This window comes from Fictibacillus enclensis (assembly GCF_001457035.1).
In the GTDB taxonomy this organism is placed as follows: Bacteria; Bacillota; Bacilli; order Bacillales; family Fictibacillaceae; genus Fictibacillus_C; species Fictibacillus_C enclensis.
The window spans coordinates 115,344-173,014 of sequence record NZ_KQ758619.1 but is presented as its reverse complement, the minus strand read 5'-3'; the positions used below and the strand labels follow the sequence as shown (position 1 = coordinate 173,014).

At 45.7% G+C, this 57,671-nt stretch carries 50 protein-coding genes (2 of these 50 cut by a window edge); 12 read left to right on the top strand and 38 right to left on the bottom strand.

From position 1 onward, the window contains the following. The 6 genes from rho to AS030_RS16150 form a co-directional block, all read right to left on the bottom strand. On the bottom strand, window positions 1-850 hold the 5' portion of the coding sequence (gene rho / locus AS030_RS16175) for a transcription termination factor Rho (protein WP_061973450.1). It extends 440 nt beyond the left edge of the window; only the first 850 of its 1,290 coding nucleotides appear in the window; it begins with the start codon at window positions 848-850; its stop codon lies off the left edge, out of view. A 305-nt stretch (window positions 851-1,155) separates the two neighbouring features. Continuing rightward, window positions 1,156-2,124 (bottom strand): class II fructose-bisphosphatase, encoded by a 969-nt coding sequence (gene glpX / locus AS030_RS16170; protein ID WP_061973448.1) that lies wholly within the window; start codon window positions 2,122-2,124, stop codon window positions 1,156-1,158. 478 nt (window positions 2,125-2,602) lie between these two features. Then, complete coding sequence (locus AS030_RS16165; protein ID WP_061973446.1) at window positions 2,603-3,895, bottom strand: UDP-N-acetylglucosamine 1-carboxyvinyltransferase; 1,293 nt, start codon at window positions 3,893-3,895, stop codon at window positions 2,603-2,605. Between the two features lie 155 nt (window positions 3,896-4,050). After that, a complete protein-coding gene (gene fsa, locus AS030_RS16160; protein ID WP_061973444.1) occupies window positions 4,051-4,701 on the bottom strand; it encodes a fructose-6-phosphate aldolase in 651 nt (216 codons plus the stop codon). Window positions 4,702-4,903: 202 nt separating this feature from the next. Beyond that, window positions 4,904-5,767, bottom strand: a complete 864-nt coding sequence (gene fba, locus AS030_RS16155; RefSeq protein WP_061973441.1) for a class II fructose-1,6-bisphosphate aldolase — start codon at window positions 5,765-5,767, stop codon at window positions 4,904-4,906. Window positions 5,768-5,975: 208 nt separating this feature from the next. Then, window positions 5,976-6,344 carry a response regulator gene (locus AS030_RS16150; RefSeq protein ID WP_061973438.1) on the bottom strand — a complete coding sequence of 123 codons (369 nt, stop codon included), beginning with the start codon at window positions 6,342-6,344 and terminating at the stop codon, window positions 5,976-5,978. A gap of 148 nt (window positions 6,345-6,492) precedes the next feature. On the opposite strand from AS030_RS16150, the gene AS030_RS16145 reads away from it, so the two are divergent. Next, the gene (locus tag AS030_RS16145; protein ID WP_061973435.1) at window positions 6,493-7,020 is read left to right on the top strand and encodes a DUF2529 family protein; all 528 of its coding nucleotides are present in this window, start codon (window positions 6,493-6,495) and stop codon (window positions 7,018-7,020) included. A gap of 326 nt (window positions 7,021-7,346) precedes the next feature. Here AS030_RS16145 and AS030_RS16140 read toward each other — a convergent pair whose 3' ends face one another. The 10 genes from AS030_RS16140 to AS030_RS16095 all read right to left on the bottom strand — a co-directional run bounded on the left by AS030_RS16140 (window position 7,347) and on the right by AS030_RS16095 (window position 21,836). Next, complete coding sequence (locus tag AS030_RS16140) at window positions 7,347-8,948, bottom strand: CTP synthase (protein WP_061973433.1); 1,602 nt, start codon at window positions 8,946-8,948, stop codon at window positions 7,347-7,349. A 265-nt stretch (window positions 8,949-9,213) separates the two neighbouring features. Next, on the bottom strand, window positions 9,214-9,786 hold the full coding sequence (gene rpoE / locus AS030_RS16135; protein WP_061973432.1) for a DNA-directed RNA polymerase subunit delta: 573 nt from the start codon (window positions 9,784-9,786) through the stop codon (window positions 9,214-9,216). Between the two features lie 198 nt (window positions 9,787-9,984). Continuing rightward, window positions 9,985-13,245: a fused isobutyryl-CoA mutase/GTPase IcmF gene (gene icmF, locus AS030_RS16130; RefSeq protein ID WP_061973430.1), complete on the bottom strand. Its 3,261-nt coding sequence runs from the start codon at window positions 13,243-13,245 to the stop codon at window positions 9,985-9,987. Window positions 13,246-13,279: 34 nt separating this feature from the next. Then, window positions 13,280-13,912, bottom strand: a complete 633-nt coding sequence (locus tag AS030_RS16125) for a TetR/AcrR family transcriptional regulator (RefSeq protein WP_061973426.1) — start codon at window positions 13,910-13,912, stop codon at window positions 13,280-13,282. Window positions 13,913-13,917: 5 nt separating this feature from the next. Next, window positions 13,918-14,871: a methylmalonyl Co-A mutase-associated GTPase MeaB gene (gene meaB / locus AS030_RS16120; RefSeq protein ID WP_061973424.1), complete on the bottom strand. Its 954-nt coding sequence runs from the start codon at window positions 14,869-14,871 to the stop codon at window positions 13,918-13,920. A gap of 10 nt (window positions 14,872-14,881) precedes the next feature. Continuing rightward, entirely contained in the window at window positions 14,882-16,024 is a 1,143-nt protein-coding gene (locus AS030_RS16115; protein ID WP_061973421.1) for an acyl-CoA dehydrogenase, read from the bottom strand. 18 nt (window positions 16,025-16,042) lie between these two features. Beyond that, the gene (locus AS030_RS16110) at window positions 16,043-17,185 is read right to left on the bottom strand and encodes an acyl-CoA dehydrogenase (protein ID WP_061973418.1); all 1,143 of its coding nucleotides are present in this window, start codon (window positions 17,183-17,185) and stop codon (window positions 16,043-16,045) included. A 31-nt stretch (window positions 17,186-17,216) separates the two neighbouring features. Next, entirely contained in the window at window positions 17,217-18,068 is an 852-nt protein-coding gene (locus tag AS030_RS16105) for a 3-hydroxybutyryl-CoA dehydrogenase (RefSeq protein WP_061973416.1), read from the bottom strand. A gap of 19 nt (window positions 18,069-18,087) precedes the next feature. Then, a complete protein-coding gene (locus AS030_RS16100) occupies window positions 18,088-19,269 on the bottom strand; it encodes an acetyl-CoA C-acetyltransferase (protein WP_061973413.1) in 1,182 nt (393 codons plus the stop codon). Between the two features lie 425 nt (window positions 19,270-19,694). After that, complete coding sequence (locus tag AS030_RS16095) at window positions 19,695-21,836, bottom strand: heterodisulfide reductase-related iron-sulfur binding cluster (protein WP_061974174.1); 2,142 nt, start codon at window positions 21,834-21,836, stop codon at window positions 19,695-19,697. A 210-nt stretch (window positions 21,837-22,046) separates the two neighbouring features. Here AS030_RS16095 and cls point away from each other — a divergent pair, with 210 nt between their 5' ends. Both cls and uvsE read left to right on the top strand, forming a co-directional pair. Further along, entirely contained in the window at window positions 22,047-23,237 is a 1,191-nt protein-coding gene (gene cls / locus AS030_RS16090) for a cardiolipin synthase (protein ID WP_061973411.1), read from the top strand. Between the two features lie 65 nt (window positions 23,238-23,302). Further along, complete coding sequence (gene uvsE, locus AS030_RS16085) at window positions 23,303-24,256, top strand: UV DNA damage repair endonuclease UvsE (protein ID WP_061973409.1); 954 nt, start codon at window positions 23,303-23,305, stop codon at window positions 24,254-24,256. Here the strand turns inward: uvsE and AS030_RS16080 are convergent. From AS030_RS16080 to AS030_RS16040, 9 genes are all read right to left on the bottom strand, one after another. Further along, window positions 24,249-25,004 carry an alpha/beta fold hydrolase gene (locus tag AS030_RS16080; protein WP_061973407.1) on the bottom strand — a complete coding sequence of 252 codons (756 nt, stop codon included), beginning with the start codon at window positions 25,002-25,004 and terminating at the stop codon, window positions 24,249-24,251. The genes uvsE and AS030_RS16080 overlap by 8 nt on opposite strands. A 19-nt stretch (window positions 25,005-25,023) precedes the next feature. Continuing rightward, window positions 25,024-25,194 carry a XapX domain-containing protein gene (locus AS030_RS16075; RefSeq protein ID WP_061973405.1) on the bottom strand — a complete coding sequence of 57 codons (171 nt, stop codon included), beginning with the start codon at window positions 25,192-25,194 and terminating at the stop codon, window positions 25,024-25,026. Window positions 25,195-25,308: 114 nt separating this feature from the next. Next, window positions 25,309-26,979, bottom strand: coding sequence for an arginine--tRNA ligase (gene argS / locus AS030_RS16070; protein ID WP_061973402.1), 1,671 nt, complete (start codon window positions 26,977-26,979; stop codon window positions 25,309-25,311). Further along, entirely contained in the window at window positions 26,976-27,419 is a 444-nt protein-coding gene (locus tag AS030_RS16065; protein WP_061973400.1) for a YwiB family protein, read from the bottom strand. The genes argS and AS030_RS16065 overlap by 4 nt, the downstream gene beginning before the upstream one ends. 172 nt (window positions 27,420-27,591) lie before the next feature. Continuing rightward, entirely contained in the window at window positions 27,592-29,346 is a 1,755-nt protein-coding gene (locus AS030_RS16060) for a PAS domain-containing sensor histidine kinase (RefSeq protein WP_061973397.1), read from the bottom strand. Window positions 29,347-29,475: 129 nt separating this feature from the next. Continuing rightward, on the bottom strand, window positions 29,476-30,354 hold the full coding sequence (speB, locus tag AS030_RS16055; protein ID WP_061973394.1) for an agmatinase: 879 nt from the start codon (window positions 30,352-30,354) through the stop codon (window positions 29,476-29,478). 60 nt (window positions 30,355-30,414) lie between these two features. Beyond that, a complete protein-coding gene (speE, locus tag AS030_RS16050) occupies window positions 30,415-31,242 on the bottom strand; it encodes a polyamine aminopropyltransferase (RefSeq protein ID WP_061973392.1) in 828 nt (275 codons plus the stop codon). 131 nt (window positions 31,243-31,373) lie between these two features. Beyond that, window positions 31,374-32,309: a ketopantoate reductase family protein gene (locus AS030_RS16045; protein WP_061973390.1), complete on the bottom strand. Its 936-nt coding sequence runs from the start codon at window positions 32,307-32,309 to the stop codon at window positions 31,374-31,376. Window positions 32,310-32,822: 513 nt separating this feature from the next. Next, a complete protein-coding gene (locus AS030_RS16040) occupies window positions 32,823-34,112 on the bottom strand; it encodes an amidohydrolase (protein WP_061973388.1) in 1,290 nt (429 codons plus the stop codon). 125 nt (window positions 34,113-34,237) lie between these two features. Here AS030_RS16040 and AS030_RS16035 point away from each other — a divergent pair, with 125 nt between their 5' ends. Then, entirely contained in the window at window positions 34,238-36,304 is a 2,067-nt protein-coding gene (locus AS030_RS16035) for a transglycosylase domain-containing protein (protein ID WP_061973385.1), read from the top strand. Between the two features lie 260 nt (window positions 36,305-36,564). Here the strand turns inward: AS030_RS16035 and AS030_RS16030 are convergent, their stop codons facing one another. Continuing rightward, entirely contained in the window at window positions 36,565-37,092 is a 528-nt protein-coding gene (locus AS030_RS16030) for a YwhD family protein (RefSeq protein ID WP_061973382.1), read from the bottom strand. Window positions 37,093-37,303: 211 nt separating this feature from the next. On the opposite strand from AS030_RS16030, the gene AS030_RS16025 reads away from it, so the two are divergent. After that, window positions 37,304-38,617 (top strand): NCS2 family permease, encoded by a 1,314-nt coding sequence (locus AS030_RS16025; protein WP_061973380.1) that lies wholly within the window; start codon window positions 37,304-37,306, stop codon window positions 38,615-38,617. A gap of 129 nt (window positions 38,618-38,746) precedes the next feature. Here AS030_RS16025 and AS030_RS16020 read toward each other — a convergent pair whose 3' ends face one another. The 4 genes from AS030_RS16020 to AS030_RS16005 form a co-directional block, all read right to left on the bottom strand. Next, the gene (locus tag AS030_RS16020; protein WP_141687107.1) at window positions 38,747-38,947 is read right to left on the bottom strand and encodes a hypothetical protein; all 201 of its coding nucleotides are present in this window, start codon (window positions 38,945-38,947) and stop codon (window positions 38,747-38,749) included. A gap of 37 nt (window positions 38,948-38,984) precedes the next feature. Continuing rightward, the gene (locus AS030_RS16015; RefSeq protein ID WP_061973374.1) at window positions 38,985-39,491 is read right to left on the bottom strand and encodes a YwgA family protein; all 507 of its coding nucleotides are present in this window, start codon (window positions 39,489-39,491) and stop codon (window positions 38,985-38,987) included. A 27-nt stretch (window positions 39,492-39,518) separates the two neighbouring features. Further along, window positions 39,519-40,805: an HD domain-containing protein gene (locus AS030_RS16010; protein WP_061973372.1), complete on the bottom strand. Its 1,287-nt coding sequence runs from the start codon at window positions 40,803-40,805 to the stop codon at window positions 39,519-39,521. Window positions 40,806-41,287: 482 nt separating this feature from the next. Next, window positions 41,288-41,611 (bottom strand): hypothetical protein, encoded by a 324-nt coding sequence (locus AS030_RS16005; protein WP_061973369.1) that lies wholly within the window; start codon window positions 41,609-41,611, stop codon window positions 41,288-41,290. 156 nt (window positions 41,612-41,767) lie between these two features. Between AS030_RS16005 and AS030_RS16000 the strand changes: the two genes are divergently transcribed. Further along, window positions 41,768-42,568: a class I SAM-dependent methyltransferase gene (locus AS030_RS16000; protein WP_061973367.1), complete on the top strand. Its 801-nt coding sequence runs from the start codon at window positions 41,768-41,770 to the stop codon at window positions 42,566-42,568. Between the two features lie 3 nt (window positions 42,569-42,571). Then, a complete protein-coding gene (gene lipL, locus AS030_RS15995) occupies window positions 42,572-43,405 on the top strand; it encodes an octanoyl-[GcvH]:protein N-octanoyltransferase (RefSeq protein WP_061973366.1) in 834 nt (277 codons plus the stop codon). Between the two features lie 22 nt (window positions 43,406-43,427). On the opposite strand, the gene pta is transcribed toward lipL, so the two are convergent. After that, window positions 43,428-44,399, bottom strand: coding sequence for a phosphate acetyltransferase (pta, locus tag AS030_RS15990; protein ID WP_061973365.1), 972 nt, complete (start codon window positions 44,397-44,399; stop codon window positions 43,428-43,430). A 223-nt stretch (window positions 44,400-44,622) separates the two neighbouring features. Here pta and AS030_RS15985 point away from each other — a divergent pair, with 223 nt between their 5' ends. From AS030_RS15985 to gerQ, 3 genes are all read left to right on the top strand, one after another. Beyond that, window positions 44,623-45,387 carry a sporulation protein gene (locus AS030_RS15985; protein WP_061974172.1) on the top strand — a complete coding sequence of 255 codons (765 nt, stop codon included), beginning with the start codon at window positions 44,623-44,625 and terminating at the stop codon, window positions 45,385-45,387. A gap of 117 nt (window positions 45,388-45,504) precedes the next feature. Further along, window positions 45,505-46,251, top strand: coding sequence for a hydrogen peroxide-dependent heme synthase (hemQ, locus tag AS030_RS15980; RefSeq protein ID WP_061973364.1), 747 nt, complete (start codon window positions 45,505-45,507; stop codon window positions 46,249-46,251). A gap of 228 nt (window positions 46,252-46,479) precedes the next feature. Continuing rightward, window positions 46,480-47,052, top strand: coding sequence for a spore coat protein GerQ (gene gerQ / locus AS030_RS15975; RefSeq protein WP_420889656.1), 573 nt, complete (start codon window positions 46,480-46,482; stop codon window positions 47,050-47,052). Window positions 47,053-47,097: 45 nt separating this feature from the next. Here gerQ and AS030_RS15970 read toward each other — a convergent pair whose 3' ends face one another. The 3 genes from AS030_RS15970 to AS030_RS15960 all read right to left on the bottom strand — a co-directional run bounded on the left by AS030_RS15970 (window position 47,098) and on the right by AS030_RS15960 (window position 49,088). Further along, window positions 47,098-47,469: a DUF423 domain-containing protein gene (locus AS030_RS15970; protein WP_061973363.1), complete on the bottom strand. Its 372-nt coding sequence runs from the start codon at window positions 47,467-47,469 to the stop codon at window positions 47,098-47,100. Window positions 47,470-47,520: 51 nt separating this feature from the next. Further along, on the bottom strand, window positions 47,521-47,757 hold the full coding sequence (locus AS030_RS15965; protein ID WP_061973362.1) for a YvrJ family protein: 237 nt from the start codon (window positions 47,755-47,757) through the stop codon (window positions 47,521-47,523). Window positions 47,758-47,903: 146 nt separating this feature from the next. Then, complete coding sequence (locus AS030_RS15960; protein ID WP_061973358.1) at window positions 47,904-49,088, bottom strand: MFS transporter; 1,185 nt, start codon at window positions 49,086-49,088, stop codon at window positions 47,904-47,906. 150 nt (window positions 49,089-49,238) lie between these two features. Here AS030_RS15960 and AS030_RS15955 point away from each other — a divergent pair, with 150 nt between their 5' ends. Then, the gene (locus tag AS030_RS15955) at window positions 49,239-50,858 is read left to right on the top strand and encodes a glycoside hydrolase family 13 protein (protein ID WP_061973356.1); all 1,620 of its coding nucleotides are present in this window, start codon (window positions 49,239-49,241) and stop codon (window positions 50,856-50,858) included. A gap of 41 nt (window positions 50,859-50,899) precedes the next feature. Here the strand turns inward: AS030_RS15955 and AS030_RS15950 are convergent, their stop codons facing one another. Together AS030_RS15950 and AS030_RS15945 are read right to left on the bottom strand one after the other, a co-directional pair. Beyond that, entirely contained in the window at window positions 50,900-51,178 is a 279-nt protein-coding gene (locus AS030_RS15950; protein WP_061973353.1) for a YwdI family protein, read from the bottom strand. A gap of 314 nt (window positions 51,179-51,492) precedes the next feature. Further along, window positions 51,493-51,726: a hypothetical protein gene (locus AS030_RS15945; RefSeq protein WP_061973350.1), complete on the bottom strand. Its 234-nt coding sequence runs from the start codon at window positions 51,724-51,726 to the stop codon at window positions 51,493-51,495. Window positions 51,727-52,105: 379 nt separating this feature from the next. On the opposite strand from AS030_RS15945, the gene AS030_RS15940 reads away from it, so the two are divergent. Continuing rightward, entirely contained in the window at window positions 52,106-52,675 is a 570-nt protein-coding gene (locus tag AS030_RS15940) for a beta-class carbonic anhydrase (protein WP_061973347.1), read from the top strand. Window positions 52,676-52,717: 42 nt separating this feature from the next. On the opposite strand, the gene AS030_RS15935 is transcribed toward AS030_RS15940, so the two are convergent. Together AS030_RS15935 and AS030_RS15930 are read right to left on the bottom strand one after the other, a co-directional pair. Beyond that, window positions 52,718-54,304, bottom strand: a complete 1,587-nt coding sequence (locus AS030_RS15935) for a two-component system sensor histidine kinase NtrB (protein WP_061973345.1) — start codon at window positions 54,302-54,304, stop codon at window positions 52,718-52,720. 128 nt (window positions 54,305-54,432) lie between these two features. Beyond that, on the bottom strand, window positions 54,433-57,671 hold the 3' portion of the coding sequence (locus AS030_RS15930; RefSeq protein ID WP_061973342.1) for a bifunctional 2',3'-cyclic-nucleotide 2'-phosphodiesterase/3'-nucleotidase. 259 nt of this gene lie beyond the right edge of the window; only the last 3,239 of its 3,498 coding nucleotides appear in the window; its start codon lies beyond the right edge, outside the window; the stop codon is at window positions 54,433-54,435.

The following is a 57,671-nucleotide window of genomic DNA, read 5'->3' as shown; positions in this document are numbered from 1 at the left end:
ACAGCGTACGCCCGCTCGGCGGAATGACCAGGTTGTAGGCTCGAGCCAGCCGGGTAATACTATCTAAAAGGATAACCACATCTTTTTTATGTTCAACCAGGCGCATAGCGCGATCAAGTACAAGCTCTGCGACTTTGATGTGGTTTTCAGGCACCTCATCAAATGTGGAGCTCACCACATCTCCCTTAACGGAACGTTCAATGTCGGTTACTTCTTCCGGACGTTCATCAATAAGCAAAACGATTAGTTCTGTATCCGGGTGATTGGTGGAGACACTGTGCGCAACCTCTTTCAGCAAGCTTGTTTTTCCTGCTTTAGGAGGAGCCACAATCAATCCACGCTGACCGAAGCCAACAGGGGCAATCATATCCATAATGCGGGTTGAAAGATTGGTGCGCCCGGTTTCAAGCACCATTTTCTTTTCCGGATACAGCGCTGTCAATGCAGGAAAATGCACACGTTCCTTAGCTGTATCAGGATCCTCACCATTTACCGCTTCAACCTGAAGCAAGCCATAATATCTTTCATTTTCCTTCGGAGGACGGACTTTGCCTGAAACTTTATCCCCGTTTCTTAAATCAAAACGGCGGATCTGGGAAGCAGAAATGTAAATATCCTGAGAGCTTGGCGAGTAGTTGATCGGACGTAAAAAGCCAAATCCCTCGTTAGGAATGACTTCCAGAATCCCTTCCATAAATGAATAGCCATCCTGCTCAGCCTGTGCTTTTAGAATGGAAAACATCAATTCCCTTTTTGTCAGTTTTCCATAATACGGTACTTTATATTGTCGTGCTAATTCATATAGTTCTTTTAATTTTTTTGTTTCTAATTCAGATAATATTAAACCCATTTTGACACCACACTTTATTCTATTTTCTCAATCGTTTATTTCCTGTTTTTGATCGTTTAATTGAAAGAACAGGGCAACGGAAATGAAGGGTTGGAAGGATACATTTTGAAGTAATAACCGAAAGTGGATAATTAAAATCTATGAATAAATACAATACTTCATATTTTAACCACAAATACTGACTTTAATCAAGTCCAATAAAGAAGAACACCGCAAAAAGCAAAAATGCCGGACGCTTTCCTCTGCACATCTTTATAGAAGTTAGTGTGCAGAGGCTCCAAAAGCGCCGACGTTTTTTGCAATGTTTATGGTTTTATAACAAGGTCTGGTTTCTTTTTGAGACTGTGTCTGCCATCAATAAAGCGGACGGTACCCGATTTTGCACGCATAACAACGGAATGTGTTGTTCCGACGGTTCCTTTAAACTGGACGCCTTTTAAAAGCTCCCCGTCCGTTACACCCGTTGCAGCAAATATCGCATCATCGCCCTTTACGAGGTCTTCCATGCGGAGTACCTTATCAATGTCAGTAATCCCCATTTTCCGGCAACGCTCCAGCTCTGCTTCATCCTGAGGGAGCAATTTGCCTTGCAATTCTCCACCAAGGCATTTAAGCGCGACAGCAGCGATAACTCCTTCAGGTGCACCTCCGGAACCGAATAAAATATCAACACCTGTTCCTTCAAACGCCGTATTAATGGCCGCGGCGACATCGCCGTCGGAAATCAGCTTGATCCTTGCTCCCGCTTCTCTGATTTCCTGAATGACTTTTTCATGTCGTGGACGGTTTAGAACGATGGCCACCAAATCCTCGACATCCTTATTACGGGCTTTCGCTACCGCTCTCAAGTTGTCGATGGTTGGGGCATTGATGTCAATCATCCCCACAGCTTCAGGACCCACTGCAATCTTATCCATATACATATCCGGTGCATGCAGCAGGTTTCCATGGTCTGCTACAGCCAAAACAGCCAGCGCATTCCAGGTACCGGAAGCCACAATGTTTGTTCCTTCCAGTGGGTCAACGGCCACATCCACACGCGGTCCATAACCCGTACCTAGTTTTTCACCGATATACAGCATTGGAGCTTCATCCATTTCTCCCTCTCCAATAACAACCGTTCCCTTCATAGGGACTGTATCAAAAACATCCCGCATGGCTGTTGTTGCTGCATCATCTGCCTCATCCTTGACACCCCGTCCCATCCATCGGGCGGAAGCGAGTGCAGCAGCTTCTGTTACACGTACTAGTTCCATTGATAAACTACGTTCCATTGTAAAATTATCCCCCTTGTTAAACGCTTACAGTAATTTGAAATGCTGAAGTGAACGGATAGAGACGAATGGCATTGGAACTCTTGAACATCAACACGCTTTTTGTGTTGCGTGAAAGAGTGAAATGACCGAGTCTCTGTTCACTGAAGCTGGACAATGAAATGCTGAGATGGCCGCTCAAAAGCAAGAAGTGTTGGAACTCTTGAACACAAATACGCTTTTTGTATTTTGTGAGAGAGTGAAACAATCGAGCTTTTGGCCATTGAAGCTGAACAAAGAAATGCTGAAGTGAACGGATAGAGACGAACGGCATTGGAACTCTTGAACATCAACACGCTTTTTGTGTTGCGTGAAAGAGTGAAATGACCGAGTCTCTGTTCACTGAAGCTGGACAAAGAAATGCTGAAGTGAACGGTTAGAGATTGAACGGCCTGAGACAAATAACAGTGCAGGACGGAATTTCGACCGAAATCCGCCCTTATTTTTCGACTTCTTCAAGTTCCTCGATATCAAGATTCTCGCGCCAAATTTTCGCACCGAGTCCAACCAGCTTATCAACAAGAGACTCATAACCGCGGTCGATATGTTCAAGTCCGGAAACCTCTGTGATGCCTTCCGCCATGAGGCCTGCAACCACAAGGGCAGCTCCCGCTCTCAGGTCGCTGGCTTTTACCTTCGCTCCCTCAAGACGGGCTTGTCCATTAATAATGGCAGACCGGCCTTCTACTTTTACATTCGCACCCATTCTTCGCAATTCATCAATATGCTTAAATCGTGCAGAATAAATCGTATCCGTTACAAGGCTTGTTCCTTCAGCCTTAGTAAGGAGCGAAGTGAACGGCTGTTGAAGATCCGTAGGGAAACCAGGATAGACCAGCGTTTTAATGTCGACACTTTTCAACGGCCCTTTACTGCTATGAATCAGAACCTGATCGTCTTTCGTTTCAATCTGTATACCCATTTCGCGAAGTTTGGCAATCAATGATTCCAAATGCAGAGGAATGACATTGTCTATAACAACCTGCTGGCCGACTGCTGCAGCCAGGATCATGTAAGTGCCTGCCTCAATGCGGTCCGGAATAATGGAATGGCGGCAGCCATGCAGGTGATCGACACCATCGATCCGGATTACATCTGTACCCGCACCTTTTATTTTGGCTCCCATGCTTGTAAGCAGAGTGGCCACATCGATAATTTCCGGTTCCTTAGCCGCATTCTCAATAATCGTCTGTCCTTTGGCCCTTACAGCCGCCAGCATAATATTAATCGTTGCGCCAACACTCACCACATCTAAATAGATTCGTGCTCCAATAAGTTCATCTGCACGTAGGTAGATGGCTCCTTGTTCATTGGTCACTTTTGCGCCCAATGCTTCAAAACCTTTAATATGCTGGTCAATCGGTCTTGGCCCCAGGTTGCATCCTCCAGGCAGGCCGATAACCGCTTTTTTAAACCGGCCCAGCATCGCACCCATCAAATAATAAGAAGCCCTCAGCTTCTTTACCTTGCCATTGGGCAATGGCATGGCAATCATTTTTTCCGGATTGACCGTTAATGTATTATTCTCATCGAGTTCGGCTTCACCGCCGATTTCTTCAAGCAATGCTCTAAGTAAGTGAACATCTGATATATTAGGCAGCTGATCTATGATGACTTGGGATTCTGCAAGAATGGTAGCTGGGATTAACGCGACTGCACTGTTTTTGGCTCCGCTGATATGAACGGTTCCTTCTAGGGGATAACCCCCTTCTATCATAAGCTTTTGTTCCATGGTCTGCTCCCTTCTCCATCAAGCATATCTGACGGTGGTCTTTTGTTGTAGTATTCTCGGACAACTGGAATATCATGCTAATTAAATCTCATTTAATGGAAAAAACCAAAAACAAGCACCACAAAAGGTGGTGCTTGTATAGGTCTTATTCAGATCTATCCGCGGTTTTTAACAGCTTCCCAATCGCTAAGGAAACGCTCTATACCCTGATCTGTTAATGGGTGGTTAGTGAGGCTCTTAATAACTTTAAGCGGGATTGTAGCGATATGTGCACCGCCAAGAGCCGCTTGAGTTACATGGATCGGGTGACGAACGGATGCAGCGATGATCTGGGTCGGAAGTTCATGAATCGCGAAGATTTCTGAGATCTCAGTAATCAGCTTCAATCCATCCTGACCAATATCATCGAGTCTTCCAAGGAATGGTGATACATAAGTTGCTCCAGCTCGTGCTGCAAGCAATGCCTGGTTTGCGTTGAAGATCAATGTAACGTTTGTTTTGATGTTCATGTCGCTGAAAGCTTTTACTGCTTTTAGACCTTCAGTCGTCATCGGCACTTTAACAGTAACGTTTGGAGCAATTGCAGCAAGCTCTTTACCTTCTGCAACCATTTCCTCAGCATTTAAGGATACGACTTCCGCACTTACAGAACCCGGAACAAGCTCAGCAATTTCTTTGATTCGGCTGTGGAAATCCACGCCTTCTTTTGCTACAAGTGTCGGGTTGGTTGTAACCCCGGATAAAATACCAAGGTCATGTGCTTCCCGGATTTCATCAATATTTGCTGTATCAATAAAAAATTTCATGATTTAATTCACTCCTAAAAATTTAAGTGTTGGGCAGACGTTAGTCTAAAATCTTCTTTAGTCTTTTCCACACAACAACTTTCATACCCGAATTTAATGCTTTTAACACTTTTTATTGTAAATGAAACCGCCTATCATGTATAGGCGGTTTCATAGCAGTCAGCAAAAAAAGCGAATACCTTTTTTTGCTTCTGTATATTACTTACGCCTTGTTTGAAGAACCGAACTCGCGCATTTTACCTTTAACTGTTTCCTGGATCGCATCACGGGCTGCAGTAAGGTATTTACGAGGATCGTATTTGTCTGGGTTAGCAGCAATAAATTCTTTTACTGCATTGAAAGACGCAATTTGGTTTTCAGTGTTTACATTAATTTTTGCTGTTCCCAAAGAAATCGCTTTTTGGATATCATGGGTTGGGATGCCTGTCCCGCCGTGAAGCACAAGAGGCACACCAGTCAATTCGTTAACTTCTTTCATGCGGTCAAAACCAAGATTTGGTTCCCCTTTGTAAGGGCCATGTACACTTCCAAGTGCAGGAGCAAAGCAGTCCACACCAGTCTCACGAACAAGCTGGTCACATTCAGAAGGAATAGCATAAGCAGCTTCAGCATCATCCACCACAAGGTCGTCTTCCTGTCCGCCGATGCGGCCAAGTTCTGCTTCAACAGATACGCCGTGGAAGTGAGCAAGCTCAACTACTTTTTTAGTTAATTCGATGTTTTCTTCCAATGGGAAGTGAGATCCGTCGATCATGACAGAAGTAAATCCAGCGTGAATTGCTTCTGCGCATTTTTGGTAGCTGGAACCATGGTCAAGATGGATAGCAACCGGAACGGTCATTTTATATTCTTCCATGAGTGCTTTAACCATGCTGACAACAAGCTTAAAACCACCCATGTAACGAGCAGCACCTTCTGATACCCCAAGAATAACTGGAGAGTTTTCTTCTTGAGCAGCTTTTAGGATCGCTTGGGTAAATTCAAGGTTGTTGATGTTGAATTGACCGACTGCATATCCTTCGGCTTTTCCTTTTTCGAGCATTTCCTTCATTGAAACTAAAGGCATCTTTCATGTCCTCCCTTTGCTTTTGGCACAAAAAAACGGAAAAGAACCATCTTCGTTCACTTTCCGAAAATGCCATATGTTAAACATGCATAGTATATTTTCAAATCCATTATAGCATACCAATAGCGCTTGAAAACCGCAATAAATCAGGCTTTTTGCGTGCAAGCGCTACCATTGCCGATATGTCAATGTTTAAACGAATTTTGTATTACCCAGCATTAATTGGTAATTCTTTCCTTACAGCTGCCCGGATCTCATCAATGTCAAACGGCTTTGCAAAGTGAGTAATTGCCCCAAGCTTGATCGCTTCATGGATCATGTCCAGCTCACCGTATGCTGTCATGATGATGACTTGTATGGAAGCATCCAGCTTTTTAACTCTGCGAAGAATTTCCAACCCATCCATTCCCGGAATTTTCATATCCAAAATCACGAGATCAGGACTTTCTTTATGAACGATCGCCAAAGCTTGCACGCCATTTGCTGCCTGAAATGTCTGATACCCTTCCTTTTGAAAAATTTCATTAAGAAGAATTCGAATCCCGTACTGGTCATCAACAATTAGTATTTTACCCAACCTGCTCACCTCTGCCTTATTTTTCGTTCAACATTCTTATTCTAAACCTTATTCGGCAAGGTTTGCCAAATTCCTGCTGCTTGAAGTGAAATAAAAAAATGAATGAGATATACTACATTCATACAAAAACCTGTAAAAAGGAGATTTTATGCAAAAAATATTTTCGACCCAGCTTAATGGTATATTCACAAAAATACAGCAAGAAAGCGAGTATGCGATTGAAGATGCAGCGCGTTTACTTGCCCAGACCCTAATCACCCGGGGTACCGTTTATTTTGCGACAAAAGATGAGATGAAAGCAATCGCTGCTGAAGGATTGAACGGAGCTGAAGCTTTTCCTGCTGCCAAAGAGCTATCAGATACGGATATTCCTGAGTTGACAAGTACAGATATTGTCATTGCAGCAACAGGCTTTCGGGAAGATGAGGGACTGCTTGGTCTTATACGTAAAGTGAAAGACCAGACAGAAACTCCTGTCATCCTTCTTGCCACCCGAAAAAAAGAGGGAGCACCCCAAGAAGAGGAATGGGATTCCTATATTCCTTTACATTTGAGAGGCGGACTCGTTCCTTTTGAAAATGGCGGACGTTCCGGCATTCCCTCTGCCATGGCAGGCCTTTTTGCTTACCATGTGATCTGTTTGACTGCAAAAGAAATATTGGAGGAGTATGAATAAAAAAATTTTAAAAACTTTGAAGGATATTGTCGCTTATTCGCGAAATTTTGAATAGAGGTGGGACTAAGGTCCTAAACTTCCCCAGCCCTTTTGTTTATGGCACCTTTGTTTCCTCATAAGTCATAACCTCATACAAACTCCACCGAAACTCGTGCCTGCAACAGGATTCACCAAGCAGGTTGGCACAACCGAAGCACGTGGCCCTTTACCCACTGCAGTTTCCCCTCTCAAAAAACTGCAGCTTACCTCCAAAGGGCCAACGGGCTGATCAACAGATAAAAAACCCCCGGCTCCGAATTAGCCGGGGGTTTTTCGTATACGATTTCTTACTTCTTCTGTTGAAGCGCTGCTCCAATAAATTCACGGAATAAAGGCTGCGGACGGGTAGGACGTGAAATAAATTCAGGATGGAATTGGGATGCTACAAACCAAGGGTGATCCTTGAGCTCGACAATTTCCACCAAACGTCCATCAGGGCTTGTTCCGGAGAAGACAAATCCTTGCTTTTCCATTTGCTCACGGTATTCGTTGTTAAATTCATAACGATGGCGGTGACGCTCGTAAACCACTTCATCCTGATACGCATCATAAGCTTTTGTTCCTTCATTCAGCTTGCAAGGGTAAAGTCCGAGGCGGAGCGTTCCTCCAAGATCCTCGATATCTTTTTGTTCAGGAAGCAAGTCAATAATAGGAAAATCAGTCGTTGGAAGCAGCTCTGTAGAATGAGCATTGTCCATTCCTAGCACATTACGGGCAAACTCTACAGAAGCAAGCTGCATGCCAAGACAAATTCCAAGATAAGGGACCTTGTTTTCGCGGGCAAACTGAATGGCAAGAATTTTCCCTTCAACACCACGATCACCAAATCCGCCAGGAACAAGGACTCCATCTGCATCTTTTAGAATATCGTTGACGTTTTCTTTTGTCACATCTTCTGAATTGATCCATTCGATATCAATATCCGCATCATGATAGTATCCTGCATGCCGCAACGACTCTACTACCGAAATATAAGCGTCCTGAAGGGCTACATATTTACCTACCAGCGCAATCTTCGCTTTTCCGGAAAGGTTCAGCACACGGTCGATCAGCGCTTTCCATTCGCCCATATCGGCTTCCCGGCAATCCAGCTTCAAGTGCTCACATACAATCTGATCCATTTTCTGTTCCTGCAAATCCATTGGAACACGGTACAAGGTGTCTGCATCACGTGCTTCAATGACTGCTTTTGGATTGATGTCACAGAACAGCGCGATTTTTTCCTTCATATCATCGGAAACAGGCATTTCCGTGCGGACAACAATGATGTTTGGCTGAATTCCAAGGCTGCGAAGCTCTTTAACACTGTGTTGTGTTGGCTTGGTTTTCAGTTCACCTGCCGCTTTAATATAAGGAATGAGCGTACAATGGATATACATGACATTCTCAGAACCTACGTCACTTTTGATTTGGCGGATGGCTTCCAAAAAAGGCAAGCTTTCGATGTCGCCGACGGTTCCGCCGATTTCGGTAATCACAACATCAGCGTTTGTTTCCCGTCCGGCACGGAAAACGCGCTCTTTAATTTCATTGGTGACATGAGGGATAACCTGAACCGTACCACCCAAATACTCTCCTCGTCGTTCCTTACGCAAAACGGTAGAGTAAATTTTTCCAGTTGTAACGGAGCTGAATTTATTCAAATTGATATCGATAAAACGCTCGTAATGGCCAAGGTCAAGGTCCGTTTCCGCACCATCATCCGTTACAAACACTTCTCCATGCTGATAAGGACTCATCGTTCCAGGATCGACGTTAATGTACGGGTCAAACTTTTGAGTTGTAACCTTGACGCCTCTATTTTTTAGCAAGCGGCCCAACGATGCCGCTGTAATTCCCTTTCCAAGAGACGAAACCACTCCGCCTGTTACAAAAATATATTTTGCCATTCTTTATTCCCCCTCTGGATAATCACTAGTAAGTATTTCCCTCCGCCTCTGTTTCAAGCAGAATAAACGAATAAGAAAAAAAGAAGCTATAAAATAAAAAAAACAAAAGTGACTCCTCCCCAATTAATGGGGGCACTTTTGTTTTTATCTGCAATAATCGAATTATATATACGTTTAGCCCAAAAATGATTCTATCGGCTTTCGCGAAACTTGTCAAGAACTAATAAAGGAAACCGGCGTGCATCTGCACAGCCGGTTCTGCTAACTAGCGGTCTTCTTCGTCTTCCTCTTCTACTTCGTATAATTCCTCTTCAGCGGCTTGGTCTTCCTCGTCCTCTATATCTTCATCCAGCTCTTCATCGCTGTCTGCGATATCGCCGAAGCCCTCATCCAAGTCTTCATCTTCATCTTCATCGTCGTCATCGCTGCTGCTTGCTTTGGCAAACTCATCATCCACCTCAAGTGCATCAAAGTCTTCATCTTCGAAATCTTCATCGTATTCATCGAAGTCCTCATCTTCAGCAACGACTTTTTTGCGCTTGGTCGGCTTGTTTGTATTCCCCAGTTCTTCCTCACTGCTTTCGATCGGATACCAGGCTTTGAGGCCCCACTTGTTATCTCCAAGTGAAACAAATCGCCCATCGATGTTCATATCCGTATAAAAATGAGAAAGACGACGCTGCACTGCAGCGTCAGAAATACCTTTCAAATCTTTAATGCGCTGTACAAGCTCATAAAAAGAAATGGTGTCTTTTTCCTCTTTCAAAATTTCAAAAGCAATTTCAACCATGGCCATTTCCATGATTTCTTCTTTTGAACGCGTTTTGATTAAACTCAAGTTGGCACTTCCTTTCAAATCAATAAATCTATTTATATTATGGATGCATACGTTTAGTTCTAGAAGAATTATACTCTTCATTATAAACAAATCTTCCAAGGATATGCTAGATGAATGATATCTTTTTTTCCAAATCAGTGCAACTGGTTAAAAAAATAGAAAAAGAGGATGCTATTGTCCTCTTTTTCCGATATTCGTTTACATATTTCTACGGTATTTGCCGCCTACTTCATATAGTGCACTGGTGATTTGGCCAAGGGAGGCTGCTTTGACGGTCTCCATCAGTTCTTCAAAGATGTTTCCGCCGTTGAGTGCGGTTGTTTGAAGCTTGCGAAGCGCCTCTTCCGAGCGGTCTGCATTTTTCTGTTTAAAATCATTTAAATGAGCGATTTGCTGCTCTTTTTCTTCTTTTGTGGCCCTCGCCAGCTGCATGTTAAACTCTTCATCTTTCGGCGGGTTAGGGTTCAGGTACGTATTCACACCGATAATCGGAAGCTCTCCGTTATGTTTTTTCATTTCATAGTACATGGATTCTTCCTGAATTTTTCCGCGCTGATACTGGGTTTCCATGGAGCCCAAAACGCCGCCCCTCGTATTGAGCCGTTCAAACTCTTGCAAGACGGCTTCTTCTACGAGGTCTGTCAGCTCTTCGATGATAAAGGAGCCCTGAAGGGAGTTTTCATTGCGGGCAAGACCAAGTTCCTTTGTAATAATGAGCTGGATAGCCATAGCTCTTCGCACCGATTCTTCCGTTGGCGTCGTAATCGCTTCATCATAGGAATTGGTGTGAAGCGAATTACAATTGTCGTACAACGCCATCAAGGCCTGCAGCGTCGTACGGATATCGTTAAAGTCAATTTCCTGGGCATGAAGCGATCTACCGGAGGTTTGCACATGATACTTCAGCTTTTGGCTTCGTTCGTTTGCTCCGTATTTATTCTTCATGACAGTGGCCCAAATTCTTCGGGCTACGCGGCCGATGACTGCATATTCCGGATCCAGTCCGTTGGAGAAGAAGAAAGAGAGATTTGGCGCAAAATCATCGATCTTCATGCCGCGGCTGAGGTAGTATTCCACGTACGTGAACCCGTTGGCAAGTGTAAAGGCCAGCTGGGTAATCGGGTTCGCTCCCGCTTCCGCAATATGATAACCCGAAATGGAAACGGAATAATAGTTTCGTACGTTATGATCAATAAAGTACTGCTGTATATCCCCCATCATCCGAAGGGCAAATTCCGTTGAAAAAATACACGTATTCTGTCCCTGGTCTTCTTTCAGGATATCCGCCTGCACGGTCCCGCGGACGCTTGCTAGTGTTCTCTCTTTTACGTCCAACAGTTCCTTTTCATCCGGCTTGCGTCCATGCTCTTCCTCAAATTTTCGCAGCTGCTGTTCAATGGCTGTATTCATGAACATGGCCAAAATAATGGGTGCCGGCCCGTTGATGGTCATTGAAACGGACGTGCTCGGTGCCGTCAAATCAAAACCGTCATACAGCTTTTTCATGTCGTCCAGTGTACAGATGCTGACCCCGCTTTCGCCTACTTTTCCGTAAATATCCGGGCGGTAATCCGGGTCCTCCCCATACAGGGTCACTGAGTCAAACGCCGTGCTCAACCTTTTGGCGTCATCGTCCTTGGATAGATAGTGGAAGCGGCGGTTCGTCCGCTCGGGCGTTCCTTCTCCGGCAAACTGCCGCTTCGGATCCTCCCCTTTTCGTTTGAACGGGAATACACCTGCTGTATACGGAAAAGCGCCAGGTACATTTTCCTTCATGGTCCACTTGAGGATCTCTCCCCAGTCTTCATACTTGGGAAGGGAGACTTTCGGGATGTTTAAGCCAGAAAGACTTTTAGTCGTAAGCTCCGTTACGATTTCTTTGTCTCTGATCTTCGTTACAAATTCCATGCCGCTGTACTGTTCCTTCAGTTTTGGCCAGTTTTCAAGCGTCTTTTTAGAAAACGGAAGAAGGTTTTCTTCCACTTGCCTTCTTGTTTCCTCCAGTACCGGGATCACTTCACCATCGCTGTTGATTTCCTGAATGGTTTCAATGGAGCCTTTCAGCTGATAGCTCTTGCGGGCATATTTCACCTGTTCATCCATTGTTTTGTAATAATTCCTGATCGTATAAACCAGGTCATTTAAGTACTGGCTCCGTTCGCCGGGAATGATGACATTTCGTTTAGCGACGGTTTCTTCTGCCAACGGCTTCAACTGCCAGCTCAATGAGCATTTTTCATTCAACGTTTCAATTAACGCCCGGAATAATGTGTTTGTCCCCTGGTCATTGAACTGGCTGGCGATCGTCCCATAGACCGGCATGTCATCCAGTTCTTTTTCAAACCACTGGCGGGAGCGCTGGTACTGTTTTCTCACATCCCGAAGCGCATCCTCTGAGCCTTTGCGCTCATATTTATTAATCGCAATAAGATCGGCATAATCAATCATATCGATTTTTTCCAGCTGGGAAGGTGCACCAAATTCACTGGTCATCACATACATGGATACGTCTGAAATATCGACAATCCCTGCATCCCCCTGGCCGATACCGCTGGTTTCCACGATCACGAGGTCATACCCTGCAGCCTTGACGATCGACAGCGCATCCCTTATGGCTGCCGACAGTTCGGAGCGTGAACCACGGGTTGCCAGACTCCGCATATAAACCCTTGGATTGTAAATGGAGTTCATGCGGATACGGTCACCCAGCAAAGCACCTCCTGTTTTTTGCTTGGTCGGATCGATGGAGATAATGGCCACTGTCTTGTCTTCAAATTCATTCACAAAACGGCGGACCAGTTCATCCGTCAAGGAGCTCTTACCGGCCCCTCCTGTTCCGGTAATCCCGAGGACAGGTGCGTTTTGCTGTGAGGTTTTCACCTGCTGAAGCACTTCTTCAGCCGTAGCTGCCGTTTCTTTCGGAGCCATTTCGCTGTTTTCAGCCACTGTGATCAAACGGGCAACTGCCCTGCTCTCTTTTTCAGGAAGCTTCTCCAGTTCATCCGTAATCTCGGTAACCGTCTGAAAATCGCATTCCTGCAGCATCAAATTAATCATGCCCTGCAGACCGTTGATTCTGCCGTCTTCCGGCGAGAAGAGGCGGGTCACACCATAGCTGTGCAGCTCTTTTATTTCCGGCGGAATAATGACACCGCCTCCTCCGCCAAACACCTTAATGTGGCTTGCTCCCCGTTCTTTCAAAAGGTCGATCATGTATTTGAAGTACTCCACATGCCCCCCTTGATAGGAGGAGATCGCAATGCCCTGGGCATCTTCCTGAATGGCTGCGCTTACGACTTCATCCACCGAACGGTTATGCCCCAGATGAATAACTTCGGCACCGCTCGACTGCAAAATGCGCCTCATGATGTTAATGGACGCATCATGCCCGTCAAACAGGCTGGAAGCGGTTACAAAACGGATATGGTTTTTCGGCTGATATACTTCCGGACTACTCATTTACCCCTGCTCCTCTCTGACACTTTATACCCACTCAAGTGAAACTTTTATTTTTGACTCCATTTAACAGCAGATGGGTCTGCATTTTTGTGTACTCTTCCAAACTATATTCTTTTCTGAGGCTCCAGCGGCGGAACGTCCACATTTGGCCATGGACCAATATGTTGTGAGCCAATAGTTTGACTTCCTCTTCGCACAGATCAAGCTCCCCCTGTTCCACGGTCTGCTTTATGAGCTCCTCAAAAATCTCCGTCATTTCCAGCTCTTTTTTCAATACATAAGGCAATGCTTCCCGTGACAGTGATTTGACTTCCTGATACATGACCAGCACTTCATCCTGCATTTCATCCACCACGTTAAAATAAACAGCGATCGCTTTTTTTACATGATCAATGCTGCCTTCTGTCATTCCGATCTGCTCGTTGAGCTTTTCCCTGACCCCTTCATAGATGCTGTCACAAACCAAGTATAAAATATCTTCCTTTGACCGGATATATTCATAAAGCGTGCCGATGCTGAAACCGGATGCTTTTGCAATTTCCCTTGTTGTCGTCCGGTGAAAGCCATTTTCTTTAAACAGATTGACCGCAGCTTTGACCATTTCACCCCGCCTCTTTTGGATGAGTTTTTCATCCTTAACCAGCGAAGGTACTTCCTTTCTTGCCAATGGGGTCACTCCTTTCCGTCCTGGTTTTTATCCCATCGTTCAAGGATCTTCCCTGCGGCTGTATACGGATCGAGCCTTCCATCCTGCACGTCTGCTAGCCACCGGTAACCATCCGCCTCTTCTTTTAAAAGAAGAGTCCGCATCAGTTCATAGTGAACGACTTCAATCACTTCCTGTTTCAGGCGGCGCGCCCGCCTCTCTTCTCCCTCACCGCTCGTCTCCAGATAGGTACGATGTGCTTTCAGCTCGCCCCATACCTCTTCAAGGCCTTTGTTCTGTACGGAAATGGTCTGGACCACAGGAGGCTGGTAAGGCGCATCATGCTTAACCAGATCAAGCATGGCATCAAGTTCGGATAGCAGTTTGGGCACACCAGGAAGGTCCGCTTTGTTCACAATGAACAAGTCGGCAATTTCCATAATCCCTGCTTTAAAGACCTGGACCACATCCCCGCTTCCCGGGTTTAAAACGACGGCAATACTGTCAGCAATCTTCATGATATCAAGCTCTGATTGGCCGACTCCGACCGTCTCAATCAAAATGACATCAAAGCCGAATGCATCCATCAGCCGAACGGTTTCCTTTGTCGTTCTCGCGAGGCCGCCCAGGCTGCCCCGTGTCCCCATGCTGCGAATAAAAACATCAGGATCTGTAAAGTGCTCGCTCATGCGAACCCGGTCTCCCAAAATCGCACCTCCGCTGAACGGGCTGGTCGGATCAACCGCCACAACCCCGACCGTCAGGTTTTGCCTGCGAAGATAAGTGATCAGCCGGTTGACCAGAGAGCTCTTGCCCGCACCAGGCGAGCCGGTCAGACCTACATAATGGGCCTTCTTTTGCATCGCATGAATATCTTTTAACAAATCCAGCTTTTCAGCGTGATCGTTTTCAACGTAGGAAATGGCTCTCGCAAGTGCCCGTTCATCTTTGTTTTTTATGCGTTCGGCCAAAGGATGCATGGTTTCCTCCTTAATCTTTCAGCAGCATTTTGGAAATGACCAGCCGCTGGATTTCCTGTGTTCCTTCATAGATTTGTGTAATTTTCGCATCACGCATATACCGTTCAACAGGATACTCTTTTGTATACCCGTATCCACCGAATACTTGTACAGCATCGGTTGTAACTTCCATCGCGATATCGCCGGCATACAGTTTGGACATGGCCGATTCTTTTCCATAAGGCAATCCCTGACTCTCACGCCATGCCGCCTGATAGGTCAGAAGTCTCGCCGCTTCCACCTTGGTGGCCATATCAGCCAGTTTGAAGCCAATCCCCTGGTTCTGGCCGATCGATTTGCCAAACTGCTTTCTTTCTTTGGCATAGTTGACTGCCGCGTCCAATGCCCCCTGTGCGATTCCGACAGCTTGTGCTGCGATGCCGTTGCGCCCGCCATCCAATGTCATCATGGCGATTTTAAAGCCCTCGCCTTCTTTGCCAAGCATGTTCTCTGCAGGGACTCTGCAGTCCTCCATGATCAATTCAAGTGTTGGCGAAGAGCGAATGCCGAGTTTCTTTTCCTTTTTGCCAAAAGAAAAACCTGGTGCTCCCTTTTCAATGATAAAAGCGGAGATACCGCGGTGCCCGGCAGTTGGATCTGTCATGGCAAACACTACATAAATCTCTGCCTCACCCGCATTGGTAATGAAAATTTTAGAACCGTTGATAATATAGTCATCACCGTCTTTTTGGGCAGTGGTTTTCATGTTGGATGCATCGGACCCCGACCCTGGTTCAGTCAGGCCATAGGCCCCCATTTTCTTGCCTTCTGCCATCGGACGCAGAAACTTCTGCTTTTGTTCTTCTGATCCAAATTTAAAAATGGGCCATCCCGCAAGCGATGTATGGGCGGATAAAGTTACCCCTGTCGATGCGCATACTCGAGAAAGCTCCTCAACCGCAATCACATAGCCAAGATAGTCGCCGCCAATCCCGCCGTATTCTTCCGGCCAGGGAATGCCTGCCAGCCCAAGCTCCGCCATTTGGTCAAAAAGATGCCGGTCAAAACGCTCTTCTTCATCCCGCTCTGCCGCTGTTGGCTCTACTTCATTTTTCGCAAAGTCCCGCACCATTTTACGGATCATGTCGTGTTCTTCAGAAAGTTGAAACTGCATGTTCTCATGCCTCCCGGTTTAATCTGCTAATAGTTGCTTGCTCAGTACGATTCGTTGAATTTCACTCGTTCCTTCATAAATTTCACAGACCTTCGCATCTCGAAACAGCCGTTCTGCCGGATATTCCTTCGTATAGCCATAGCCTCCATGAACCTGTATGGCATCAATGGCTACTTTCATGGCCGTTTGTGAAGCGACAAGTTTGGCCATGGACGCTTCTTTTTTGCAAGGAATGCCGAGATTACGCAAGTGTGCTGCGCGATAGGTCAGCAGTTTGGCCGCTTCCACTTTTGTAGCCATATCTGCAAGCATAAAGGCGAGGCCTTGCTGGGCACCGATCGGTTTTCCAAACTGCTTGCGCTGTTTTGCATATTCAACGGAGTATTGAAGTCCTGCATCTGCAATTCCAAGCGACTGGGCAGCAATGCCGATTCTTCCTGCCTCCAGATTGCTCAGGGCAATTTTAAAACCTTCGCCCTCTTCTCCAAGACGGTTTTCCACAGGCACTTCTGCCTGCTCAAAGATAATTTCACAGGTATTGGACCCGTTCAGTCCCATTTTCTTTTCTTTTTTTCCTATGGAGAAGCCCGGGGTATTTTTTTCAACCACAAAGGCGGAGATTCCCCTTGATCCCGCCTCCGGTGAGGTGGAAGCGAATACGATATACGTATCTGCAGCCCCTGCGTTTGTAATGAAAATTTTGGAGCCATCCAGGATGTACTTAACGCCTTTTTTAACCGCTTTTGTTTTGAGAGCGGCCGCATCAGACCCTGCTCCCTGCTCGGTCAGGGCAAAAGCTCCGAGGTATTCACCGGTCGCAAGCTTTGGAATAAACCGCTGCTTTTGTTCTTCATTTCCGAAATAGAGAATCGGGTTGGTTCCGACACTTGTATGCACGGAAAGGATAACCCCAACCGAGGCACTTACCTTCGACAATTCATGAATGGCGATGATGTAAGAGGTGTAATCCATGCCTGCGCCGCCATATTCCTCGGGAATGGGAATGCCCATCAGGCCAAGACCCGCCATTTTTTTTATAATCGCTGTTGGAAACTGATCTTTTTCATCCATCTCATCGATGATGGGTGCAATTTCTTTCTGTGCAAAATCCCGCACCATCTTTTGCATCATGAGCTGTTCTTCTGTAAACGTGAGATTCACGTTTCATTCCCCCTGTCACGCTTTTCTGCCCTCAGTTATACGTGTAGAACCCCTTGCCGGTTTTCTTTCCGAGCCAGCCTGCCTTTACATATTTACGTAAAAGCGGACATGGGCGGTATTTATCGTCTCCAAACCCTTCATGAAGGGTTTCCATGATATAAAGACAGGTGTCGAGGCCGATGAAGTCAGCCAATGTGAGCGGTCCCATTGGATGGTTCATTCCGAGTTTCATAATTTCATCTATGGCTTCTGGTTCTGCCACACCTTCATATAGGGCAAAAATAGCCTCATTGATCATCGGCATTAAAATCCTGTTGGAGATAAAGCCGGGGAAATCCTGCACTTCCACTGGAACCTTGCCGATTTTTTTGGTGATGGATTCTATCGTTTCGTATACTTCATCGCTTGTTTGCAGCCCGCGGATAATCTCTACGAGTTTCATGACCGGTACCGGATTCATAAAGTGCATGCCGATGACTTTCTCCGGCCGCTTCGTAACCGCTGCAATTTCAGTAATCGGAAGGGAGGAGGTATTGCTCGCAAGGATCGCATGCTCCGGTGCCATCTCATCAAGCATTTTAAATACCTGCGTTTTCACATCCATGTTTTCCACAACAGCCTCAATGATCAAATCGGCTTCCGCAGCGTTTTGGATGCTGGTGGATGGAAGGAGACGGTCTAAAACACCGTCCCTGTCTTCCGGCGTCATCCGGCCTTTGTTCACCTGGCGCGACAGTTGGGCTGCGATCGATGCCACTCCCTTTTGGACGTATTCTTCCTTCAGGTCGTGAAGGTACACTTTAAAATTGGCCATGGCGCAAACCTGCGCAATGCCTGAGCCCATTTGTCCTGCTCCGATGACCATGATGGTTTGAACGTTCATGAATAAATCCCCCTTTTCATTAATTCACTTCAAGCAGGATAGCGTCGCCTTGCCCGCCTCCAGAACAGATCGATGCGATTCCGAGTCCGCCGCCCCGGCGTTTTAACTCATGAATCAATGAAACAATGATTCTTGCCCCGCTGGCGCCGATCGGGTGTCCAAGTGCCACCGCTCCGCCGTTTACATTCACCTTCTCCAAATCCAGTCCGGCAAGCTCCGCGCTTGTCAGCGCAACAGCCGCAAATGCTTCGTTAATCTCAAACAAATCAATATCATCCAGGGACTTCCCTGTTTTTTTCAACAATTCATTGATGACCAGACCCGGCGTTTTCGGGAAGTCCTTCGCTTCCACCGCAATGGCGGTGTGTCCAAGAATGGTGGCCATGATTTCTTTTTCCTCTTTTTCTGCCCTTTCCTCTGACATGAGAACGAGCGCCGCCGCTCCGTCATTTACGCCCGGTGCATTTCCGGCCGTAATGGATCCATCAGCAGAAAAAACTGGAGCAAGCTTGGATAACCGTTCAAGAGAGGTGTCCTTTCTTGGTGCCTCATCGGCTGAAACAACGACCGGATCTCCCTTTCGCTGAGGGACCTCCACTGAAATTATTTCTTCTGCAAAGGTTCCGTTGTCCGTAGCGGCAACAGCCCTTTGATGACTGCGCAGTGCCCACTCATCCTGTTTTTCTCGGGAAATTTCCATTTCCTTTGCCACGTCGTTTCCATAAGTACCCATGTGTACGCCTGTAAAAGAGCAGGTGAGGCCGTCATGCGTCATCAAGTCTTTCACCTGACCATCCCCCATTCGGTAGCCCCAGCGCGCCTTTGGAAGAATGTACGGAGCATTGCTCATGGATTCCATTCCACCTGCAACAATCAGGTCTTCATCTCCCGCACGGATAATCTGATCTCCCATGGTGACACTTCGCATACCGGATGCACAAACTTTGTTGATGGTTTCTGTCTTTACTTCCCAGGGCAGTCCTGCTTTTTGAGCAGCCTGGCGTGAAGGAATTTGCCCCTGTCCGCCCTGAAGGACACAGCCCATGATCAGCTCACCGACCTGATCTGCCTTAACATCCGCTCTCTTTAGCGCCTCCTTAACGGCCACTGCGCCAAGATCGGAAGCCGACAGGGTGCTTAATCCTCCTCCAAATTTTCCAACGGGTGTTCGGACACCACTGACAATTACTGTTTTCGCCATTCTGATTGCCTCCCTTATAGTAAACGCTTTCAACTTGTACTGAGCGAACGCTCGGTCGCCCCTTTTCCAAGGAGTAACCTGCAGCCCATAGGACAGCAGGTTTCTCTCTTTTTATAACTCGCTTCAAAAGCCTGGTGGATGGGAGGTTAATCTCCGTTTCAGGCTGCTCGCTTTCCTCGGGCGGGCGCTGAGCCTGAGCGGCGTAATCGCCTACTTCCCCGTCGCTTGATCCTGGGGACCGGCGAAACGCCTTCCTGGTCTCATCTATCCCGCTTTTCCCGTAGGACAAGGAAAGCTTCGACAGCGAGACATCGCACGAAGTAAATGTGAAATTCATTTTCGAGGATCTCGCACCTTCCACTCCAATTAACTGATTCTTGAAGCTTCTTCATAAGAATGCTCCCCAAGCAAAGGACTACGAAAATTTATTGAACGACTGCTTTTTCAGGCTGGAAGAGGGAACGTTCGAGAATCTCAACGACATCAAGCGTTTGTACCTGGTCTTCCACTTCCTTGGCTTTGGTTCCGTCACTGAGCATGGTCAGGCAGTACGGGCAGCCGCTGCCAATCATGGTCGGGTTCACCTCAAGCGCCTGTTCGGTACGGGCCACGTTGACACGCTGGCCGGCTTTCTCTTCCATCCACATCATGCCTCCGCCCGCGCCACAGCACATGCCGTTTTGACGATTGCGGTTCATTTCAACGAGCTTTACGCCCGGGATGGCTTTTAAAATCTCACGTGGTGGTTCATAAACTTCGTTGTAGCGGCCGAGGTAGCAGGAATCATGGTACGTAATGACCTCATCGACCTCAAACTTCGGTGTAATTCTGCCTTCTTTGATCCACTCTGCCAAGAGCTCGGTATGATGATATACCTCTCCATCAAAACCGAATTCAGGGTACTCATTTTTAAACGTATTGTACGCGTGCGGATCAATCGTAATGATTTTCTTCACATTGTGCTTTTCAAACAGTGCAACATTGCTGGTGCAAATTTCCTGGAATAAGAACTCATTTCCGATTCGTCTTGGTGTGTCTCCTGAGTTTTTCTCCTTGTTGCCAAGGATGGCAAATTTCACACCTGCTTCATTCATGATTTTAGCGAAAGCAAGGGCAATCTTCTGGCTTCGGTTATCGTAAGCTCCCATTGAGCTGACCCAGAATAGGTATTCAAACTCTTCTCCGGCCTTCTCCACTTCTTTTACGGTCGGAATGGAAACGTCTTCGCGAAGCTCCCGCCAGTTCTCTCTTTCTTTCTTCGAGATTCCCCACGGATTTCCTTGTTTTTCGATATTTTGAATGGCGCGTTTGGCGTCAGCATCCACTTTACCTTCCGTTAGAACAAGATAACGCCGCATATCAATAATCTTATCCACGTGCTCATTCATAACGGGACATTGATCTTCACAGTTTCTGCAGGTTGTACATGCCCAGATCTCTTCCTCGGTCATGACCTCCCCGATCAGTTCGATGTTGTAATCAAATTTAAAGGCTGAGCTGCCTTCAGTGGCTGCAGCCATTTCTTTCGCTGCAGCACCTTTTCCTGCTGCTTCAAAAGCAATTTGATTGCCTCTCGTATTTGAAAAAGCAAATGCAGGCATCCACGGTGTGCGTGAGGTGACAGCCGCTCCTTTTTCAGTAAGGTGATCTCTTATTTTTATAATCATATCCATCGGCGAAAGCATTTTGCCTGTCCCGGTCGCCGGACATACATTGGTACAGCGTCCACATTCCACACAGGCATACAGATCAACCAATTGTTTCTGGTTAAAGTCTTCCACTCGGTTAACCCCGAACACTTCCTGCGTTTCATCCTCAAAATTGATGGAGGACAGCTTTCCTACCTTATCCTTTCGCCCAAGCCACACATTGAGCGGGCCGGCGATCAAGTGAGCATGCTTTGATTGCGGAACATAGACGAGGAACGTCAGCAGGAACAGTAAGTGAACCCACCAGGCGATAAAAAACACAGTCACAACGGCAGGCTCCGGCAACCCTCCAAAAAGATACGCCAGGCCTGAAGCAATCGGTGCGGTCCAGTGAAGCTCGAGATTGTGCCAAAGAATTTCCATGGAATTGCCAAGAAGTACCGAAAGCATGAGACCGCCAATGAAAAGCAGTACAAGCCCTGCCTTAAACCCGCGTTTCAGACGGACAAGCTTTTCCACATATCTGCGGTAAAACGCCCATACGACTGCAACCAGGATTACAAACGTAACGATTTCCTGGAAAAACGTGAAAGCAGGATAAACCGGTCCCAATGGCAGGTGCGATCCAGGAGCAAGCCCTTTCCAAATAAAATCAATCGCACCAAATTGAACGAGGAGAAATCCATAGAAAAACATGACATGGATCGCGCCGCTCTTTTTATCTTTTAAAAGCTTTTTCTGACCGAACACATTGACCAGCACCGCTTTTATGCGTTCCTGGACAGTATGGTCGAATTCCACTTTTTTCCCCATTTTGATGAATTCGTACCGCGTTTTGACCACATAGGTAAATAAATAAATGGCGTAAGCGGTTACAAGAATAAAGGCAATCCAGTTTAAAATCAGCAGGCCGTTCATCATTATGCTCCCTTCACCTTTGTCTGTAGCTTTCCCCTTTTCCATGGTACATCTTGATTTATTATTCAAAAAGGGTTGAATTTTCTGAACCCATTATATCATAAAAAAAGAAATGAATGAGCATTCAGTCAATTTTATTTAAAAAATTTTTTCTCTTCCTTTTGGATAGACTAAACACCACTGATCCTATGAAAGGGAGGAAGGGTTATCATGATTGCTGTTATTGTTCTTATCCTATTACTGCTTCTGGTCTTTTTTATCTGGCTCGATTTACACCTGGGAAGAAAAAACGTTCAGCGGCATGACATCAAAACGCCTTCCTCCTGCAGCGGGAAGGCGGCACTGCTGACCACAGGCACACAATTTTTCGATACATTGTTCGAGGAAATTGAAAAAGCCACCCATCATGTGCATGTTCAATTTTATATCTATCACGAGGACAGCATCGGTCAAGAGATGTCCTCTCTTCTGAAGAAAAAGGCAAAAGAAGGCGTCAATGTCCGGCTTCTGGTGGATTATATGGGCAGCTTTTTCCTTAAAAAGAAGGCAATTAAGGAACTAAAAAAAGCCGGTGTTCAATTTGCCTACAGCTTTACGCCCTGCTTTCCTTACTTTTTTTATAAACTGAACCGCAGGAATCACCGGAAAATTACAATTATCGACGGAAGCAGGGGGTTTATGGGCGGATTTAATGTGGGGGATGAATATTTGGGCAGGGATCCGAAGCTCGGCTATTGGCGGGATTATCATTTGCTGCTGAGCGGACCGGTCATCCATACCTTTCAACAACAATTTATGATGGACTGGGAGGCAGCCAGCGGAGAAAAAGTCAACGGCAGCGAGTATTTTCCAGAGCTTGAAAAAGGTCCAGTCAAAATCACCACCCTTTTTTCAGCCAAGGCTATTTATTCTTTTTGGCTGCAGCACATTAATCAGGCTCAAACCAGCATCACCATCGGCTCTCCCTATTTTATTCCTGACCGACCGCTTCAAAATGCGCTTCTACAAGCCATCAAGCGAGGAGTAGAGGTTACGCTGCTTGTGCCCATGAAGTCAGATCATCTGCTGGTCAAGGAAGCTTCGTATTTTTATTTTAAAGATCTGCTGAACGCAGGCTGCAAAATTGAGGAATACTATGAAGGTTTTTTTCATGCGAAAGTATTTTTGGTGGATGACAAAATTTGCGATATTGGAACAACCAACTTTGATCAGCGAAGTTTTTTTACCAATTCAGAGGTCAATTGTATTTTTGAAGACCGACATCTGATCGAGGAGGCAAAAAAGGCGATCAAAGAAGATTTGGACCGTTCGGAAACCCTTACTATGACCGTCTGGGAGCGAATGTCCTATTGGAAAAAAACAAAAATCCTGTTTGCTAAAGTTTTTTCACCTTTTTTATAAGTTTTGTTTACTGTATTCGGATTAGGTGAATGAGTTAGTAATACTCGAGTTAAGGAGCTCCTCTAATGATCGCATCTTTCGGCTACGTATCTACCGCTCTTACCCTTTTTGATTCATCGCCATCCAAAACGATGACCTTTGCCACCTGGTCCAAACTGAAAAAAGAAGAACGAGAACAGCGGCTGATACAACTAACAAAAACCAACTTAAAAAATACACTGCGGATTGTTCATTATAATATCGCTTCCGAATTCCCTTTGTACCGGATGTCGTCTTCCATTGTTCCGCTCGCCACTCATCCCGAGGTTAATTGGGATTATTTGAAGTATACCCGTGAGGAATTCAGGGCCATTGGTGACCTTGTGAAAGCCAATGGTCTTCGGGTGAGCATGCATCCTAACCAGTTCACGCTGTTTACCAGTGAAAGAGAGCAGGTGACCAACAACGCCATAAAAGACATGGAATATCACTATGCCATGTTCGAAGCCATGGGACTGGAAAAGGAAGCACGGATCAATATTCATGTTGGCGGAACTTATGGAGATAAAGACTCATCCATCGCCCGATTCTATGAAAATATCAAAAAACTTCCGGCACCCGTAAAAAAAGCGATGACGCTTGAGAATGATGATAAAACCTATACCACTGCAGAAACTCTGGATATCTGTGAGAAGGAAGGCATTCCAATGATGTTTGATTATCATCATCATATGGCCAATCCAAGCTCTGTGCCTTTAGAGGAGCTCCTTCCGCGTTTTATCGACACGTGGAAGGGAACCGGACGCCCCCCAAAAGTTCATCTTTCCTCACCAAAAACAGAAAAGGCCTATCGCAGCCACCATGACTTCGTAGGCTCTGATTATGTGCTGCCCTTTTTTAAAATGGTGAAAGCCTATACCGATGAGCTCGATGTGATGATTGAAGCCAAACAAAAGGATCTGGCTCTCATTCAGCTGCTTCAGGATTTGAGCAAGGTGCGGGGCATCAAGCGGTTGACGGGCGGCACGCTCTTTATCTAATCTCTGTCAGCCATTGTGACAGCTCACGGTTGAAGTATTGGTGCTGCTTCACCGGGATTTGGTGAAACGCCCCTGGAACAATAATAGTTTTCACATGAGAGACAAGTTTTTGATACACCTTTCGATAAGGCAAAAAATAAAACGAACGTGATCCGTAAAATAACAGAAGCGGCATCTCTAAATGGGATAATCGCTTTGTGCAACTGTAATTCAGGCTTTCTTCATAAAGGCGGCTCCAAAGTTTGGGGCTGCCTTTTTTACTTTCAGCCTTAATTTCCCTGCCGTCCTGAGAAGTGACTTGATGGGTCCATGACAACCCGTTCACCAATATGCCGGGGTGGTGTTCTGCCAAGTAGATTCCAAGCCGGAATTCTTTTTGCAGCAGCCATGAAGCCACTTGGGGAAAGCCGCCTGAAAGTACAAGTCCCTTGACGCGTTCAGGATACCGCAAGGCAAATTCCTGAGCAATGGATCCTCCCGCCGAATATCCACAGATCACCGCTTTTTCCACACCGCATTGATCCATCAATGCCAGCAAATCCTCCGCCAGCATAGGGATGGTTACCATATCACTCGGGCATGGCGTGTTTCCGTGTCCCCGCAAATCGTACGTAATCACCCGTGAAGAACAGCTAAAAAATTGATGCTGATACTTGAAGATCCGTGAAGTGAGGGCCGGAGGGTGAATAAAGACTACCGGCTGGCCCGATCCTGATTCTTCATAAAAGGTACGCACTCCTTGTTCCATTGCCGTCTCCTCCTTGGTCTTACCTTATGAAATGGGAAAGAGCCCATTGGTACAGCTGATATCCAATGTAAATTCCAACAATACCGGCGATGCCTGAAAGTGCAGGCGGTGCAGGAATCGGCAGTTTGAACAAAGCAAAAATGATGCCAACAGCCGCTCCGGTAATGAGTGATAAAATGACAAGTTTCACGTTCCATTCCTCCTCTGTTTTATCGTGCACTCTCAGCAGAGGGTTTATCCCCATTCCCGAATGCGGGCAATAAAAAACCGGCTGCGATGACAGCCGGTTTATAGCATTTATGGTTTACATTTTTTCCGGTGCGGAAACCCCAACAATGCGAAGAGCATTTTCAATCGCAATTTGCGTAGCTTTCATCAGGGCATACCGGGCAGTTGATTTTTCTTTGTTATCGGCATCCAGCACACGTTCTGCATTATAGAAGCTATGCAGGGCGGACGCCAGTTCGAAAACATAATTGGTCATTCGGTGTGTCAGCATTTTTTCGGCTGCTTCTTCAATCGCTGCCGGAAATTCTCCAAGCTTTTTCAGAAGTTCAAACTCTTTTTCAGAAGAAATCTGGGAGAGGTCGAGCTCTCCATCATAGGATAAGCCCATTTCTGCTCCTTGGCGCAGCATGCTGCATACGCGGGCATGTGCATATTGAACGTAAAACACAGGGTTTTCGTTCGATTTTGAAACGGCAAGGTCCATGTCAAAATCAAGATGCGTATCAGAGCTTCTCATCGCGAAGAAGTAACGGGTCGCATCAACGCCAACTTCTTCCATTAAGTCTTTCAGCGTAACGGCTTTACCTGTCCGCTTGCTCATTTTCACTTTTTCCCCGTTTTGGAAGAGGGATACAAGCTGAATGATCAATACTTCAAGCTGTTCACGGTTATACCCGAGCGCTTCAATCGCTGCTTTCATACGCGGAATATAGCCATGGTGGTCGGCTCCCCAAATATTGATCAATTTTTCGAATCCGCGGTCAAGTTTGTCCTGATGGTACGAAATATCAGGGGTCAAGTAGGTATAAGATCCATCATTCTTAATCAATACACGGTCTTTGTCATCTCCGAAATCGGTCGTTCTGAACCAGGTTGCACCGTCTTTTTCATAGACCACACCTGCTTCTTTCAGCTTCGTGAGTGCTTTGTCAATTTTGCCGGACTCATACAAAGAGGTTTCAGAATACCAGACATCAAAGTTCACCCGAAATTCACCGAGGTCGATTTTGATTTTCTCCAGCTCTTTTTCGAGACCATACTTGCGGAAGAAATTAAACCGTTCCTTCTCGTCCGCAGTTGCCCACTTATCTCCGTATTCCGCAGCCAGGTCCTTCCCAAATTCAATGATGTCTTTTCCAAAATAACCATCCTGAGGCATTTCCTTTTCCTGCCCCAGCGCCTGAAAATATCTCGCTTCGATGGAATAGGCCAGGTTATTGATCTGGTTTCCTGCATCATTGATATAAAATTCACGGGAAACTTCAAACCCGGCAGTATCTAGAATATTGCACAGAGAATCACCTACAGCCGCTCCACGCGCATGGCCAAGGTGAAGGTTGCCCGTCGGATTCGCCGATACAAACTCGACCTGTACCTTTTTGCCTTGCCCGTAATCCGTTCTTCCGTAATTCTCTCCTGCTGCAAGGATTGCAGGGATCAAATCAGTTAAATAGGCATTGTCCATATAAAAGTTGATGAATCCAGGTCCCGCAATTTCCAGCTTGCTGATGGACGCTTTGCTTTTATCGAAGTTTTGAAGAATTTCCTCCGCGATCACTCTAGGCGCTTTTTTTGCGATGCGCGCCAGCTGCATGGCCATATTGGTCGCATAGTCCCCGTGTGATTTATCCTTTGGCGTCTCCAAAACAACTTCAGGAAGCTGCTCTCTTTCGGCCAATCCGGCTTTTATTACCGCTTCCTCAATCTCCTTCTTTAAAAGGAGCTTTACCTGATCTACAACGTTCATGCTTCTGCCTCCTGAAATTTTATTTTTATTGTATATCTTCCTGTATCCTCTCCCTGTAATACAAGCCCGTAAATCAGGGTTAAGTCGCCTTTTTTTGCCTGCTGATTCCAGCGGAAATTCATCTGATGTGTGGTGGTCTCCATCCACAGCTGGCCATAAGGCGTATCATACATTCCCTGGGTGGTCTGTCCGATCAGAAACTTCTGCTTCATGGTTACACTGCCGCTTCTCAGGATCACAATGCCTTCATGATTCAATTTAATCACATTGTTGACCGATCCAGCCCCCTCTATAACTTCGGAATACCTGAGATAGGTGCTGTCTCCTTTTTTATACAGCGTCCCTTCAGCCTCCCCTGTATGTACGTCTTTTTCATGAGCATGCTGTATGACGGTTTCAAGTGTTAAATTGACCGCAATACCTGCACCTTGTCCATCCATATCGGATCCGTCCTTTTAATTTAAAATCTATTACAAAAAAAGAGCTTTCAATAGCCTCTGCATCACGCTTCATTATATATAACTCAACTATTATAAAGGATTCTTCCCTAATTCTTCAACCTTACCCTGCCATTTAAAAAGAAAAAATGCACTTCTCTATACGAAAAGTGCATTAAGCGGCCGGAAGTATGATCCTTACGATCGTCCCTTTGCCCGCATGGCTTTGAATATCAATTTTTCCCTGATGCTCCTGGATGATTTTAAAGCTGGTCATTAACCCGAGCCCGGTTCCTTTTTCTTTCGTGGAATAAAACGGTTCACCGAGCTTTTCAAGGCTCTCCGGCGGTATGCCGCATCCCTGGTCCTGGATTGTCACTTCAATTTCTGCTCCTTTTTGCACGCAGTCGATATGAATAATGCCACCATCCGGCATCGCCTCTATTGCGTTTTTCACAAGATTGATGAAAACCTGCTTCAGCTCATTTTCCACACACTGAACGAGGGACATCCTTTCCTCCAATTCGCAAACAATATGCACGTTATGAATGAGCGCCTGGCGGTCGAGCAGTGCGACAACGTAATGGATCAGCTCTTTAATGTCTTTATTCTCTACTGTCTTTGACTGGGGTTTAGCAAGAATCAAAAGCTCCGTAATTATCTGTTCAATGCGGTTCAGTTCATCGAGCATAATCCGGTAGTATTTGTCACAGTCCACGATGCCTTTTGATTGGAAAAGCTGTATAAATCCTTTCAACGCGGTGAGCGGATTGCGGATCTCATGGGCGACCGAAGCCGCCAGCTGGCCAACGATGGAAAGCTTATCAGAGTTTCTCAACAGTTCTTCCGCTGCCAGCCGCTCGGAAATGTCACGGGTAACCGCGATGATTTCAATCACTTCTCCTGTTTTCTCATCCTTGATTCCGCGGCAGGCGCTTTCCACCCATCGGAATTCACCATTTTTATGTTTCAGCCTTAATTGATAGTTGCCAATCTCTTTGCCATCAAGCAGCTGCTTATGAGCTTCCAGTGAACGGCGTATATCATCCGGATGAAAGAGGGCAAACGCTTTCTTCTTCAACAGTTCCTGTGGTGTATATCCAAGCAACTTCTCGCAGGCAGGGGAAACATACTGCATATTTCCATCAATCGTATGTGTGGAAATCATGTCTGTCGAATTCTCTGCGAGCAATCTGTATCGCGATTCGCTTTCCAGCAATTTTTCGTGGGAAGAAACCTGGTCTGTGATTTCCCGTCCAAAGACCAGCAGATTTTTTCTTTTTCCTTCCTCAGTAAACATAGGTATTTTGTACACGTCAAATACCCGGTCACCTGAAGGCATCCGGATTTTTTCGAGACACCGCTTCAATTTCCGTTCCTGCCACACGGTTTCGTCGGTTTGAATGCAATTGTCAAATACAGGTTTAAAGCAGGGAATCAATCGTCCAAGGTCAGCATCTGTTTTTCCGATAAATCCGACATGGGAGTAGCCAAACAGTTCACCTGCAAATTTATTGGCATAGACAAACTTGCCCTTTCCATCCTTTATCCCGATAAAATCGGGCACGACATGGGTCAGGCTGACAAGCAAATCTTTTTGGGGATCGCACTGGGTTTCCAGATCGTCATCCTGCATGCAGGGTTTGAGAATGCAAACCAGATAGTCGCTGTCCATACCAAGCTCATCAAGTTTGACAACCACCTGCTGCAAATTTTCCGGTATGACAACCCGTTGTTCCTGTAATTGCCCATTAAAATCTGGAAGGAGTTTCGAAATCGGAAGGCCTTCTATCTCTGTTTTGGATTTTCCGGTCAATTGCTGTGCTGCCACATTCATCTCCTGTATCAAATAGTCCCTGGTTAATACCAACACGGCATCGGACAATTGATCAATAAATGGCATTGGAGATTGTATAAGCTTGTTTTCCATTCTTCCCATTCCTTTCCACGTCCGGCGTTCATTGGTTTAACTATACCAAAATTGACACAATTCTGTAACTTTTTTCGACAAAAAAAGACGAAAGCCCGGTCATCCGGTTTTTCGTCTTTTATCGAAACGTTACTTTTTATTCACCCATCCCAGCAGGATTTCACGAAGGAATTTGCTGGCTGCGATTGGGGTTTGCTCGGAAGGATCGTAAATCGGAGCGACTTCGACCAGATCCGCTCCAATGACCTTTACATCGGATTCAGAAATCAGCTGAATGGCTTCAAGAAGTTCTTTTGACGTAATTCCACCTGCTTCTGCTGTTCCTGTTCCCGGTGCATGAGCGGGATCAAGGACATCTATATCAATGGTGACATAAACATTGCGGCCCGCCAGTGTCGGCAATACCTTACGTAAGGGCTCTGCCACATCAAACTTGTACATGTGCATGCCTGACTCTTTGGCAAACTGGAATTCTTCTCTCATCCCGGAACGAATGCCAAACGAATAAACATTCTCAGCTCCAATCAGGCCGCACGCCTTGCGGATCGGGGTGGAGTGAGAAAGCGGCTCGCCTTCATATTGTTCACGAAGGTCAGCATGTGCATCAATGTGGATGATAGCAAAATCATCGTATTTTTTGTTCAATGCTTTAAAAATCGGCCAGGATACAAGATGTTCCCCGCCCATTCCCAGAGGAAATTTTCCGGCATCCAGCAGGGTTGTGATGTATTCCTCAATAAGATCCAGGCTTCGCTGCGGATTTCCGAATGGAAGCGGAATATCTCCTGCATCAAAATAGTTCACTTCTTCCAAGTGCTTGTCCGCATAAGGACTATACTCTTCAAGCCCAAGGGAAGCTTCGCGGATTCTTGCCGGACCAAAGCGTGAACCAGGTCGGAACGATACCGTCCAATCCATAGGCATTCCATAAAGTACAGCATCAGCTGTTTCAAAATGGGGTTTGCTTAAAATAAATACGTTGCCGGAATAGGCTTCGTCAAATCTCATGGCGTGATATGCCCCTTTCTCATTCTGCAGACCTTTGTTGCTCTTGTGAGTAGTTGATTTTTATTTAATAAGATCTGCAACGAACTTCGGAAGCGCGAAGGCTGCTTTGTGAAGTTCTTTTGTCCAATACTTCGTCTCGATGTCATGGAAACGTTCTTCGTTAACTTCTAGTGGATCGTATTGCTTTGAACCAATCGTAAATGTCCAAAGGCCGCTTGGATACGTTGGGATGTTCGCAGTATAAAGACGGGTAATCGGGAAAATCTCGCTTACGTCTTTGAATACTTTAGAGATCAGTTCAGGCGTAAACCAAGGGTTGTCCGTTTGCGCTACGAAAATTCCGTCCTCTTTCAACGCTTTGGAGATTCCTTCATAAAATCCTTTTTCAAACAGCTTTGCTGCAGGTCCTACGGGCTCGGTGGAGTCAACCATGATGACATCGTATTGATTTTCACTCATTGCGATATGCATGAAACCGTCATCCACTTTAACTTCCACTCGGGAGTTTTCCAGCTCACCCGCAATTTCAGGAAGATATTGCTTGGAATACTCGATCACTTTTCCATCGATTTCAACCAGTGTCGCTTTTTCAACAGAAGGATGCTTCAATACTTCGCGGATTACGCCGCCATCTCCGCCACCAACAACCAACACCTGTCTTGGGTTTGGATGGGTGAACAAAGGTACATGGGCAACCATTTCATGATAAACAAACTCGTCTTTCTGGGTGGTCATAACCATGCCGTCCAGAATAAGCATGTTGCCGAATTCTTCTGTTTCTACCATATCAAGCTTTTGGAATTCTGTTTGCTCCGTCACATATGTACGTTTGATCTTAGCAGTAATTCCAAAGTTTTTCGTCTGTTTTTCCGTGAACCATAGTTCCACAGTCATCACTCCTCTATTTGAAATGCCAGGCATCGTTGTTCTTTTAACAAACATTACGATTATAGCATTTCCTTTTTTGTTATTCCACACGCAATTTATGCTAAACCCTGTATGAGCCTATGAAAGGCCGCCTACTTTGTTCCTGTTGTAGGATTGCCTGATTCAAAGGGCTTGATCAGTGCGTGCAGTGTTTCGATATGCGGAAGGCTGAGCCCGCTTTGTTTGGCCAGACGGAGCGCTCCTCCCTGTAGATGGTCGACTTCAAGATTCAAGCCCTTTCTCCTGTCCTGATGCATGGAGGAAGTTGCTTCAAAGGAGAGACCACTCACCCGGCTCATCGTTTCCTCGATATCCTCGTCCCTTAAATCGATATCAAACGTGTTTGCCAGGGTTGCCATTTCATGAAGCACCGAACGGAACAGCAGCAGCGTATCCTCCTGTTCTCTTATTCTTCCGATTGGCAGGTTGGCTGCCGTTGTTACTCCAGAAAAAGCAGTGATGAACATATATTTTTGCCAAAGACTTTTACTGATCATGCGGCTCAGGTTCCCCTTCATGTTGCTGTTTTGCATCACTTGCTCCAGTTGTGCGCACAGATTTTCCTGAGATGGATGGAGCGGCCCGTAAACAATGTCATGCGACTCACTCGTATGTACGACATGCCCTTTTTCATCAAGGGTAGCAATGATAAATGCCAATCCGCCAAGCACCGCCTCTTCACCTAGCTCCTCCTGCAATCTGTAAATGTGTTCGATCCCGTTTAATAATGGCAGTACACGCGCTCCACTGGCAACAAACTTTTTTAAAATGGGAAGTGTTTCATTTAAATGATAGCCTTTCACCGAAAGCACCAGAAGATCACATGCTTCTGCCTCGTCTGGATCTACGATCAGCTTGGGGTGGTCCAGTTGATAATCCCCGGCTACACTATGGATGATCAGCCCTTGCTCCTCAATTTGCTTTTTCCTTTTTTCCCGTACCAAAAAAGAGACGTTTTGCCCCGCCTCGGCCCATCGGCCACCATAATAAGCTCCAAGCGCTCCTGCTCCAAACATTACAATATTCATATCATCACCCTGCCTTTGTTATAGTCAGAAATTTCTCTCTTTCATAGTAACGCAAAAAACCTGCGATACCCAAAAGAACCGCCCGGCCGGCAGCTATCTTTTTCCCATTCTTTTTGGAAGTTGAATGCACCCCCTCACAAGTTGGCATAATGGGAAGACAATAGTAAAAGGTCCTTTGGGTGGTCGGCGCACTCTCTTTAGCAAGCTGCAATCAATCGTGCACAGGCTTTGCACGAAAGGGGGTGATGCCTCTGACGATATTTGAAGCGCTGATGTTTGCCGTCGCTTTTGCGTCGCTGATCGTTTCTGTTTTGTCGCATAAAAAATAGACCGCCCTCGAGCCCCAACTCACGGAAACGGTCTATCTTTTTTCGTTTGATTAAAATGGTAGCCGATCATCCTGGGGAAAACCGACTATTGCCCGCCGCTGGCCTGCATGCCAGCGGTTTTATTTTGCGGCATTTCTGCTTTTCTCATACTACTTTTTTCAAAATTTCCCGGCGGGAGTCCGTTTTATATGCGGCTGATCAGGTCTTCCGCACGGCGCTTCGCTTCAAACATCACTTTTTCTTCATCCATTGTCAGCAGTTCACGATGCTTCATGATCAATTTTCCATCTATCATGACCGAATCCACATCCTGTCCTGCGGCTGCATACACCAAAAGGGAAGGATCCTGGTGGGCAGGCACAAGGTGGGGCTGGTTCATGTTCATAAACAGCAGGTCAGCTTTTTTACCAACCTCAATGCTTCCGGTTTCTTGCCCGATTCCAAGAATTTCTGCTCCATTTCTCGTCGCCATTGTCAATATTTCATGGGCGTTCAGTGCGGAAGCATCTTCCTGCAGCAGCTTCTGCATCCAGGCGGCAGCTTTCATCTCCATAAACATGTCCAGTGTACTCGCACTGCCCGGTCCATCTGTTCCGAGACCCACTTTGATTCCTCTTTTGGTGAGCTCCACAAGATCTGCTGTGCCGCAGGCGAGCTTTGCATTGCTCACCGGATTATGAATAACTCCGCCTGTGAGCCCTTCCAGTATGGACAGGTCGTCTTCTGTAAAATGCACACCATGAGCGAGGTTGACACTGGTGTTTTCAAAAAAGCCAGCCTCCTGCAAATATTGGACCGGACTCATGCCATGGCGCTCCTGGATCATGTTCCGCTCATCTGCCGTTTCTGCGAGGTGGGTGTGCAGTGGTACATTTTGTTCTTTTGCCAGTATTACTGCATCCCGCAGAAAGTCCGGCGGACACATATAAGGAGAATGAGGCGCAATCATGACGGTGATTCTTCCTTCGACCTTTCCGTGCCATTTCTTCACAAGATTGCGAGACTCCTCGATGCGGTCACTGTAATTGGAATCCATGGCGATCATGCCCCGGGAAAGAGAAGCGCGAATGCCTGTTTCCTGCACAGCGGCTGCAATGGTATCCATATCGATGTACATGTCCGCATACGCCGTTGTTCCGCTTTTTACCATTTCAGCCATGGCCAGCATCGCACCCCAGTACCGGTCATCACTTGTCATTTTCATTTCCGCAGGGAGCATTTTTTTATTGAGCCACTCCATTAACGGAAGGTCATCACTATAACAGCGAAGCAGCGACATCGGCGTATGCTGATGCCCGTTGACAAGGCCTGGGAGGATCAAATAATCTTTCACATCCCATACTTCATGCTGGTCATATAACGGTTCAAGATTTCCGATGTCTTGAATCGTATTTCCTTCGATGAGCAAATCCTCCTGCCGTTCGCTCCACGTTCCGTTGTTTTCTATTAAATAGCGCGCATTCTTCAGAATCAATGTATAACCCTCCTGCTTTCCTTCGTTCGTTATGGAACTAGTATAACATTTCCCCCTCTTCCCACGTTTAGAAGAGCTCTCGTTATCCCATACTAGAAACAGATAATCATAAGGAGGGGGTTTCCGTGTCCTGGCTTAAACACTGGAAGGAGTACAGCAGATTACAAAAAGTAAAATTGGCGGGCAAACTGGCCGCCATTTTGTGCGCGGCCATGGCTGTTTGTCTGACGGGTGTACTTCTTTTGGCTAAATGGATGGGGCCTCCTCCTTTGCTCGTGCCGCAAACCACTGTGATTCATTCGAGCAGCGGGGAAGAAATCGGCGAAATCAGCAACTCCGGGCAAAAACGGACATGGGTGCCGCTGAATAAGATGAGCCCTGCTTTGATTGAAGCCACGCTTTCCATTGAAGACAAAAATTTTTATGAACATCACGGATTTGATTTTAAACGGATTGCGGCAGCCCTTTTGGCGGACCTGAGGGCAGGAGCAAAAGTACAGGGAGCAAGCACCATCACCCAGCAATTCGCACGGAATCTCTTTTTAACACATGAGAAGACCTGGCTCCGAAAAGGGATGGAGGCGTTTTATACCATCCGGCTGGAGATGAATTATTCCAAGAATCAAATCCTTGAAGGCTATTTAAATACCATCTATTACGGTCATGGCACCTATGGAATCCAGAGCGCCTCCGCCTTTTATTTTGGAAAGGATGCGAGCCACCTCAGTATTTCCGAGGCTGCCATGCTGGCCGGAGTGCCAAAAGGTCCCGGCTATTACTCACCGCTTTATCATGAGGACCGGGCCAAAGAGCGGCAGGCAATCATTTTAAAGGCGATGGAGAACAATCGCTACCTGTCCAAAAAAGAAGTACAGGAAGCTGCCGCTGCGCCGCTTACCATAGTGGCCGAAAAAGAGGTGCAAAAACCTAAAATTGCGCCGTACTTCCAAGCCGAAGTGATGAAAGTCCTGAAAAAAGAGTTAAAAATGGATCCCAAACAGATCGAGCTTGGCGGCCTTCACATCTATACCACGCTCGATGTCTCCATGCAAACGGCGGCTGAAAAGGAGATTGAAGAGAGGATCGATCCAGATTCCTCAATCCAAACGGCTCTGGTGTCCATGGATCCTAGAAATGGTGATGTGAAAGCGCTGGTGGGAGGAAGGAATTATGCCGAAAGCCCGTTTGACCGGGCCATCCAGGCCAAACGCGCCCCCGGCTCTACGTTTAAGCCATTTTTGTACTATACGGCGCTGAAAAACGGCTATACACCGTCGACTGCCATTAAAAGTGAGCCCACCTCTTTTGCCATGGGAGACGGGCAGCAGGATTATGAACCGAAAAACTACAATAACCTGTATGCCTACGACTTTATTACCTTGTCTGAAGCACTCGCTCTATCGGACAACATCTATGCGGTAAAAACCAACCTTTTTCTCGGGCCGAAAAAGCTGGTCAAGGCAGCACGTCAGTTTGGCATCAAAAGTCCGCTGGCCAGTGTGCCGTCCCTTGCGCTTGGCACAAAAAACGTAAGCGTGATGGAAATGACCAATGCGTACAATCTTTTTGCCAATGGCGGCAAAAGGGTAGAACCTGTTTTTATCAAGGAAATTACCGACAACAAAGGCCGCGTTCTTTATGAGCATCATTACAAACAAAAACAAGTGCTCGACAAAAAAGCGGCATTCGTTATGACCGATCTGATGAAAGGCATGTTTGATGAAAAGCTGAATGATTACGCCAAGGTTACCGGCGCGAGCATTGATCAATATTTAACCCGCCCGGCTGCGGGAAAATCGGGCTCCACACCGACCGACAGCTGGATGGTCGGGTTTACGCCACAGTTGACGACAGGTGTATGGATTGGATACGACCAGGGGAAAGAGATCAACCGGATCAATGACGGCAGCTATTCGAAGAAAATTTGGGTGCATTATATGGAAGATGCTTTAAAGGATGAACCCGCCATGGCGTTCAAGAAGCCAAAAGGGGTAGTAGGGGTGATGGTCAACCCGAAAAACGGGAAGCTTGCGACGAAAAATTGCCCGATCAAAAGAAAAACGTACTATATTAAGGGAACAGAACCCACCGAATACTGCAATGAACATGCCGGCGACCTTCCCATGGGCTCAGACGGACTCGATCATAAACGAAAAGGCTGGTTCCAGAAAGTCTTCCCTTGGTGGCATTAAGGGGTGGAGTTCGAGTGATTAATACGGTGCGTGGCTGATTAGTTGCGGTGTTGGCCCAATTAGTTGCGGTTCGACACGATTTACTTGCATATAAAATGCAAACACAAAATAAACAGCCCGGGTGCTCACGAAGAGCTCCCGGGCTGCTTATTGTCCTAGCAACATTGTGTGTGCAATGCTAGCTTCAGTTTACTGTATGAACGAGAATTGTCACAAGTTATTTATAAAATGTTCAAAAAGAGTTCATAACTCTTCCAATTTTATGGCAATAATTTCCTGACTTCGGCAGAAGAGCGGTTGAATATTCCTTCATCGTGGTTCTTTAGAAATTCTCCAAGCAATCTTTTGGACTTGTCATCCATATCGTCCACGATCACATGGCCTTTCAACGATTTATCCATGCGGTTCACGTGCTCCGGCAGGCTTTTATAGCCCCGGCGCGCCTCCGCATCAATCTGCATTTCACAAGCGGTCACACCATAGTAGTATGGGCCTTCTTCATTTCTGTTGATCGTTACCCATACGAGCCAGTATGGACGCGGGTTTGGCGTATTGGCGCGGTCAGGCGTAAATTTAATCCGCTTTTCAATATCACTTCTGGCATGCATGGCACCCATATCAACATAGGCGTCTCCATCTACAGGATCGACGATGACCGGAGTCATATGGTCCAGGCTTAACGCACCTACACCGTAGCCGCCATGGCCACTGGTGGAATCACCGCTTAAAATGGTAAATCCCATTCCTTTTTTATTTTTATCTGGATTAGATCCGAAAATATCTTTCATCATAAACCTCCCGAGATCATATCAGTTCTGTTTTTATTTTACCACAAATCTCTCCATTTTAAGTCCATGAGCAGTTCCCGCCTGGTATCACAGACCTTAAAAGGGGTAAGAATACATAAGGATAAAGAGTATAAATGGGTTGCATCGAAACCTAAAAACGAATAATATAATTAAGTATTTAAAAATCGTTCGTATTTTTGGAGGTACTACCATGTTTTCATCTTTCTTTAAACTAAAAGAACGCGGAACCACCGCAAAGCAAGAAGTGATTGCCGGGATCACAACTTTTTTGACCATGGTCTATATCGTTGTCGTCAATCCGATCGTGCTTCATTCAGCGGGTGTTCCGTTTAATACAGTCTTTATGGCAACCATCATCGCTACTGTGGTCGGAACATTGTGGATGGCCCTGTTCGCCAACCTGCCGATCGCCATTGCTCCCGGTATGGGGCTGAATGCCTATTTCGCTTTTTCCGTGGTAGGAACGCACACCAACATTTCCTATCAGACGGCTTTTGGAGCGGTTTTTGTCGCCGGAATTATCTTTGTTATTTTGTCACTGACACCGTTTCGCGAAAAATTGATTGAAGCCATTCCCGCTAATTTAAAATACGGGATTACTGCAGGAATCGGCCTTTTTATCGCGTTTATCGGCATGCGAATGACCGGTATCATTACCGCCCATAAGGAAAATCTGGTGGCGCTCGGTGACCTTCATTCACCATCTGTCATGCTTGCTTTGGCAGGTTTGGCGATTACGCTCATTCTGATGGCACTCAATGTGAACGGCGCTCTTTTCTTCGGAATGATCATCACTGGAATTATTGCATATTTTACGCATCAGTTAAAATTTAATGGTTTTATGTCTGTCCCTGCAATGCCAAAAGAATTATTTATTTTCGGCAACCCGGTGACCGCTTTTGCCGATGTGTTTCAGTATGGACTGTTTGCAGTGGTTTTCTCCTTCCTTCTCGTTACCATTTTTGATACGACAGGAACGATGGTAGGTGTCGCTGAACAGGCTGGTTTGATGAAAAATAACAAAATGCCAAAAGCACGTGAAGCCCTTCTTGCCGATTCTGTAGCAACAACAGTAGGGGCCGCGCTCGGGACAAGCCCGACAAGTGCCTATATTGAATCAACTTCAGGTGTTGCAGTCGGCGGCCGTACTGGATTAACTTCGGTAACCGTTGCTGTACTGTTTATCATTGCCGCCTTTTTCTCGCCGCTGGTAAGTGCCATTTCCGGCCTTTCAGCCATCACAGCACCGACATTGATTATTGTTGGCAGCCTGATGCTCGGAGCGCTTGGTAAAATTAATTGGGAGCAGCTGGACGAAGCGTTCCCAGCGTTTATCATTATTTTGACCATGCCGCTGACATCAAGTATCGCAACTGGAATTGCGTTTGGCTTCATTTCTTACCCGCTGCTAAAAACTGCCCGCGGAAAATGGCGTGAAGTTCCATTCCTCGTTTATTTATTTGCTGTTTTGTTTTTCTATCAGCTCGCATTTTTACCGCATTAAGAGAAAAGCTGAAACGGCCGTTCAGCCACAAGTGCTGGAGCGCTTCCCACGCAGTCCCTTTGCCCGCCACAAACATAAAAAGAAGCCTGCTGATCACCATTCGGCAGGCTTTCTTTTTATGCAAAAATGCTAGTTGATATTCAGTTTTCCTTTGGCTATCTCACTTGCCGTGTTGCCGTAATCGTCTTGCGCTCTGACTTCCACCGTTGCTCCCGTCGCCCTTACGTTGGACGTTGCTGTGTAGTACCCCTCATAGTGGCCAGGGGACGTTTCGCGCATTGGAAGCTCAGCGGCGTACCTTGTAGCTGCCTTTGTGTTTGTCAAAGGCATGTGGATCACAAATGCCATCGTCAAAAGGAATAAAGAGCTATTGCATGATACAACCTTCAAGTTGGCTGATAAACTTGTAGCCTTCCTGAATTTCCTCTTTCGTATATTTTTGCTTGGCTTTTAACGTATGAATCTTGTCTGTAACTTCCTCTACAGGCAGATGGTAAAAGAACAGAATCGTAGAAACCAATTCCAGGAACCGGGAAGATTGTTTGTTCATCGTCCTGATGCATTCTCCGAGCTTCGGTATGGATGTTCCGTAGCTTGCCAAAAAGCCTTCTCCCTCTTCATTCAGGGAATAGCGGTATTGCGAATAGCCGCTCACTTTTTCCTTTTTCTCTAAAAGATAGCCCAGATTGCAGAGCTCCTCAACGCGCAGTGTCAGCTCCTCGGAATAGGGTCCGTAAAAGTGAAACTCGTATTTTTCCTGAAAAGGAAAGTTAAGCTTCTTTGCAATATAAATCATTTTTTGCAGCTTTTTTCGGCCAACGACTTCTCCTGCTTCCTTAATAAAGGTTATGACCTTTAAATGATCATCAAACACATTTTTTCCCCCTAACGTAAATCCTTATCATCCATTTTTCAGTATGTGTTTTATTTTTTTCTTTAGTTGGCTGTCATCTATTTGCTCAATCAGATCTGCCGGATAATACAGCTTGTGGTCGGTTCTTCTTTTTCCGGAAATGGCTTCCACCACATCCGATTCCCTGGAAAGTTCACGTACTTCACCATTGGCTTTTAAAAGGTTAATAGGCAGCCTTTCCTCTTTTTCCCCCGGACGGTAAAAGTCATAAGGCAAATCGGAGGAAGAGTCGATCACAAGGTAGTATTTTGGGTCAATTCCTGCCTCTTCCAGAAAGTCGGACAGCTTAAGAACTTCCGAGACAGAAACCATCTCCGAGTATTTGAAAAGCTTTCGGTCAAGGAATCGTCGGCACAAATCACGAAGAATGCCGTCTTCCTCCTCCAGCCATATCTGGAAATAATACTGCATGACTCCCTCATCCAGCTTTATGTAATCTTCTAATGTAATTTCCCCTTCAAACAGAGAGCGGAAATGAGTGAGATTTTGCTTGAACGTGTAGCCTTCCTGATATAAATCTTTTGCCCGGTGAAGGATTTTGCTTAAAATGACCTCAGCGCTCCGTGTAACCGGATGAAAATAAACCTGCCAGTACATTTGGTAGCGGCTCATGATGTAATCCTCAACGGCATGCATGCCGCTCGCCTTGATGACCGCTCCGTCTTCCATTGGCCTCATCACCCGCAGAATCCGTTCGAGGTCAAAATTCCCGTAACTCACACCGGTAAAATAGGCATCACGAAGAAGATAGTCCATCCGGTCGGCATCGATTTGACTGGAAATCATGCTTACCACAAGCTTATCATGATAGGTCTTTTCTATGACTTCCGCTACTTTTTTCGGAAAATCGCTGCCTTGCAGACGGAGTACCTCATTCACTTCCGTGTCGCCCAGCAGAATCGCTCTTGTGTAATCTTCATGGTCCACCCCGAACACTTTTTCAAAGGAGTGTGAAAAGGGACCATGTCCGATATCATGCAGCAGGGCTGCACTGAGCACCAGCATCCGTTCTTCCTCATTCCAATGTGGACGATTATGAAACACTTCGATGATGCGTCTTGTAATCTCATATACACCTAAAGAGTGGCTGAACCGGCTGTGCTCAGCCCCGTGAAACGTCAGGTAGGTCGTGCCGAGCTGGCGAATCCGGCGAAGCCGCTGAAATTCGCTCGTTCCGATCAGTTTCCAGATCAGTTCATCCCTTACGTGTATATAACGGTGAACCGGATCCTTGAACACCTTTTCTTCATTTAATTGACCCATTTCTTTCGCCATATTTTAATAAATGCTCCTTCAGCCGCAATTAGTTTATATTTAAATTTCTGCTAAAAATAGAAAATCCCTTCTCAGGAAAAATTGTCGAAAGAAGGATAATCGTGTAGGTTATTAGAATGTTTTCATGTGAAGTATACCCTATTCTACGTTGTTTCGAACCATGAAACAACAAACAAAAGAAGCGGTTTGTGACATCTTTATTTCTTTTTCGCTTGCATGCTTTCTTTTTCTTCTGTAATCAAAAAAGAAAGCTATTTACGATTAGTCGTTGTTGTTCTTGGAGGTGGTTTATTTCCGTTTCGGGATGCTCGCTTTCCGTGGGGCGTGCGCTGAGCCCACCAGGCGCAAGCGCCTTATTGGTCTCACCTGTCACGCTAGTCCCACTGGAGTCTCGCACCCTTCACTACTCTCAACTTGTCAGAGAAGCTTGTTACAAAATTCTTTTAGAACAAATAAAAAAAGAAGGCATGGGCGCCTTCTTTTTATTGGGTATCTACGACTTGGTCATCGATGTCTTCTTGTTTGTAGGCGTCGACCATTAGCAGGATGGCGGTGATAATGTGCATGATCATTCCGACGAAGGGGATCCAGGCGATGCAGGAGGTGACAATTCCCGTGATGCTTCCGTGTTTTGCCGTTCCTTCTTTTGAAGCGAAGATCAGGGTTACGATATGGAGGGCGAGAGCAAGGGCAAGCGGCGTCCAGGCAAAGGAAAGGACAATTGTCCCGCCGACAAACGGAATGCCAAGCAATGCTTCATATCCCCCCGAGATCCATTTTAACGTTTTCGATAAGTTTCTATTCAAAGAATTTCCCTCCCATTCTCTTCATTCGCTCCATTCACTATACCTATGCATACGTAATTACATTCCAAAAAGTTGCAATAAAATAGTATGACATGGAAGCATGGCTCACTGTTGCGTTATACTAAGGAGTGAACGATAGAATCAGGAGGTTAACTCGTGGATCAATTTCAGAATGACCAAAATGGGCAGGCATGGAACGAAAAGTCGTACGAAGCCTGGACCCATCGATTTGGCGAGCCGGCAAAAGCAGCCGCAAAAATAAAAAAAGACCCTCTTAAGCGGTTGAACCCGCTTGAATCATACATTGGAAATGTTAAAGGCAAAAAAGTCTGCAACCTGCTCGGTTCTCACGGCAGCAAAGCGGTAGCCATGGCCTTGCTGGGCGCCGAGGCAACCGTGATCGATCTGTCAGAGCCGAACGAACGATATGCGAAAGAGCTGGCAGAGGAGGCAGGAGTGCCGCTCAGGTATGTACGAAGCGATGTTCTGGCGCTGCCAAAAGAAGAACTGACCGGGGATTATGATCTGGTATTAACGGAAAACGGAATTCTGCACTATTTTACAGATCTTGTACCGTTTTTTACAACCGTCCATGGCCTGCTTGCTCCCGGAGGCAAATTTATACTGCAGGACTTTCATCCGGTATCTACCAAACTGATCACCTCACAAGGGAAAAGCCAGGCGGTCAGAAAGCATAAAGTAACCGGTGATTATTTCAGTGCAGAACTTGAAACAGTGGATGTTTCCTATTCCAAGTTCCTTCCCGAACTTCGTTATGCGACAGAAGAAGAACGTAAGCCGTATCAAGTGGCGATCCGGAAATGGACGATCGGTGAAATTGTCACCGCGCTCGGGGCTTCCGGTCTGTTTATTACCGAGCTGAAGGAAGAGCCGCATCCCGGCGATTTTGACCATGGTATTCCCAAAACATTTATCATTGAAGCGGAGAAAAGATGAAACATGATCACATCACTGTTATTTCAGCCAAAATGGCGTATTATCGACCAATCAAGTCTGGGGCCTTCCTTTGACGCATTGTCTTCCTTTGCAATGGATGACACCCTGTGCACGACCGTTGGGAATGAGGAATCCTCTCCCACTGTCCGCACGTGGGTTCACCATCACACGATTGTTCTCGGAATCCAGGATACGCGGCTTCCTCATCTGGAAGAGGGAGTAGCCGCACTTAAATCTAAAGGCTATCGGGTCATTGTCCGCAATTCCGGCGGCCTTGCCGTTGTTCTTGATGAAGGCGTATTGAACATCTCCATTATTCTGCCCGAAAAGGACAGCAGCATCGAAATCAATAAAGGCTATGACACGATGGTGGAACTGATTCAAAAAATGCTGCTTCCTTATCACGTTTCATTTGAAGCGAGGGAAATTGTCCATTCTTATTGCCCCGGAAGCTATGATCTGAGTGTGGACGGCAAGAAGTTTGCAGGCATCTCGCAGCGCCGGATCCGCAATGGAGCAGCCGTTCAAATCTACTTGTGTGTCAATGGCAGCGGGTCTGAACGAGCGGAAGCGATCCGGAAATTTTACGAACGGGGCCTACAGGGGGAAACAACGAAATTCACGTACCCTGACATACATCCTGAAGTGATGGCATCCCTGTCCGAGCTCACCGGCCAGCCTTTAACGGTCAGCGATTTGATGACCCGCCTTCTCTATGTTCTGCAGGAGGAGAGCAGCCATCTCGTTTCCTCACCGCTGTCCGTTAATGAAATTCAGCTTTACGATTATAATTATCAGCGTGTCTGGGAACGAAACGAAAAGGCACTGGAGATGTAAATCATCTCACAGTGCTTTTTTGTTATAGCGCCTGCATTGCAGTAATCAATGCGAGCTTATATACATCTTCTTCATTACAGCCGCGGGACAGGTCGTTCACCGGCATGTTCAGTCCTTGAAGGATCGGACCGATCGCTTCATAGCCGCCAAGGCGCTGAACCATTTTGTAGCCGATATTTCCTGTTTCAAGGCCAGGGAAGATGAAAACATTCGCCTCTCCTTTTAGTACGGAATCCGGAGCTTTCTTTTGAGCAACGGAAGGAACAAAGGCTGCGTCAAATTGCAGTTCGCCGTCAAATGGAAAATCAGGGTTTTTCTCTTTCAACAATTGCGTAGCTTCCACCACTTTTTCTGTTTCCGGAGATTTCGCAGATCCCTTGGTTGAAAAGCTTAGAAGTCCAACCTTGGGTTCAATGCCAAATACGCGTGCCGTATGGGCGCTGACAATAGCGGATTCCGCCAAGTCTTCACTTGTTGGAGCAATATTGATCGCACAATCGGCAAACACATATTTTTCATCGCCTTTAACCATGATGAATGCACCTGAAGTTTTTTTAATGCCTTCTTTTGTTTTGATGATCTGCAGTGCCGGACGGACGGTATCTGCCGTTGAGTGTGCCCCTCCACTCACTAGTCCGTGTGCTTTCTCTGCATAAACAAGCATCGTTCCGAAGTAGTTTTCATCCAAAAGAATTTGACGGGCCTGTTCCTCCGTGGCTTTCCCTTTGCGGCGTTCAACGAAAGAAGATACTAGGCTTTCAAATTCGGAATATTCTTTTGGGTCGATCAGCTGAATTTCACCGAGCTTCACACCGAGTTCTTCAGCCTTTGCCGCAACCTCCCCTGTATTGCCAATCAGGATAGGGCGGAGGACATTCTCTTCTGCCAGCCTGGCTGCAGCTTTCAAAATACGCTCATCCGTTCCTTCCGGAAAAACAATGGCCGGATTCTCCTGTTGTACTTTTTCTCTTAGTTCTTTAAATAAATCGCTCATGCGGGTAGCCTCCTGTTCCTATGCAATCCATACTAGGGTACTCTACTTTGGGTGGGTTTTAAACCTATACCCAAAATTGAAAGCGTTTCTGCCAAAAAGTTGTTATTTTTCGAAAATTGACGTGTTGGAAAAGAGGTTAATTTTGTAAATTTTTATGAATCCTTTTACGCTAAATCACGTATAACGTACTATCAAATCAAGGGAGATGTTGGATTTGTCATTCATGAATAAAATGCTGGCCAGTATAGGGATCGGAGCGGCAACGGTGGATACCATTCTAAACTCAAACCGTTTTATTCCGGGTGAGGAAATCACAGGTACCGTACAGATTATTGGAGGCAAAGTAGCACAGCCTATTGATTCCGTTTCACTGTTTTTGATGACCGAGTACATAAGAGAAACCGACGAAAAAAAAATTCATGAGCATGCAGCAGTCGCCCGCCAGAAAGTAACAGATCACTTGATCATTCAGCCCGGCGAAAAGAAAAGAATTCCTTTTGTCTTTCGTCTTCCTATGGATGTGCCGCTTAGCATCGGACTTACACCGGTCTGGCTGAAAACAGGGGTGGATATCAAAAATGCTGTTGACCCGGAAGACAAGGATTACATTACTGTTAATCCCGACCCGCTTGTCAGCAAAGCGATGGAAGCGATCGAAGGGCTGGATTTCGTACTTCGCAAAGCAAAGTGTGAAGCTGCTTCCAGGTATAACAGGGGACGCCTTCCATTCGTCCAGGAGTTTGAGTATGTTCCGACAGGCATGTTCAGGGGCAAACTGGATGAGCTGGAAGCCGTATTCTTCAGCGACGGATCAACATTGGATATCCTGCTTGAAATTGACAAGAAAGCAAATGGTCTCTTTGGACTGCTTGAAGAGGCGATGGATATGGATGAAAAACATATCCGCCTTTCCTTTACGGAACATGAACTGCAGAATACGTCCCATTTAACCGGAAAACTTACTGCTGCCATTCAGCAATTTGCGTGACTCGCACGGTATTTTCCCCCGTCATTTCCATAGAGACGGGGATTTTTTTTTATTGCATCCGTTATGGTATATTGGTTAAGAGTAAACGCACTATTATATTCCAAGGAGTGACAATACATGAGTGAAGCTGCACAAACACTGGAAGGCTGGTATTGCCTGCATGATTTCCGCAAAATTGACTGGATTGCGTGGAAAGCCATTTCGGGTAATGAACGCGAAGCTGCCATCAAGGAATTTACGGCATTTTTGGAAAAATGGGAAGGTGCTGAAGCCAGGAAAGAAGGCAGCCATGCTCTTTATTCCATCGTTGGCCAAAAGGCTGACTTTATGCTGATGCTTCTGCGTCCCACACTGGAAGATTTGAATGAAATTGAAAATGCCTTTAATAAAACCACCTTTGCCCAATTCACAACTCCGGCTTATTCCTACGTATCAGTCGTTGAATTGAGCAACTACAACCCATCCAATAATGTAGATCCAGAAAATGATCCCATGATTCAGGGAAGATTGAAACCTGAGCTTCCAAAATGGAAGTATGTATGCTTCTATCCAATGGACAAGCGCCGCGAAGGAAATGACAACTGGTATATGCTTCCGATGGAAGAACGAAAGAAAATGATGTACAGCCACGGCATGATTGGCCGCAGCTATGCAGGGAAAGTGAAGCAGATCATTACCGGTTCCGTTGGTTTCGATGACTGGGAATGGGGAGTTACCCTTTTCGCAAATGACGCGCTTCAATTTAAGAAACTCGTATACGAAATGAGATTTGATGAAGTGAGTGCCCGATACGGTGAATTTGGTTCATTCTATGTAGGGAACCAATTGACCCGCGAGGCAGTGCCGGGCTATTTGCACGTATAATTTCTATCACAAAATAACGTAAGCTGGTTCTAATGCTGTGATTTGGTCTGCAGCAGAGAGCCAGCTTTTTTTGGTCTAAGCTTCTGCATGTTTACATATGATAAATTGTAGTTTTTGTGGCGCCTTCCTGATTATTTTTCGCGTAAAAAGTTATGCAATTATACAGGCAAGGAAGGAAAACAACACTGTTTCGGATACCAAAACCTTTTTACAAGGGGGATCTACACCATGAGTAATTACAGGCAAACGCAAGGACAGCAGGGACAAATGGGCGGCGGCATGCCACCCTATTACGGGATGCCGCCATCCGGCCAGATGGGACAGCAGGGGCAAATGCCGCAGGGACAACAGCAGGGACAGAGCGGAGGTTACAGCGGCCCTGGCATGTCCATGGGCATGCCTCCACAGGGGTTTGGACTTGGCTCAGCCATGGGGCAGGCTCCTACGGATATTGCCGCTCCCGGCCAGCTTCCGCTTGAGCAGTCGTACATTGAGAACATTTTACGGCTGAATAAAGGCAAAGTAGCTACGATCTATCAAACCTTTGAAGGCAGTGACAAGTGGAATTCTAAGGTCTTCAGAGGAACCATCGAGGCTGCAGGACGCGACCATATCATCTTAAGCGATCCCCAGAGCGGAAAACGCTATCTTCTCTTGATGGTCTTTGTCAATTACATTACGTTTGATGAACCGATTGAATACACCTATCCGTTTGGAGGCCAATCAAGCCAGCAGCAGGGACAGTCACAGGGACAAGGGCAAGGACAATCACAAGGAATGGCTACGTACAGCCCAAGGTAACGATATACAAAAAAGAGCTTTGTATGACGCAAAGCTCTTTTCCTATTAAAGTCCTTTTGCTGCAGCTACAATAAATAGCACCCATCCGGCGATAAACGCAACGCCGCCAAATGGTGTAACGATGCCAAGCTTGGAGATGCCTGTTGTGCTTAATGCGTACAAGCTTCCCGAGAACAGAATGATTCCGATGAACATCAGCCACCCTGCCCAGTGCAACTGCCCGGATCCTGTTAATTTTCCTGCGAGAAGACCAACCGCCAGCAGACCAATAGCATGATACATGTGATATTGAACACCTGTTTTATACACTTCGAGCATGCGTTCTGACAGCTTGCCTTCCAGCCCATGTGCGCCGAACGCACCCAGCATAACCGCAACCGCCGCGTTGGCTGCCCCCAAAATCAAAAACAGCTTCATGTTAAACCCACTCCTCTGGTTTTCTTTTATCATACCAGAAACGGAAGGAAGTTATGAAACATCGGTTTTTTTCGACTCTTCTTTTTCCTTCAGCTTTTTTCCGTAATGCTCTATCTTTTTTTCCAATTCTTCCTTATCCACCAGTTCATCCCGCAATCCTTTGACGACCCCTTCGAGACTTTGAATCCTCTTTTCAAACTGTAGCATTAAATAACCAGCAAGCAAGACCGGAAAACCTACGTTCCCTAGGAGATTAACAAGCCCTAGCCAATCATTAGCTGTATTCATTTTGGATCTCCCTCACTTCACCATGTATTTTTACGAACAAATGTTCGTAAAAATAGTATAAACCCGAACAGAAAAATTTACCATCATACCTTATACCGTTTTTAAAAACAGGTCGAAAGACCCAGGAACTGCTTGCTCTTTTCTTCTCAGGCATTGGTCGTTTTTGCCTTGTCATCAGGTACATCTTTGACGAAAAAGGAGAAGATGAGAAGGATCGCCAAAAAGATAATGGGAAGATTGAAACCCGCTGCGGATCCGACTTTTTCGGAAACCGCGCCAACGAGCCAGCCTGCAAATGCTCCGCCGATACCTGAAGCAACGTATACAAGTCCCAATGCAGAGCCTCCCGTTTCGGAAAGCTTCGTTCCGATGGCTGTTGCGGTAGGAAACAAAACAGAGAAGAAAAGTCCCGCTGCTGCAAACAGGTAGACCCATTGATCTGCAAAAAACTTGCTGATCAAGACTGTTGCTACCGATAGAAAGGCAAAGATCAAAATGGTCTTTTTCTCGCCGATCTTTTCGGCAATCCAGCCCCCGCCGAGCCTTCCAATCGTGAAAAGAAGCGAAAAAATGGAGAGGATCGTTGTGGCCAGCTTCCCTTTATCCGACATGCTCATTCCACTTAAATTCAGTGACTTTAAATAGCTTGGAAAGAAGTTTAAAAATGAGACCTCAGAAGATACATAGAAGATAAGTATAAACATCACAAAAATGAACTGAGCATTTTTCAACATGACCTTAAACGCTGACAAGCTTGCACGGTCAGCTTTTCCATCCGGTACCTTAGTCAGCAGTACAAAGAGAATCAAGCCGATAAGAAGGATCGCAATTCCAATATAGAACACCCGCCAGGAAATATTGGAGGAGAACATCCAACGGAGAATCAGAGGGGTAGCAAACATGCCCAAGCCGTAAACACCCATCGTGAGGTTAAACATCAGCCCCTGCTTGTCCGGGTAGACGGAAGGAACAATCGCATTCGAGGCCACTGTCATTGCCCCGAGCCCAAACCCAACAATCATATAAAAGCCGAGAAAAAACAGAATGGTTTGAGCCGAACCTGTTCCAAACAGGCCTGCACCCATAATAATCGAGCCGATGATAATCATCAGTTTCAGCCCTTTTTTATCGACAAGGTAACCGATAACAACACTGGCAAGGGTGAACCCCCATTGAAAAATAAATACAACCAACCCAAATTGATTCAAGTCCAGTCCGATATCCTTTTTCACCTCATCAAGCACAATGCCCTTGGTACTTGAAAGCCCTCCCAAAACAAACATCGTAAACCCCATAATAATTAATGCCGTGATATTGCCGCTTCTTTTCATGATTTATCACGTCCCTTGTTTAATAGAATGCTTGCTTTAAGCACCCTTTCCCTAAAACATTGGCGTTAAATCCAGACACCGGTCCCCCTTTGTCCTTTCAAGTAATGAAGACTTGCTTCATAATAAAAGAAAAAAGAGAGGATGGAGCACATGAAACGAACATGGTGGAAAGAAGCAGTCGTTTACCAGGTTTACTGGAGAAGCTTTTATGACACAGACGGTGATGGATTTGGTGATTTGGAGGGTGTAATCGCCAAGCTTGATTATATAAAAAAACTGGGCGTGGATGTCATCTGGCTGAATCCGGTCTATGAATCACCCGATCTGGACAACGGCTATGATATTTCAGACTATGGGTCTATTATGAAAAAGGCAGGCGCCATGGAAACGTGGGAACGGCTGCTCGACGAAGCCCATCAACGCGGGTTAAAACTGATTATGGATCTGGTGGTTAACCATACATCAGATGAGCATTCATGGTTTCTGGAGTCCCGTTCCTCTAAAGATAACCCCAAACGGGATTGGTATATCTGGAAAGAACCTGTCAATGGCGGGAAGCCGAACAACTGGCGCTCCTATTTCACCCCATCTGTGTGGGAATGGGACGAGCCTACCGGACAATATTATATGCATTCCTTTGCGGTTCAGCAGCCTGATTTAAACTGGGAGAACAAAGAGGTACGGGAAGCAATATACAGCATGATGAGGTTTTGGCTTGATAAAGGAATCGATGGCTTCCGTATGGATGTGATCAATCTTTTGGCCAAACAAGAGGGATTCCCAAACGCCGAACACCCTGAAAAGATCGATTACCTGGGAAATAATCCGGGCATTCATGAGTATCTTCAAGAAATGAATGAAAAGGTATTGAGCCAGTATGATGTGATGACAGTCGGGGAAATTCCATTTGTGACGCCTGAAGACGGCTTAAAGTACGTAGGAGAGGACCGACATGAATTAAATACGCTATTTCATTTTCAGGTGGCCGATGATATGCCATCTTGGGATATGCTGCGATACAAAGCAATTCAGGAAACCTGGTATGAGGGATTGCACGGAAAAGGATGGAACTCACAATTTCTGAATAACCACGATCATACACGCCAGGTCACCCGATACGGAAATGACAAGGAGTACCGCCGCGAATCGGCAAAGCTTCTTGCCACTATGCTGCATACGGTTCCTGGCATGCCTTACATTTTCCAAGGTGAAGAAATCGGGATGACAGGCGTCAAATTTTCATCGATCGACGACTACCAGGATATTGCCATGAAAAACAAATATGAGGAAGAAACCCAAAAGGGGAGGGAGCCTTCAGAAGTATTGGCCGAATTGCAGCCGTTAAGCCGTGATAATTCACGTACTCCCATGCAATGGGATGCAAGCACCAATGCAGGGTTTTCGAATGGAGAACCATGGATTGCCGTCAATCCGAACCATACAAAAATCAATGTGGAAGACGCGTTAAAGGATCCTGACTCCGTTTTTTACTTTTATCAAAAACTCATTTCTCTCCGTAAAGAGCATGATGTGATGGTTTATGGCGACTATCATGATCATTCTAAAGGGGACCCGCACATCTATGCCTATACGAGAAGCCTTGGGGATGTAACCTGGCTGATTCTACTGAACCACAGCAATGAGCCGAATACCGTATCGCTGCCCGATACATTGTCCATCAGCGGCAAGAAGCTTATTCTTGGAAACTATCAGGACATTCAGGAGCTTACTGCGTTGCAGCCTCACGAAGCGAGAATTTATCAGCTTTAAAGAAAAAGCTCATCCCTTTTTAATTTAGGGAATGAGCTTTTTTAAAAATCAAAGATCGATTCACCATTGCCGTCCTCATCATCATCCATTTTCTGTGGTTTTTTAGGCAACGTTCCTGAAAAACCTGGAGGGGCGGAAATTTGAGAGGGTGGTGTCCACTGGTTCTCTTCAGTCGTTTCACCGGCATCCAGCATCAGGTCACTCAGCGCACGAATCGCGGCTGCATGCTCTTTCACTTTGGAAGACCGTTCCGGCAGCTGTTTTAATTCATTCACATGCTTTTCCATCTGATTAATAATGTGACGGAGAGAAATACTCATAGCGTGTTCTCCTTTTTTAGTAGCCTTTAATGGTAATTTTATTCTACCATATTTTTTGCACACGAAAAAAAGACAGCCCTAAAGAGACTGCCCGACATACTCCGCGCATAATTATTTAATTCATAGAGGCTCACGGTGATCCAGGCCGCAAAACAATATGAATTATTCGTTTTATAAGACGTTTGGATCTGCCAGCAGAATGCCCTTTTTGTTGATCAAACTCTTTAAGTATTACTAAATAATATCTAGCCATCCTAAGTAATATCATTTGCCATTTACCCTCTCCCCTCATATTTCATTCACTTTTATGTTAGTTAAGAGGTATCCACCCACTGCACATTGCGTCGTTCGCGAGCAAAGACATTGATCTTAGTCAGGAAAGGCCGTTCCTTCTTTTTCACCATCTTGGCCAGTAAGCCCGTCAGTTTGAATTTTTGCTCATTCACCAGAACGGCTTGTTCCACTCTTGTCACCATCAAAGCAACCGCTTTTTGAAACATCACATTCACCGTAAATAGAATAATAGCAAGTAAATACATGGATTCCATATCCGTTATCCCCCTTTTAATTGGTCCATCTATTTTAAATGGATGATCTTCCGTCTTCCTTCTGCCTGTCCCCCTTCCTTCCTGACATGATGTTGGAGTAACCTATATGCTTATGTTCTTGATAGTTTGATTATACGAAGAGACAATGGAAATGTTTGTCACAATGTGCTTGGTTTGCTTGTTTTTTTCCTACATATGTTTTCGTTGTCCTACAAAAAACGAAGGATTTTAATGACCAGCCTGCAAACACGCGTTCCAACTCCCTGTTTTTTTATCGATAACAGGCTTGTTTCGTCTAATAAAAACAATAGAAATTTTGATTTTTGCGGGAAATTCGCTAAAATAGATAACAGTATAATAAAATGGAGGGAAAACAGACGTGGCAATTCTAAATGAAATCCTATCGTTTAACGAGAAATTCGTGGCGAATAAAGAGTATGAAAAATATGAAGCAACCAAGTATCCAGAGAAAAAGCTGGTCATTATTTCATGTATGGATACCAGGCTTACGGAGCTGCTTCCTCAAGCTATGAATGTAAAAAACGGCGACGTAAAAATTATTAAAACGGCGGGAGCTATTATCGCCCATCCATTCGGAAGCGTTATGAGAAGCATCCTGGTTGCCATTTACGCCTTAAAAGCGTCTGAGGTGTGTGTCATCGGCCACCATGACTGTGGTATGAGCGCCATGAACCCGGACGATTTCATGGAAAAAATGAAAGGCAAGGGCATCACCGAAGAAACGCTTAACACGTTGAAATACTCAGGGATGGACCTCAACCAGTGGCTCAGAGGATTTGATAAGGTAGAGGATGCCGTGGAAAGCAGCGTTAATCTTGTAAAGCACCACCCATTGCTTCCCCAATCAGTCCCCGTCCATGGCCTTGTTATCGACCCTGAGACAGGAAAGCTTGATGTGGTCATCGATGGCTACAAAAACAACGGATAATAAAGGAAAAAGGAACAGCCTGCATATGCAGCTGTTCCTTTTTTACTTGTTTTTATTAAGCTCAGGGAGCATAACGGAAAAGATGGTGCCTGTATTAGGTTCACTCGTCACTGTAATTTCTCCTTGATGCAGTTCGATAATTTTAAAGCTCACCATCAAACCGAGACCTGTTCCGGTTTCTTTTTTTGTAAAGAATGGCTCTCCCAGTCTTTTTAAGTCTTCATGAGCAAGCCCCTGTCCCTCGTCCTTTACTTCAATGGTGGCATAACCGTTCGTCCGTTTAACGATAACCTCAATCTTGCTTCCCTGCTCGGAGGCTTCAACAGCATTTTTTATCAGATTGATTAATACCTGCTTCAGGGAATTGGCATCTCCTTTTATCATGCAGTTATCGGCCTGCATTGTATAATGGATGGATATATTTGAAAGGCTTGCGAAAGCTTCCATTAATACAAGCGTTTCTTTAACAAGAGCGGTGAGATCCAGCTCGCTTGTGGTAAACGGTTTCGCCTTGGCCAGCTGCATATATTCTTCAAGTATTTGATTCATCCGGTTGATTTCTGTCAGCATGATTCCGGTGTACTCTTCAGAGATTTTTTCCTCCCGCATAAATTGCACAAATCCTGACAAGATCGCCAACGGGTTCCTGATTTCGTGTGCCACACCTGCCGCCAGCTGGCCGATCACCGATAATTTTTCAGATTGTATAATTAATTCTTCTGTCCTTTTTGCTTCCGTAATGTCCCGGTATATCCCTGCAATGGCCCTGATTGAGCCATCCACATTCCGAATCGGGGAAAAGGTGACTGAAACAGGGAACAGCTCGCCTGATTTTTTTTGATTGACCATTTCATACCCCGAAACGGCTTCTCCATTTACAATTTTGCTTAACACCTCATTGAACACCGTCTTTTGCGTGGCAGGAATATGCTGAAAAGGAATATTTCTCATTTCCTCCTCATTCCATCCATACAGCTCGAGAAATGCTCTGTTCACTGTCATTACATCGCCATTTTTACTTTGCACCAGAATGGCATCCGCGGTTTGCGAGATGATGGAATGAAAATATTCTCTTGTTTCTGTCAGCTTACTTGCCGTCTGTTTTTCGCGTTTCTCGGAATTCAGACGGAGCGTTTCCGTGAACTGGGAAGACAGGCTGAAAAAAAGCGTTACAAATACAAAAAACAGGATGATAAAAATAAGATCAAAGTCTTCCACATTGGCAAAAAGCTCTCTATCGGCCAAAAAGAAATAGGAAGACATGGCAATCGACAGAACTCCGGCATAGACAATCACACGGTACTGATGATAAATGGTGCTCAATATAAAACAAAACCATATATAGAGGTAATTCACCATAATGGGCTGCACCCATAAAAGGCAAAACAGAAAAAAGTAAAAACTCGAAACGGTAAAATACATGGTGAAGACAGGATGCCTGTTACTGATAGCCAGATATGTAACAATACCAAAGACAACAGCACCAAGCGGCAGCATAAATAAGGCGATCTCTGGATCAACCCAAAAATCGATAAGAAGATCCACGATAAAGAAGCCCCACAGCACCTTATACAAAAGATGATTTCTTCCTTTTATTACATCGATTTGCTCTGAACGGTATTCATTCACAATCATGACTCCTTTGTACGAAAAGTGCGCCAATAACTGGATTATATCACAAGTTACAGAGCGTACTTACAGCACGGACAAGAAAAAACCAGCTCGGGTGCTGAGCTGGTTTCAATGTTTGATGCAAATTACTTGTTAAGCTTTGTGATTCTTCCTTCGATTTTTGGATCAACGCTTCCTTTGGCTTTGATGTATTTGACGAGAGCATCTAGGTCCACAATGTTTACACTTGAGTTTTTACCATCAAGTAACGTTGTGTACCCATCTCCGCCGCCGGCCATAAAATTATTCACCGTAACAGAATACGTTTTGGCTGCATCCACAGCCGTTCCATCTGGAAGCGTAATGCTCACAATCCGTTCACCTGCAGGTTTTGAATCGTCATAGGTGAACTTCAATCCAGAGATCTGCAAAATTTTAGCACGGGTTGGATCCGCCCATTGTTCTTCCAGCAGGCTTTTTACCTGGGCGCCGGTCAAATCCATAGTTACGAGATCATTGCCGAAAGGCTGCACGGTGAAAGCTTCCTTCCATGTAATTTCTCCCGCATCAATATCAGCCCGTACGCCTCCCGGGTTCATAAAGGCAAAATCCGTTCCGGTTTGGGCCTTCATTGAATCTGCGATCAGGTTCCCCATTGTGGATTCCCCGTCTGCATTAATGTCTTTGCTGATATAGTTTGGAGTGGTTCCAATCACTTCATTCAAAATAGGAGCCACGTCTGCCACATAATGGTCTACAAATGCCTTAATTTCAGAATCTGGTGCAATCTTGCTGCGGTCTACATTAACGACTTCCGCTTTTTTCTTAACAATATCCTGAGTTACAGGATCAATTTCCAAATCCACATCCGAGAAAGCCGTTCCTGACGAATAGGACTGAACAAGAAGCTTGTTGTCGACGACAGCATTAGTCAGCGCATGATTATGGCCGCCGAACATCACATCCACTTCATCATCTACTTTATTGGCGATATCAACCAGCTCACCCGTAGCGTTTTGCCCGTCTGCTGTAGAGGTTGCCGGGTTATGGGCAAGCACAACAATGGATTTCACACCTTTATTTTCAAGTTCCTTCGCGTACTTATTAATGGCTTCCGCTTCATCTGTAAAGACTACACCTTCTACCCCGCTCGGGATCACAATGCTTGGCGTATCAGACAAAACAACCCCGATAATTCCGATTTTAGCTCCGCCAACTTCTTTAATCACATACGGATCAAGGATCGGCTGGCCTGTCTTCGAATCCAAAACATTTGCTGCAACATACGGGAAGTTGGCTCCTTCAAACGGTCCGTACTTCGCTTCGGTTTTGGGGTGGCTTCCTCCTTTGATGAGGCGGAGCATTTCTTTTACACCTTCATCAAATTCATGGTTTCCGAGGGTCCCTGCATCAAATCCAAGCTTGTTTAAAAAGCGGATCGTAGGCTCATCCTGAAGCAATGCGGATACCGGGGAACTTGCGCCAACCGCATCACCCGCATGGAGAAGAAGAGTGTTCGGGTTCGTGGCTTCACGCTGCTTTAAGTAGGCAGCCAAATATTCCGCTCCTCCGGCATTCAGTTTTGCATTGAAGGTGTCGAGCTGTCCATGAAAATCATTAATGCCCAAAAGCTGTACACTGATGTTTTGCAGCTTTTTCAATTTATACGAATATTTAGCGAACCCTTCTGCAGCGGCTCCCTCGTATTTGATGGACCCATCTGCCGGAACAGCGTTCTGTGCATCCGGTGCAGACTCAAATGTTACACTTGGTTCTCCTGCAACAGGCGCGAACTTCCAGTTTTGGTCGGCTGAAGGGTCGATTGTGCCAAGATCGCGGATATAATCGATGATCACTTGCCGGTTTTCATCCGGATACAGATTTACTTCGGATTTGTTTTTCACGCCCGGGAACAGACCGCTCGCACGATAGTTATTAGTTGCCACGATAAATTCCTGGTTGTTGTCGATTGGTTTGCCGTTGTACTGAAGATTTTTGATACGGCTGCTGTCTCCATGAATGACATTTCCGTCTTTATCATATCTCGCCGGCTGTGTCACATCGATATCATAAGTTACGCCATCAATGACATCAAAATTGTAGGTTGGGAAATCATTGTTAACAAGCTGTTGTTCCTCTTTTTTGGATGCATCAATGGTATTGAACTGTCCCGCAGACATTTCAAGCCATTCTTTTACGTCTGATCCTTTTACCTTAACGGTCGCAACCGTATTCGGATACAAATACAAGTCAGAAACGTTTTTAATCGCAATGGTTCCTTTTGGAATATTGGTATAATAGCTGGCTCCGTTTCGGCCGCCTGCTTTAAATGGCGCTCCTGCAGAAAGAACTGGAAGGCCTTCATCCTTTGTTCCTTTTAATTGCTTTTCAACGTACCACTTTTGCGCGTTGGTTACGATTTGAATCGATGGATCATCTTGTACGAGTGCAAAGTAGCTGTTAATGTCTGCCGTCGTTTGTCCGACTGGCTGGCGGACATAATCAATCGTTCCCTGATGGTCCTTTTTGATCGCCCTTATGATGCTTTCATCGGTTTTCGCAAGACTTTTCTTCGTATTTTTGTCGTAGACTGCTCTAAGCTGCGTCTTCGCTCTGGCAACCATCCACTTTCCTTTAGCCTTAACAAGACTGAGATCCATTACGCCAAGCTGGTTGCCCCAGTTACCAGGCATGATGACAGGCTTGCCGTTAATGGTTCCGTTCTTCTCATCCACCCCTGGTAGGTCTGCAAAATCACCTGGGAAGGTTTTATGGTTGTGACCCGAAATAATGGCATCGATGCCTTTGACCTTTGTCAGATCATAAGCCGCATCCTCTTCCATTTGCTTTCGGTCGGCATCGCCGATTCCGGAGTGGGCCAGAACCACTATGAGGTCGGCACCGTCTTTTTTCATTTTAGGAATATTGGCTTTGACGCTGTCCACTATATCCTTTGTGATGACTTTTCCATCAAGGTTAGCCTTGTCCCACAAAGTAATCTGCGGAGCAACAGCACCGATTACGCCTACCTTAATGACTTGTTTTCTTCCGTGCTGGTCGGTGACTTTTTTCTTGATGATTTTATAGGGTTTGAAATAGTTTTTATCGTTGTTGGGATTCTTGTCATGGTCATCTTTATAGACATTGGCATTTACATAAGGAAACGGAGCATCATTAAGGACTTCCTGAAGATAGTCAAGTCCATAGTTGAATTCGTGGTTTCCAACCGTTGCAGCATCATAATCCAAAAGCTTCATCGCTTTGTAGACCGGGTGCACCTCTCCGGGTTTCAGCTTGTCAACCTTTGCTTTGTAATCGCCAAGAGGGTTACCCTGAATCAGGTCTCCGTTGTCAAAAAGCATACTGTTTTTGGATTCGCTTCTTG

Excerpts from the sequence above, each read along its gene's own strand:
- AS030_RS15965 (WP_061973362.1), bottom strand. The coding sequence starts at position 47,757 with ATGAATACAGCTAATGATTGGCTAGGGCTTGTTAATCTCCTAGGGAAC.
- AS030_RS15950 (WP_061973353.1), bottom strand. The coding sequence starts at position 51,178 with ATGAGTATTTCTCTCCGTCACATTATTAATCAGATGGAAAAGCATGTG.
- icmF (WP_061973430.1), bottom strand. The coding sequence starts at position 13,245 with ATGAGTAGTCCGGAAGTATATCAGCCGAAAAACCATATCCGTTTTGTA.
- AS030_RS15945 (WP_061973350.1), bottom strand. The coding sequence starts at position 51,726 with ATGGAATCCATGTATTTACTTGCTATTATTCTATTTACGGTGAATGTG.
- fsa (WP_061973444.1), bottom strand. The coding sequence starts at position 4,701 with ATGAAATTTTTTATTGATACAGCAAATATTGATGAAATCCGGGAAGCA.
- cls (WP_061973411.1), top strand. The coding sequence starts at position 22,047 with ATGATTGCTGTTATTGTTCTTATCCTATTACTGCTTCTGGTCTTTTTT.
- speB (WP_061973394.1), bottom strand. The coding sequence starts at position 30,354 with ATGAGATTTGACGAAGCCTATTCCGGCAACGTATTTATTTTAAGCAAA.
- AS030_RS16030 (WP_061973382.1), bottom strand. The coding sequence starts at position 37,092 with ATGAAAGATATTTTCGGATCTAATCCAGATAAAAATAAAAAAGGAATG.
- lipL (WP_061973366.1), top strand. The coding sequence starts at position 42,572 with ATGATCACATCACTGTTATTTCAGCCAAAATGGCGTATTATCGACCAA.
- AS030_RS16010 (WP_061973372.1), bottom strand. The coding sequence starts at position 40,805 with ATGGCGAAAGAAATGGGTCAATTAAATGAAGAAAAGGTGTTCAAGGAT.
- AS030_RS16140 (WP_061973433.1), bottom strand. The coding sequence starts at position 8,948 with ATGGCAAAATATATTTTTGTAACAGGCGGAGTGGTTTCGTCTCTTGGA.
- glpX (WP_061973448.1), bottom strand. The coding sequence starts at position 2,124 with ATGGAACGTAGTTTATCAATGGAACTAGTACGTGTAACAGAAGCTGCT.
- AS030_RS16080 (WP_061973407.1), bottom strand. The coding sequence starts at position 25,004 with ATGGAACAAGGAGTGCGTACCTTTTATGAAGAATCAGGATCGGGCCAG.
- hemQ (WP_061973364.1), top strand. The coding sequence starts at position 45,505 with ATGAGTGAAGCTGCACAAACACTGGAAGGCTGGTATTGCCTGCATGAT.
- argS (WP_061973402.1), bottom strand. The coding sequence starts at position 26,979 with ATGAACGTTGTAGATCAGGTAAAGCTCCTTTTAAAGAAGGAGATTGAG.
- AS030_RS16060 (WP_061973397.1), bottom strand. The coding sequence starts at position 29,346 with ATGGAAAACAAGCTTATACAATCTCCAATGCCATTTATTGATCAATTG.
- gerQ (WP_420889656.1), top strand. The coding sequence starts at position 46,480 with ATGAGTAATTACAGGCAAACGCAAGGACAGCAGGGACAAATGGGCGGC.
- AS030_RS15960 (WP_061973358.1), bottom strand. The coding sequence starts at position 49,088 with ATGAAAAGAAGCGGCAATATCACGGCATTAATTATTATGGGGTTTACG.
- AS030_RS16100 (WP_061973413.1), bottom strand. The coding sequence starts at position 19,269 with ATGGCGAAAACAGTAATTGTCAGTGGTGTCCGAACACCCGTTGGAAAA.
- AS030_RS16045 (WP_061973390.1), bottom strand. The coding sequence starts at position 32,309 with ATGAATATTGTAATGTTTGGAGCAGGAGCGCTTGGAGCTTATTATGGT.
- AS030_RS15970 (WP_061973363.1), bottom strand. The coding sequence starts at position 47,469 with ATGAAGCTGTTTTTGATTTTGGGGGCAGCCAACGCGGCGGTTGCGGTT.
- AS030_RS16025 (WP_061973380.1), top strand. The coding sequence starts at position 37,304 with ATGTTTTCATCTTTCTTTAAACTAAAAGAACGCGGAACCACCGCAAAG.
- AS030_RS15955 (WP_061973356.1), top strand. The coding sequence starts at position 49,239 with ATGAAACGAACATGGTGGAAAGAAGCAGTCGTTTACCAGGTTTACTGG.
- AS030_RS16095 (WP_061974174.1), bottom strand. The coding sequence starts at position 21,836 with ATGAACGGCCTGCTGATTTTAAACTGGATTGCCTTTATTCTTGTAACC.
- AS030_RS16165 (WP_061973446.1), bottom strand. The coding sequence starts at position 3,895 with ATGGAACAAAAGCTTATGATAGAAGGGGGTTATCCCCTAGAAGGAACC.
- AS030_RS16105 (WP_061973416.1), bottom strand. The coding sequence starts at position 18,068 with ATGAACGTTCAAACCATCATGGTCATCGGAGCAGGACAAATGGGCTCA.
- pta (WP_061973365.1), bottom strand. The coding sequence starts at position 44,399 with ATGAGCGATTTATTTAAAGAACTAAGAGAAAAAGTACAACAGGAGAAT.
- AS030_RS16145 (WP_061973435.1), top strand. The coding sequence starts at position 6,493 with ATGCAAAAAATATTTTCGACCCAGCTTAATGGTATATTCACAAAAATA.
- uvsE (WP_061973409.1), top strand. The coding sequence starts at position 23,303 with ATGATCGCATCTTTCGGCTACGTATCTACCGCTCTTACCCTTTTTGAT.
- AS030_RS15985 (WP_061974172.1), top strand. The coding sequence starts at position 44,623 with ATGAATAAAATGCTGGCCAGTATAGGGATCGGAGCGGCAACGGTGGAT.
- fba (WP_061973441.1), bottom strand. The coding sequence starts at position 5,767 with ATGCCTTTAGTTTCAATGAAGGAAATGCTCGAAAAAGGAAAAGCCGAA.
- AS030_RS16115 (WP_061973421.1), bottom strand. The coding sequence starts at position 16,024 with ATGCAGTTTCAACTTTCTGAAGAACACGACATGATCCGTAAAATGGTG.
- AS030_RS16065 (WP_061973400.1), bottom strand. The coding sequence starts at position 27,419 with ATGGATGGACAAGGTGCAGGTATTGCGGTCAATTTAACACTTGAAACC.
- meaB (WP_061973424.1), bottom strand. The coding sequence starts at position 14,871 with ATGCATCCTTTGGCCGAACGCATAAAAAACAAAGATGAACGGGCACTT.
- AS030_RS16020 (WP_141687107.1), bottom strand. The coding sequence starts at position 38,947 with ATGCCTTTGACAAACACAAAGGCAGCTACAAGGTACGCCGCTGAGCTT.